General features: G+C 72.4%; 49 protein-coding genes and 2 tRNA genes (2 of these 51 cut by a window edge). 17 read left to right on the top strand and 34 right to left on the bottom strand.

The window, feature by feature from the left end; translation table 11 throughout:
• The 8 genes from ACH4UM_RS07205 to ACH4UM_RS07240 form a co-directional block, all read left to right on the top strand.
• On the top strand, positions 1-241 hold the final stretch of the coding sequence (locus ACH4UM_RS07205; RefSeq protein ID WP_398174831.1) for a M4 family metallopeptidase. The gene continues 830 nt to the left of window position 1, outside the view; the window shows 241 of its 1,071 coding nt (coding positions 831-1,071); the start codon falls outside the window, past its left edge; its stop codon occupies positions 239-241.
• A gap of 55 nt (positions 242-296) precedes the next feature.
• A complete protein-coding gene (locus ACH4UM_RS07210; RefSeq protein WP_398174834.1) occupies positions 297-563 on the top strand; it encodes a protealysin inhibitor emfourin in 267 nt (88 codons plus the stop codon).
• Between the two features lie 57 nt (positions 564-620).
• On the top strand, positions 621-1,952 hold the full coding sequence (locus ACH4UM_RS07215; protein WP_398174837.1) for a GH1 family beta-glucosidase: 1,332 nt from the start codon (positions 621-623) through the stop codon (positions 1,950-1,952).
• Positions 1,949-3,211 carry an MFS transporter gene (locus tag ACH4UM_RS07220; RefSeq protein WP_398174840.1) on the top strand — a complete coding sequence of 421 codons (1,263 nt, stop codon included), beginning with the start codon at positions 1,949-1,951 and terminating at the stop codon, positions 3,209-3,211. Before ACH4UM_RS07215 ends, ACH4UM_RS07220 begins: the two co-directional genes overlap by 4 nt.
• 152 nt (positions 3,212-3,363) lie before the next feature.
• Positions 3,364-4,443 carry a PhoH family protein gene (locus ACH4UM_RS07225; protein WP_398174843.1) on the top strand — a complete coding sequence of 360 codons (1,080 nt, stop codon included), beginning with the start codon at positions 3,364-3,366 and terminating at the stop codon, positions 4,441-4,443.
• A 12-nt stretch (positions 4,444-4,455) separates the two neighbouring features.
• Complete coding sequence (ybeY, locus tag ACH4UM_RS07230) at positions 4,456-4,953, top strand: rRNA maturation RNase YbeY (RefSeq protein WP_398174846.1); 498 nt, start codon at positions 4,456-4,458, stop codon at positions 4,951-4,953.
• A gap of 7 nt (positions 4,954-4,960) precedes the next feature.
• The gene (locus tag ACH4UM_RS07235) at positions 4,961-6,271 is read left to right on the top strand and encodes a hemolysin family protein (protein WP_398174849.1); all 1,311 of its coding nucleotides are present in this window, start codon (positions 4,961-4,963) and stop codon (positions 6,269-6,271) included.
• Positions 6,268-6,627, top strand: coding sequence for an MmcQ/YjbR family DNA-binding protein (locus ACH4UM_RS07240; RefSeq protein WP_398174852.1), 360 nt, complete (start codon positions 6,268-6,270; stop codon positions 6,625-6,627). Before ACH4UM_RS07235 ends, ACH4UM_RS07240 begins: the two co-directional genes overlap by 4 nt.
• Here the strand turns inward: ACH4UM_RS07240 and ACH4UM_RS07245 are convergent.
• Positions 6,589-8,076, bottom strand: a complete 1,488-nt coding sequence (locus tag ACH4UM_RS07245) for an MFS transporter (protein ID WP_398174855.1) — start codon at positions 8,074-8,076, stop codon at positions 6,589-6,591. The two genes, ACH4UM_RS07240 and ACH4UM_RS07245, sit on opposite strands and share 39 nt — an antisense overlap.
• A 145-nt stretch (positions 8,077-8,221) precedes the next feature.
• On the opposite strand from ACH4UM_RS07245, the gene ACH4UM_RS07250 reads away from it, so the two are divergent.
• Positions 8,222-9,100, top strand: a complete 879-nt coding sequence (locus ACH4UM_RS07250) for a helix-turn-helix transcriptional regulator (RefSeq protein ID WP_398175056.1) — start codon at positions 8,222-8,224, stop codon at positions 9,098-9,100.
• Positions 9,097-9,459: a cytidine deaminase gene (locus ACH4UM_RS07255; RefSeq protein WP_398174858.1), complete on the top strand. Its 363-nt coding sequence runs from the start codon at positions 9,097-9,099 to the stop codon at positions 9,457-9,459. The genes ACH4UM_RS07250 and ACH4UM_RS07255 overlap by 4 nt, the downstream gene beginning before the upstream one ends.
• A gap of 111 nt (positions 9,460-9,570) precedes the next feature.
• Here the strand turns inward: ACH4UM_RS07255 and ACH4UM_RS07260 are convergent, their stop codons facing one another.
• The gene (locus ACH4UM_RS07260; protein WP_398174861.1) at positions 9,571-9,909 is read right to left on the bottom strand and encodes a P-II family nitrogen regulator; all 339 of its coding nucleotides are present in this window, start codon (positions 9,907-9,909) and stop codon (positions 9,571-9,573) included.
• Complete coding sequence (locus ACH4UM_RS07265) at positions 9,906-11,246, bottom strand: ammonium transporter (protein ID WP_398174864.1); 1,341 nt, start codon at positions 11,244-11,246, stop codon at positions 9,906-9,908. The genes ACH4UM_RS07260 and ACH4UM_RS07265 overlap by 4 nt, the downstream gene beginning before the upstream one ends.
• Positions 11,247-11,423: 177 nt before the next feature.
• Here ACH4UM_RS07265 and era point away from each other — a divergent pair, with 177 nt between their 5' ends.
• The gene (gene era / locus ACH4UM_RS07270) at positions 11,424-12,377 is read left to right on the top strand and encodes a GTPase Era (RefSeq protein WP_398174867.1); all 954 of its coding nucleotides are present in this window, start codon (positions 11,424-11,426) and stop codon (positions 12,375-12,377) included.
• Between the two features lie 234 nt (positions 12,378-12,611).
• Here the strand turns inward: era and ACH4UM_RS07275 are convergent, their stop codons facing one another.
• From ACH4UM_RS07275 to ACH4UM_RS07290, 4 genes are all read right to left on the bottom strand, one after another.
• Positions 12,612-14,717, bottom strand: coding sequence for a glycoside hydrolase family 31 protein (locus ACH4UM_RS07275; RefSeq protein WP_398174870.1), 2,106 nt, complete (start codon positions 14,715-14,717; stop codon positions 12,612-12,614).
• 192 nt (positions 14,718-14,909) lie between these two features.
• Positions 14,910-16,091: a carbohydrate kinase family protein gene (locus ACH4UM_RS07280; protein ID WP_398174873.1), complete on the bottom strand. Its 1,182-nt coding sequence runs from the start codon at positions 16,089-16,091 to the stop codon at positions 14,910-14,912.
• Between the two features lie 110 nt (positions 16,092-16,201).
• Positions 16,202-17,491, bottom strand: a complete 1,290-nt coding sequence (locus tag ACH4UM_RS07285) for a glucarate dehydratase family protein (RefSeq protein ID WP_398174876.1) — start codon at positions 17,489-17,491, stop codon at positions 16,202-16,204.
• Positions 17,488-18,384, bottom strand: a complete 897-nt coding sequence (locus ACH4UM_RS07290; RefSeq protein ID WP_398175059.1) for a 5-dehydro-4-deoxyglucarate dehydratase — start codon at positions 18,382-18,384, stop codon at positions 17,488-17,490. The genes ACH4UM_RS07285 and ACH4UM_RS07290 overlap by 4 nt, the downstream gene beginning before the upstream one ends.
• Before the next feature lie 350 nt (positions 18,385-18,734).
• Here ACH4UM_RS07290 and ACH4UM_RS07295 point away from each other — a divergent pair, with 350 nt between their 5' ends.
• Positions 18,735-20,117 (top strand): MFS transporter, encoded by a 1,383-nt coding sequence (locus ACH4UM_RS07295; RefSeq protein WP_398174879.1) that lies wholly within the window; start codon positions 18,735-18,737, stop codon positions 20,115-20,117.
• A 170-nt stretch (positions 20,118-20,287) separates the two neighbouring features.
• On the opposite strand, the gene ACH4UM_RS07300 is transcribed toward ACH4UM_RS07295, so the two are convergent.
• The 10 genes from ACH4UM_RS07300 to hrcA form a co-directional block, all read right to left on the bottom strand.
• Entirely contained in the window at positions 20,288-21,280 is a 993-nt protein-coding gene (locus ACH4UM_RS07300) for an adenosine deaminase (protein ID WP_398174882.1), read from the bottom strand.
• Positions 21,281-21,300: 20 nt separating this feature from the next.
• Positions 21,301-22,206, bottom strand: a complete 906-nt coding sequence (locus ACH4UM_RS07305; RefSeq protein WP_398174885.1) for a ribonuclease Z — start codon at positions 22,204-22,206, stop codon at positions 21,301-21,303.
• A 6-nt stretch (positions 22,207-22,212) separates the two neighbouring features.
• Complete coding sequence (locus ACH4UM_RS07310) at positions 22,213-22,566, bottom strand: histidine triad nucleotide-binding protein (RefSeq protein ID WP_398174887.1); 354 nt, start codon at positions 22,564-22,566, stop codon at positions 22,213-22,215.
• A 102-nt stretch (positions 22,567-22,668) separates the two neighbouring features.
• Positions 22,669-25,926 carry a S41 family peptidase gene (locus ACH4UM_RS07315; protein ID WP_398174890.1) on the bottom strand — a complete coding sequence of 1,086 codons (3,258 nt, stop codon included), beginning with the start codon at positions 25,924-25,926 and terminating at the stop codon, positions 22,669-22,671.
• A gap of 84 nt (positions 25,927-26,010) precedes the next feature.
• A complete protein-coding gene (locus tag ACH4UM_RS07320) occupies positions 26,011-26,586 on the bottom strand; it encodes a hypothetical protein (RefSeq protein ID WP_398174893.1) in 576 nt (191 codons plus the stop codon).
• 210 nt (positions 26,587-26,796) lie between these two features.
• Positions 26,797-27,189: a VOC family protein gene (locus tag ACH4UM_RS07325; protein WP_398174896.1), complete on the bottom strand. Its 393-nt coding sequence runs from the start codon at positions 27,187-27,189 to the stop codon at positions 26,797-26,799.
• A 30-nt stretch (positions 27,190-27,219) separates the two neighbouring features.
• A complete protein-coding gene (locus ACH4UM_RS07330) occupies positions 27,220-27,957 on the bottom strand; it encodes a 16S rRNA (uracil(1498)-N(3))-methyltransferase (RefSeq protein WP_398174899.1) in 738 nt (245 codons plus the stop codon).
• On the bottom strand, positions 27,954-29,042 hold the full coding sequence (locus tag ACH4UM_RS07335) for a nitronate monooxygenase (protein WP_398174902.1): 1,089 nt from the start codon (positions 29,040-29,042) through the stop codon (positions 27,954-27,956). Before ACH4UM_RS07335 ends, ACH4UM_RS07330 begins: the two co-directional genes overlap by 4 nt.
• Before the next feature lie 220 nt (positions 29,043-29,262).
• Positions 29,263-30,399: a molecular chaperone DnaJ gene (gene dnaJ / locus ACH4UM_RS07340; RefSeq protein ID WP_398174905.1), complete on the bottom strand. Its 1,137-nt coding sequence runs from the start codon at positions 30,397-30,399 to the stop codon at positions 29,263-29,265.
• Complete coding sequence (hrcA, locus tag ACH4UM_RS07345) at positions 30,400-31,416, bottom strand: heat-inducible transcriptional repressor HrcA (protein ID WP_398174908.1); 1,017 nt, start codon at positions 31,414-31,416, stop codon at positions 30,400-30,402.
• 182 nt (positions 31,417-31,598) lie between these two features.
• Between hrcA and ACH4UM_RS07350 the strand changes: the two genes are divergently transcribed.
• Positions 31,599-32,333, top strand: coding sequence for an MBL fold metallo-hydrolase (locus ACH4UM_RS07350; RefSeq protein WP_398174911.1), 735 nt, complete (start codon positions 31,599-31,601; stop codon positions 32,331-32,333).
• Positions 32,334-32,365: 32 nt separating this feature from the next.
• Entirely contained in the window at positions 32,366-33,226 is an 861-nt protein-coding gene (locus ACH4UM_RS07355) for a DUF3097 domain-containing protein (RefSeq protein WP_398174914.1), read from the top strand.
• A gap of 12 nt (positions 33,227-33,238) precedes the next feature.
• Here ACH4UM_RS07355 and hemW read toward each other — a convergent pair whose 3' ends face one another.
• The 4 genes from hemW to lepA all read right to left on the bottom strand — a co-directional run bounded on the left by hemW (position 33,239) and on the right by lepA (position 40,751).
• Positions 33,239-34,471 carry a radical SAM family heme chaperone HemW gene (gene hemW, locus ACH4UM_RS07360; RefSeq protein ID WP_398174917.1) on the bottom strand — a complete coding sequence of 411 codons (1,233 nt, stop codon included), beginning with the start codon at positions 34,469-34,471 and terminating at the stop codon, positions 33,239-33,241.
• A gap of 64 nt (positions 34,472-34,535) precedes the next feature.
• The gene (locus ACH4UM_RS07365; RefSeq protein WP_398174920.1) at positions 34,536-36,512 is read right to left on the bottom strand and encodes a SpoIIE family protein phosphatase; all 1,977 of its coding nucleotides are present in this window, start codon (positions 36,510-36,512) and stop codon (positions 34,536-34,538) included.
• Between the two features lie 217 nt (positions 36,513-36,729).
• Positions 36,730-38,604, bottom strand: a complete 1,875-nt coding sequence (locus ACH4UM_RS07370) for an AMP-dependent synthetase/ligase (protein WP_398174923.1) — start codon at positions 38,602-38,604, stop codon at positions 36,730-36,732.
• A gap of 278 nt (positions 38,605-38,882) precedes the next feature.
• Positions 38,883-40,751 carry a translation elongation factor 4 gene (gene lepA, locus ACH4UM_RS07375; RefSeq protein ID WP_398174926.1) on the bottom strand — a complete coding sequence of 623 codons (1,869 nt, stop codon included), beginning with the start codon at positions 40,749-40,751 and terminating at the stop codon, positions 38,883-38,885.
• A gap of 243 nt (positions 40,752-40,994) precedes the next feature.
• Here lepA and rpsT point away from each other — a divergent pair, with 243 nt between their 5' ends.
• On the top strand, positions 40,995-41,261 hold the full coding sequence (gene rpsT / locus ACH4UM_RS07380) for a 30S ribosomal protein S20 (RefSeq protein WP_015660447.1): 267 nt from the start codon (positions 40,995-40,997) through the stop codon (positions 41,259-41,261).
• Between the two features lie 282 nt (positions 41,262-41,543).
• Here the strand turns inward: rpsT and holA are convergent, their stop codons facing one another.
• The 8 genes from holA to leuS form a co-directional block, all read right to left on the bottom strand.
• The gene (gene holA, locus ACH4UM_RS07385) at positions 41,544-42,533 is read right to left on the bottom strand and encodes a DNA polymerase III subunit delta (protein ID WP_398174929.1); all 990 of its coding nucleotides are present in this window, start codon (positions 42,531-42,533) and stop codon (positions 41,544-41,546) included.
• Between the two features lie 61 nt (positions 42,534-42,594).
• Positions 42,595-42,840, bottom strand: a complete 246-nt coding sequence (locus tag ACH4UM_RS07390) for a hypothetical protein (protein ID WP_398174932.1) — start codon at positions 42,838-42,840, stop codon at positions 42,595-42,597.
• Between the two features lie 34 nt (positions 42,841-42,874).
• Positions 42,875-43,855: an arylamine N-acetyltransferase gene (locus ACH4UM_RS07395; RefSeq protein WP_398174935.1), complete on the bottom strand. Its 981-nt coding sequence runs from the start codon at positions 43,853-43,855 to the stop codon at positions 42,875-42,877.
• Between the two features lie 4 nt (positions 43,856-43,859).
• Entirely contained in the window at positions 43,860-46,487 is a 2,628-nt protein-coding gene (locus tag ACH4UM_RS07400; protein WP_398175062.1) for a ComEC/Rec2 family competence protein, read from the bottom strand.
• An 8-nt stretch (positions 46,488-46,495) separates the two neighbouring features.
• Positions 46,496-47,380 carry a helix-hairpin-helix domain-containing protein gene (locus ACH4UM_RS07405; protein WP_398174938.1) on the bottom strand — a complete coding sequence of 295 codons (885 nt, stop codon included), beginning with the start codon at positions 47,378-47,380 and terminating at the stop codon, positions 46,496-46,498.
• A gap of 507 nt (positions 47,381-47,887) precedes the next feature.
• Entirely contained in the window at positions 47,888-48,733 is an 846-nt protein-coding gene (locus ACH4UM_RS07410) for a DegV family protein (protein WP_398174941.1), read from the bottom strand.
• Between the two features lie 72 nt (positions 48,734-48,805).
• On the bottom strand, positions 48,806-49,534 hold the full coding sequence (locus tag ACH4UM_RS07415) for a hypothetical protein (protein WP_398174944.1): 729 nt from the start codon (positions 49,532-49,534) through the stop codon (positions 48,806-48,808).
• Positions 49,535-49,729: 195 nt separating this feature from the next.
• Entirely contained in the window at positions 49,730-52,609 is a 2,880-nt protein-coding gene (leuS, locus tag ACH4UM_RS07420; RefSeq protein WP_398174947.1) for a leucine--tRNA ligase, read from the bottom strand.
• A gap of 426 nt (positions 52,610-53,035) precedes the next feature.
• On the opposite strand from leuS, the gene ACH4UM_RS07425 reads away from it, so the two are divergent.
• Together ACH4UM_RS07425 and ACH4UM_RS07430 are read left to right on the top strand one after the other, a co-directional pair.
• The gene (locus ACH4UM_RS07425) at positions 53,036-54,334 is read left to right on the top strand and encodes a cytochrome b/b6 domain-containing protein (protein ID WP_398174950.1); all 1,299 of its coding nucleotides are present in this window, start codon (positions 53,036-53,038) and stop codon (positions 54,332-54,334) included.
• Positions 54,331-55,941, top strand: a complete 1,611-nt coding sequence (locus ACH4UM_RS07430) for an NADH-ubiquinone oxidoreductase-F iron-sulfur binding region domain-containing protein (protein ID WP_398174952.1) — start codon at positions 54,331-54,333, stop codon at positions 55,939-55,941. Before ACH4UM_RS07425 ends, ACH4UM_RS07430 begins: the two co-directional genes overlap by 4 nt.
• Positions 55,942-56,068: 127 nt before the next feature.
• Here ACH4UM_RS07430 and ACH4UM_RS07435 read toward each other — a convergent pair.
• From ACH4UM_RS07435 to ACH4UM_RS07455, 5 genes are all read right to left on the bottom strand, one after another.
• Positions 56,069-56,141: transfer RNA gene (locus tag ACH4UM_RS07435), tRNA-Ala, on the bottom strand.
• Positions 56,142-56,310: 169 nt separating this feature from the next.
• Positions 56,311-56,544: a hypothetical protein gene (locus tag ACH4UM_RS07440; protein WP_006136074.1), complete on the bottom strand. Its 234-nt coding sequence runs from the start codon at positions 56,542-56,544 to the stop codon at positions 56,311-56,313.
• Positions 56,545-56,547: 3 nt separating this feature from the next.
• Positions 56,548-56,721 (bottom strand): hypothetical protein, encoded by a 174-nt coding sequence (locus ACH4UM_RS07445; RefSeq protein ID WP_398174955.1) that lies wholly within the window; start codon positions 56,719-56,721, stop codon positions 56,548-56,550.
• 368 nt (positions 56,722-57,089) lie between these two features.
• Positions 57,090-57,162, bottom strand: a tRNA-Ala gene (locus ACH4UM_RS07450).
• A 118-nt stretch (positions 57,163-57,280) separates the two neighbouring features.
• On the bottom strand, positions 57,281-57,296 hold the end of the coding sequence (locus tag ACH4UM_RS07455) for a histidine phosphatase family protein (protein WP_398174958.1). It continues 656 nt past the right edge of the window; 16 of the gene's 672 nt are visible here — the last part of the coding sequence; its start codon lies off the right edge, out of view; its stop codon occupies positions 57,281-57,283.

A 57,296-nucleotide genomic window follows, 5' to 3' on the forward strand; every position in this document is an offset into this window, starting at 1 on the left:
CAACTCCGGCATCCCCAACCACGCCTTCTACCTGGCCGCCGCCGCGCTCGGCGGCCACGCCTGGGAGAGGGCAGGGCAGGTCTGGTACGACGTGCTGACCGGCGGTGAGCTCAAGGATGACGCGCTCTTCGCCGACTTCGCGACGCTCACCGTGAAGGCGGCGCGCGAGCGGTACGGCGCCGGAGACGAACTCCAGGCCGTGCAGAAGGCCTGGGAACAGGTCGGGGTCCGGACGCTGTAGCGGTCGTCGCGATCGAAGCTGGGGTTCCGGGCGATTTGGTACTAGACAGGGACCCATGCTTATTCAGGTGAGGCGCACGGGCGGATTCGCGGGCATCGAGCGGCGGGCCGAGGTGGACACCTCGGGGCGGCCCGATGCCCACGAGTGGCAGGCCCTGGCCGAGAAGGCGGTGGCCGCCGGCCGGGGCACGCCCCCGGCCGGGGTCCCGGACGGCTTCGGCTACGAGATCACCGTGGACGGCAGGACCGTGTACGCGGCGGATCCGCAGCTCACGGAGGAACAGCGCAGGCTGATCTCCAAGGTGCTCGGGGAAGGGGCGTAACGCGCGGTCCGTGCCGGGGCGTTGACTTCTGTTACCGCGGGTACGGATGATCCGCGCATGGCGACTGACGCAGGCACTCCAGGTACGGCGATCCCCCGGTTCCCGGACGGCTTCCTGTGGGGCGTGTCCACCTCGGCGCACCAGATCGAGGGGGCGGCGGACGAGCGTGAGGCCTCCGTGTGGGACGCGTTCACGGCCGAGCCGGGCCGGGTCAAGGACGGCTCGACGGCGGCGGTCGCCTGCGACCACTACCACCGCTACCGCGAGGACGTCGCCCTGCTGGCCGGCCTCGGCGTGGACGCGTACCGCTTCTCGGTCTCCTGGCCCCGGGTGAACTCCCCCGGCGGCCTGGACTTCTACGACCGCCTGGTCGACGAGCTGTGCGCGGCCGGCGTGCGCCCGGTCCCCACCCTCTTCCACTGGGACCTGCCGGCGCGGCTGGACTGGCTGGAGCGGGACACGGCGGCGTGGTTCGCGGAGTACGTGTCGGTGGTCGCCGGCCGGCTCGGCGACCGCGTCACCCGATGGATCACGCTCAACGAACCCGCCGAGCACACCCTGCTGGGCCACGCGCTGGGCGTACACGCGCCCGGGAGGCAACTCCTCTTCGACGCGCTCCCGGTCGCCCACCACCAGCTCCTCGCCCACGGCCTGGCGGTCCGCGCGCTGCGCGCGGCCGGGGCCGGCGACATCGGCATCGCCAACTCCCACGGCCCGATCTGGCCGGCCTCGCCGGAGCAGGCGGACGTCGAGGCGGCGGACTTCTACGACGTACTGCTCAACCGCCTGTTCGCGGAGCCGCTGCTGCTCGGCGAGTACCCCTCGGGGCTCGGCGAGTTGATGCCGGGGGGCGCGGCGGGCGTCGAGTCGGACCTGGAGATCATCGCCGAGCCCGTCGACTGGTACGGCATCAACTACTACGCCCCGACCCGGGTGGGCGCCCCGCAGGGCACGGAGATCCGGTTCGGGGGCCTCACACTCCCCGCCGAACTCCCCTTCTCGGTGCGGGAGATCGAGGGCCGGCCGGTCACGGACTTCGGCTGGCCCGTGGTTCCGGAAGGGCTGACGGAACTGCTGACCGGCTTCCGCGACCGCTACGGCGAGCGCCTCCCGCCCGTCTTCATCACCGAGAACGGCTGCTCCTACGAGGGCCTGGAGGACCAGGACCGCATCGCCTACCTGGACGGCCACATCCGCGCCCTGCACCGGGCGCTGGCGGCGGGCGTGGACGTGCGCGGCTACTTCGTGTGGTCGCTCCTGGACAACTTCGAGTGGGCGGAGGGCTACGCGCGCCGCTTCGGGCTCGTACACGTGGACTACCGGACGCTGGTGCGGACGCCGAAGGCCTCGTACGCCTGGTTCCGGGACGTGCTGCGGGCCCAGAGATGACGCAGACCCGGCGGCCGTCGGACGCGAACGCGCTCGCCGAACCGGTCGAACCGGTCGGCCGCGGGTGGACGGCCGCGCTGTCGTTCGCCAACGGGGCGATCTGGGTGGGCTGGTACGGCCCGCTGCAGATCCTGCTCGCCTCGCAGGCGAAGGACTTCGCGCCCGGCACCGGCTTCTCCAAGGAGACCGTGCTGGCCTGGGTGACCGGCGCGGGCGCGGCGGTGTCGCTGGTGGCGAACCCGTTCTTCGGCGCGCTGTCGGACCGGACGACGGCGCGGTGGGGCCGGCGCACGCCGTGGATCGTGGCCGGGACGGCCGGCGGCGCGCTGTCGCTGCTGCTGCTCGCGGGTGCGGGCGGGGTGTGGTCGATGGCGGCCGGCTGGTGTCTGGTCCAGCTGACCCTGAACGCGGCCTTCGCGGCGGTGACGGCGGCGGTGCCGGACCGGGTGCCGCGCGGGCAGCGGGGCGTGGTGGGCGGCCGGCTGGGGGCGGCGCAGATCCTGGGCGTGGTCGGCGGGACGGCACTGGCCACCGTCGCGGGCGGCGTCCGGGCGGGGTACGCGGCCTGCGCGGTGTTCACGGTGCTGGGCGTGCTGCCGTACGTGCTCCGGTACGAAGACCTGCGGCTGCCGGCCGCGGACCGGCCGCCGTGGTCGTGGCGGGGATTCCTCGCGGGCTTCTGGCTCAGTCCGCGCCGGTACCCGGACCTGGGCTGGGCCTGGCTGACCCGCTTCCTGATCAACCTCAGCAACGCGCTGGTGCTCCTCTACCTCCTGTACTACCTGCGGGACCGCATCCACTACCGCGACCCCGGCCGGGGGGTGCTGGTCCTCACCGCGGTGAACGGGGTGACGCTGCTGGCCACGGTGGTGGCCGGGGGCGTGTGGTCGGACCGGGTGGGACGCAGGAAGCCGTTCGTGGTCTGGTCGGGGGTGCTGATGGCGGTGGCGACGGCGGCGCTGGCCGGCTGGCAGACCTGGCCGGGCGCGGTCGTGGCGGCGGCGGTGCTGGGCGTGGGGTTCGGCGTGTTCACCTCGGTCGACTTCGCCCTGATGACCGACGTCCTGCCCAGGGCGCTGGACCGGGGCAAGGACCTGGGGGTCATCAACGTGGCCAACGCCCTGCCGCAGGTGGCGGCGCCCGCGCTGGCGGCGCCGGTCGTGACCTATCTGGGCGGCTACCGGGTGCTGTATCTGGTGGCGGCGGCGATCGGGCTGGCGGGGGCGGTGCTGGTGGGCCGGATCAGGGGGGTGGAGTGAGGACGCGGCCGCCGGCGACCGCGCCGAGGGCGCTGTGGGCTCCGAAAAGCCCTACGGCGTTGTCACTCCCCCGTCGTACCCTGGGAAACGCGAGGCCGCCCTCAGCTGTGCGGCCGTGACGAGGAGGAACCGCAGGCCTTAAGCGCCGGCCCATGACTCAGACACCCGCAGCCAAGACCCCCGCGCAGGGGCAGGCGAGAGCACAGTTCACCGTCCCCGCCCAGCACCCCATGGTGACCGTGCTGGGGTCCGGCGACTCCCTTCTGCGCGTGATCGAGAAGGCCTTCCCCGGGGCCGACATCCACGTCCGGGGCAATGAGATCAGCGCGGTCGGTGAGCCGGCGGACGTCGCCCTGATCCAGCGCGTGTTCGACGAGATGATGCTGGTGCTCCGCACCGGGCAACCGATGACGGAGGACGCAGTGGAACGCTCGATCGCCATGCTCAAGGCGAGCGACAACGGGGAGGGCGACGGCCAGGAGACCCCGGCCGAGGTCCTGACGCAGAACATCCTGTCCTCGCGTGGCCGCACCATCCGCCCCAAGACGCTCAACCAGAAGCGGTACGTCGACGCGATCGACAAGCACACGGTGGTCTTCGGCATCGGCCCCGCCGGCACCGGCAAGACCTACCTGGCCATGGCCAAGGCGGTGCAGGCCCTGCAGTCCAAGCAGGTCAACCGCATCATCCTGACCCGCCCTGCGGTCGAGGCCGGAGAGCGCCTGGGCTTCCTGCCCGGCACGCTCTACGAGAAGATCGATCCCTATCTGCGCCCGCTGTACGACGCGCTGCACGACATGATCGACCCGGACTCGATCCCGCGGCTGATGGCGGCGGGGACCATCGAGGTGGCGCCGCTCGCCTACATGCGCGGCCGGACGCTCAATGACGCCTTCATCATCCTGGACGAGGCCCAGAACACCAGCCCCGAGCAGATGAAGATGTTCCTCACCCGGCTCGGCTTCGACTCGAAGATCGTGATCACGGGTGACGTGACCCAGGTGGACCTGCCGAACGGCACGAAGAGCGGTCTGCGCCAGGTCCAGGAGATCCTGGAGGGGGTCGAGGACGTCCACTTCTCCCGGCTGTCGTCGCACGACGTCGTACGGCACAAGCTCGTGGGCCGTATCGTCGACGCCTACGAGCTGTACGACAGCAGGCACGGCACCGAGAACGGCGCGCCCAGGAGCGGCGGTCACGGCAAGTCCGGCCACGGGCACAAGGGGAAGTAGACCAGCACGACCATGTCGATCGACGTCAACAACGAGTCCGGAACCGAGGTCGACGAGCAGGCGATCCTCGACATCGCCCGCTACGCACTCGCGCGGATGCGCATCCACCCGCTCTCCGAGCTCTCGGTGATCGTGGTGGACGCCGACGCCATGGAGCAGCTGCACATCCAGTGGATGGACCTGCCGGGGCCCACGGATGTCATGTCCTTTCCGATGGACGAGCTCCGGCCGCCCTCCAAGGACGACGACGAGCCCCCGCAGGGCCTGCTCGGCGACATCGTGCTGTGCCCCGAGGTCGCCGCGAAGCAGGGAGCCGAGGCGGAGACGCAGCACTCCATGGACGAGGAGCTCCAGCTGCTCACCGTCCACGGCGTGCTGCACCTGCTCGGCTACGACCACGAGGAGCCGGACGAGAAGGCCGAGATGTTCGGTCTGCAGGCCGCGATCGTGGACGGCTGGCGTGCGGAGCGGGGCCTGGACGGCCCGTCCCCGGCGCCGACCGTCTCGTAAACCGCCGATGAGTCCGCAGATCGTCATCGGGGCGATCGCGCTGGTCGTCGTCGCGTGGCTCGCCGCCTGCGCGGAGGCGGGGCTCGCGCGTGTCTCCAGCTTCCGTGCCGAGGAGGCGGTCAAGTCCGGCCGCCGGGGCAGCGCCAAGCTGGCCAAGGTCGCCGCCGACCCGACCCGCTATCTCAACGTGGCGCTGCTGGTGCGCGTGACGTGCGAGATGGCGGCGGCCGCGCTGGTGACGTACGCGTGTCTGGAGGAGTTCGCCGGCACGGGCGAGGCGCTGGTGGTCGCGATCGCGGTCATGGTCCTGGTCTCGTACGTCGCCGTCGGGGTCTCCCCGCGCACCATCGGCCGCCAGCACCCGCTGAACACCGCGACCGCGGCGGCGTACGTGCTGGTGCCGCTCGCGCGGATCATGGGCCCGATCCCGTCGCTGCTGATCCTCATCGGCAACGCGCTCACCCCGGGCAAGGGCTTCCGCCGCGGTCCGTTCGCCTCGGAGGCCGAACTGCGCGCACTGGTCGACCTGGCCGAGCAGGAGTCGCTGATCGAGGACGAGGAGCGCCGCATGGTGCACTCGGTCTTCGAACTCGGCGACACCCTCGTCCGGGAGGTGATGGTGCCGCGGACCGACCTCGTCGTCATCGAGCGGTACAAGACGATCCGCCAGGCCCTCACCCTGGCCCTGCGCTCCGGTTTCTCGCGCATCCCGGTCACCGGCGAGAGCGAGGACGACATCGTCGGCATCGTGTACCTGAAGGACCTGGCCCGCCGCACGCACATCAGCCGGGACGCCGAGAGCGACCTGGTGTCCACGGCGATGCGCCCGGCGGTCTTCGTGCCCGACACCAAGAACGCCGGCGACCTGCTGCGCGAGATGCAGAAGGAGCGCAACCACGTCGCCGTCGTCATCGACGAGTACGGCGGGACGGCCGGCATCGTCACCATCGAGGACATCCTCGAGGAGATCGTCGGCGAGATCACCGACGAGTACGACCGCGAGCTGCCCCCCGTCGAGGAGCTCGGCGACGACCGCTACCGCGTCACCGCCCGCCTGGACATCACCGACCTGGGTGAGCTGTACGGCCTGGAGGAGTACGACGACGAGGACGTGGAGACGGTCGGCGGGCTGCTCGCCAAGGCCCTGGGCCGGGTCCCCATCGCCGGGGCGTCGTCCATGGTCGAGCTGCCGGACGGCCGGGAGCTGCGGCTGACGGCGGAGGCCGCGGCCGGCCGCCGGAACAAGATCGTGACGGTGCTGGTGGAGCCGGTGGGCCCGGCCGGGCCGCCCGGGGAGGACGGGGAGGAGCCCGCGTGACGCCCCAGGAACTGCGCGCCCTGTGTCTGTCCTTCAACGCGGCCGTGGAGGACTTCCCCTTCAATCCGGAGACCTCGGTCTTCAAGGTCCAGGGCCGGCTCTTCGCACTCTCGGCCCTGGACGCGCGCCCCCTGAAGGTCAACCTCAAGTGCGACCCGGAGGACGCCGTACGGCTGCGCGCCGAGTACGAGGGCCTGATCGTCCCGGGCTGGCACATGAACAAGCGGCACTGGAACACGGTCACGGTCGGCGACGAGCTCCCGGACCGTCTGGTCCGGGAGCTGGTCGAGGACTCCTACGACCTGGTGGTGGCCGGTCTACCGCGGGCCGACCGGCTCCGCCTCGACCACCCCTGAGACCGTCCGCCGCACGCGCAGCCCCAGCCCTACCAGCACGGCCGCCGTGAGCAGGGCCGCCGCGTCCAGCGCCAGTACCGTGTGGACGCCCGACAGCAGGTCGTCGGAGGTGGTGGCGAGCACGCCCAGCAGCGGGATGCCGACCGTGATGCCGACCTGCTGGGTGGAGGTGACCAGACCGGTGGCCAGGCCCTGCTCCCCGTCCGGAACGCCGGAGGTGACGGTCAGGCCGTAGGAGATGATCGCGCCCAGGTGGCACACACCGGCCAGGCAGACCGCGGCCGTGGCGACCCAGACCGACCAGGTGTGGGCGTTCAGGAGCAGCAGCGCGGCGATGAGCGCGCCCTGTCCGGTCAGGGAGCCGACCAGCGTGCGGCGGGCGCCGAACCGGCCGATCACCCTCGGGGCGCAGGTGCCCGCGACCGCCGACAGCACGCCCTGGACACCGAAGACCAGGCCGGTCTCGAAGGCCGACAGGTGCAGGATCTCCTGGAGGTAGAGGGTCAGCACGAAGACCACCGTGGACATCGTCGAGAAGGTGACCAGGCCGCCCAGGTTGCCCCACGCGACCGTGCGGCGGCGCAGCATCGGCAGGGAGACCAGGGGTGCGGCCGAGCGGGACTCGACGACGGTGAACGCGGTCAGCAGCAGGAGGCCGGCGGCCAGCGCGACGATGACGCCGGTGTGGCCGAAGCCGTGGTCGGCGGCGGTGGACAGGGCGTAGATCAGCGACAGCAGACCGGCGGTGACGGTGACCGCGCCGGGCACGTCCAGGCGGGGGCGCTCAGGGGCGGGGGTGCCTGCCGCGCCGCCGTGGCCATGGGGAGCGGACCTGGGGAGCAGTCCGGGCGCCAGTGGCAGCACGATCAGCGCGAACACGGTGAGCAGACCCATCGTGGAGCGCCAGCCGAGGGCGTCGGTGAGGACGCCGCCGGCGACCATGCCGACGGTGAAGCCCAGGGACAGCAGGGTGCCCGAGATGCCGAGCGCGCGGTCGCGGGCGGGGCCCTCCGGGAAGGTGGTGGTCAGCAGGGACATGCCGGTCGGCACGATCGCCGCCGCGCCCAGGCCCTGCAGGGCCCGGCCGGTGAGGAAGGACGCCGGGTCCCAGGCGAGGGTGGCCAGCAGTGAGGCGGCGCCGAAGAGGGCCAGGCCGGTCAGGAAGAACTTCCGGCGGCCGTACAGGTCGCCGGTGCGGCCGAACAGCAGCAGGAAGCCGCCGGACGGGAGCGCGAACGCGGTGACCGCCCACTGCAGCGCGGACCGGCTCATGCCGAGGTCCGTGCCCAGCTCCGGCAGGGCCACGTTCAGCACGGAGAAGTCCAGGGCGACCATGAACTGGGCGGCGCACAGGACGAAGAGGACCAGCTTGTCGCGCGTCGACAGCCGTGGGTTGTCGAGCGGTTCCCGGACGGGGGCGTTGGATGAGGTGGTGGTGTCGATCGCCATGCAAGAGAGCTTCGTGCGACCGGAACAGGCGTGGGGAGTGGGAACTTATGGTGGTGGTGGCACCACCGGACACGACGAGGGGGAGCGGCACGTGCCTGAGGACGCGCTGAAGAGCCGGCGCCTGCGCGAACTGCGCGAGTTCCTGATGAACAGGCGGGCCCGGGTGACGCCGGCCGAGGCCGGGCTGCCGGACGGCGGTGCCAGGCGCCGTACGCCGGGACTGCGGCGCGAGGAGGTCGCCGTGCTCGCGGGGGTGGGGGCCTCCTGGTACCAGTGGCTGGAACAGGGCCGGGACATCTCCGTCTCCCCGCAGGTCCTGGACGCCGTGGCCCGGGTGCTCAGGCTCGGCGACGCCGAGCGCCGGCATCTGTACGTCCTCGCCGGGCTGAACCCGCCCGTGCCCGAAGTGGCGCCGGAGAAGCGGGACATGTGCGACGGGCTGCGTCGGCTGATCGACACGTGGATGCCGTATCCGGCGCACATCATGGACATGTACTACAACTGCCTGATGTTCAACGACGCGGCGGCGGTGGTGCTGGGCATGCGTCAGGACGGCACGCAGAACTGCCTCGTCGACTTCTTCGCCGACCCGTTGTACCGCTCGCGTTCCAACAGCTGGGAGCGCAACGCGCGGACGGTCGTCGCGCAGTTCAGGGCGGCCTGCGCCGCCCGGCCCGACGACGAGGGGTACCAGGCCGTGCTGGCCCAGGTGACGGCGGTGAGCGAGGAGTTCACGGCGCTGTGGGAGGAGCGGGACATCGAGGACGCCGGGCAGATCCGCAAGGAGCTCGACCATCCGCTGGTCGGGCTGCTGTGCGTGGAGTCGACGGCGATGAAGGTGCCGGCCCGGCCCGATCTGACGATCGTGCTGCACACGCCGCTGGACGAGGCGAACACCGCGGCCAAGCTGGAGTGGCTGGCGTCGCCGGAGGGCAGGCGCGGGGCGATGTACCCGGCCCGACGGCCGCGGGTACGCCTCCGTGTGCCTGGCCGCCGGCCGGGCTTTCGTATGCTCGGGGCATGACCGACAGCAACGCGCTCGCCCCCGAGGACCGCAAGATCGTCACCCTGGCCCGCTCGGCGCGGGCCCGCAACGGCGTGCCGGAGGGTGCGGCCGTACGGGACGAGACCGGCCGCACGTATGTCGCCGGGTCGGTGCATCTGGCCTCGCTGGAGCTGAGCGCCCTGCAGACGGCAGTGGCGATGGCGGTGGCGTCCGGGGCGAAGTCGCTGGAGGCGGCGGCGGTGGTCGGCGAGGCGGAGGGGCTGCCGCCCGGGGACCTGGCCGCGGTACGGGACCTGGGCGGGCCGGGGACCCCGGTGCTGCTCGCCGGGCCGGACGGTGAGGTCCGGCTGACGTTGCGGGCGGGCGGAGCGGAGTAGTCCGCAGCTCGTCCCTGCCGGCCGGCCCGTGGACACCCGGTCCGGCCGTGTCCGGCCGGGACGGACCGGCGCAGGGATTGGCGGGGCGGACGGCTTCGCGGGGCGGGCGGGCTACAGGGCGTCCGGCCCGCGCTCGCCCGTCCGGACCCGTACGACCGTCTCGACGGGCACCGCCCACACCTTGCCGTCGCCGATCTTCCCGGTCTGCGCGGCCTTCACCACGGCCTCGATGACCGCCTCGGCGTCGGCGTCCCCGACGACCACCTCGATACGGACCTTGGGCACGAGGTCGACCTGGTACTCGGCGCCGCGGTACACCTCGGTGTGGCCGCGCTGACGGCCGTAGCCGCTGGCCTCGGTCACGGTCAGACCGTGCACGCCCAGCTCCTGGAGCGCGGTCTTGACCTCGTCGAGGCGGTACGGCTTGACGATCGCGGTGATGAGCTTCATGCCTGGGTCTTGACCTTCTGCGCGGAGGAGACGACGGGGGACGCGCCGACCGGGGCACCGTGCCCCAGGACCCCGTGATCGTAGGCGGTCTCGGCGTGCACCGTAAGGTCCAGGCCGGTGTGCTCCTGCTCGTCGCTCGCGCGGAAGCCCATCACCCTGTCGAGCAGTTTGCCGAGGCCGTAGGTCACGGCGAAGGCGTACACCGCCACGGCCACCACGGCCAGCAGCTGCCTGCCGAGCGGGGCGAGCCCGCCGCCGTAGAAGAGGCCCTCGGTGCCGCCGGTCATCGCGCGGACCGCGAAGAGGCCGATCAGCAGGGTGCCGATGACGCCGCCGACCAGGTGGACGCCGACCACGTCGAGGGAGTCGTCGTAGTTCAGCTTGAACTTCCAGCTCACGGCGTAGGAGCAGACGACACCGGCGGCGAGGCCGACGACCAGGGCGCCCAGCAGGGAGACCGTGCCGCAGGACGGGGTGATCGCGACCAGACCGGCGACCGCGCCGGACGCGGCGCCCAGGGTCGTCGGGTGGCCGTCGCGCCTCTGCTCCACGAAGAGCCAGCCCAGCAGGCCGGTGCAGCCGGCCGCGAGGGTGTTGAGGAAGGCGGCCGCGGCCAGGCCGCTCGCGCCCATGGCGGAGCCCGCGTTGAAGCCGAACCAGCCGAACCAGAGCAGACCGGCGCCGAGCATCACCATGGGCAGGTTGTGCGGGCGCATGGCGTCCTTCTTGAAGCCCAGACGCGGGCCGAGGACCAGGCAGAGCGCGAGACCGGAGGCACCGGAGGTGATCTCCACGGGCAGGCCGCCGGCGAAGTCGAGGGCGCCGAGGTCGTGCGCGATCCAGCCGCCGGGGCCCCACACCCAGTGGGTGACGGGAACGTATACGAGCAGCGCCCAGACCGGCACGAAGACCAGCCAGGCGCCGAACTTCGCCCGGTCCGCGATCGCGCCGCTGATCAGGGCGGCCGTGATGATCGCGAAGGTGAGCTGGAAGGTGGCGAACAGCAGGGTGGGCACGGTGCCGTGGACGCTGTCCGGGCCGAGGCCGGCCATGCCCGCCTGGTGGAGGCCGCCGATGAGGCCGTCCGCGACGTCGCCGCCGAAGGCGAGGGAGTAGCCGAACGCCAGCCAGACCACGGTGACCAGGGCGATCGACACGAAGCTCATCATCAGCATGTTGAGGACGCTCTTCGTGCGGACCATGCCGCCATAGAAGAGGGCGAGGCCCGGGGTCATCAGCAGGACGAGGGCGGTGGCGGCGAGCAGCCAGGCGGTGTCGCCGGTGTCGACGTGTGCGGCGTGCACGGCGTGCACGGCGGCCAGAGTGACGGACTCCACGGGCGCATCTCCTCGGAGTGGGGGCTCGTCAGAGGGTCACCGGTGCGCGTTTCCTGTTGCGTACGGGTGTGTTTCGGTGACGTTTCGTGTTGCGTGGGGGTTTCCGGGATCTCACAAGCGGGCGGGCGTTCGACGCGCGGTGCGGCGGGGCTTCGTGGATCAGGGACAATGAACGCCATGAGCGTTCGTACCGAGTCATCCGAGCAGCCGGCCGAGGCTGTCCACCGGGCAGGCTTCGCCTGTTTCGTGGGCCGTCCCAACGCGGGCAAGTCCACCCTCACGAACGCTCTGGTCGGGCAGAAGGTGGCGATCACCTCGAACCGGCCCCAGACGACGCGGCACACCGTACGGGGCATCGTGCACCGTCCGGACGCACAGCTGATCCTGGTGGACACGCCGGGGCTGCACAAGCCGCGCACGCTGCTCGGTGAGCGGCTGAACGACGTCGTACGGGCGACGTGGGCCGAGGTCGACGTGATCGGCTTCTGTCTGCCGGCCGACCAGAAGATCGGGCCGGGTGACCGTTTCATCGCCAAGGAGCTCGCGGGGATCAAGAGGACCCCGAAGGTCGCGATCGTCACCAAGACCGACCTGGTGGACTCCAAGGCGCTGGCCGAGCAGCTGATCGCCATCGACCAGCTGGGCCAGGAGCTGGGGATCACCTGGGCGGAGATCGTGCCGGTGTCGGCGACGGCCGGCAAGCAGGTGGACCTGCTGGCCGATCTGCTGATCCCGCTGATGCCGGAGGGTCCGGCCCTCTACCCCGAGGGCGATCTGACCGACGAGCCCGAGCAGGTCATGGTGGCCGAGCTGATCCGGGAGGCGGCGCTGGAGGGCGTGCGCGACGAGCTGCCGCACTCCATCGCGGTGGTCGTCGAGGAGATGCTCCCGCGCGAGGACCGGCCGGCGGACCGGCCGCTGCTGGACATCCACGCCAACGTCTTCATCGAACGCCCCAGCCAGAAGGGGATCATCATCGGTCCCAAGGGCAAGCGGCTGAAGGAGGTCGGCATCAAGTCCCGCAAGCAGATCGAGGCACTGCTGGGCACGCCGGTCTTCCTGGACCTGCACGTGAAGGTGGCGAAGGACTGGCAGCGGGACCCGAAGCAGCTGCGCCGGCTGGGTTTCTGACCTCTGCCCGGCGACGCACCCGAGCCGGCGGGGCGAAGCCACCCGTCCCGGGCCACGCCACGGACCCCACGGGGGCTCTTCCACACAGGGTCGGGGGCTCCCCCCCCAGGTCGGGGGCTCCCCCCAGGTCGGGGGCTCCCCCCAGGTCGGGGGGCTCCCCCCACACAGGTCGCCGTGCCCGAGGGCCGGCCGCCTGTGGTCGCGGTCGGCCCTCGGTACCGGGGTGTGCGGCGTTCAGCGCAGCGCCCGGAGCACCCTGTCCGCGCCCTTGGCCCTGAGGTTGACGAAGACGGGTGTGACGTCCAGCGGGGTGGCGTAGGACGTCAGGGTGCGTCCGCCGCGGATCACCTTGCCGTGGGCCACGTCGTACCAGGTGCCCGGCGGCAGGTGGACGGCTCGGGTAGTGGCGTCGGTGAGCTGGGGGGCCGCCAGGACGGCCGGGCCCAGCATCCACTCGTCGGTGATGGTGTAGGCGGCCCTGTCCCCCGGGAAGTCGAAGAAGAGCGGGCGCATGATCGGGTCGCCGGTCTTCAGGGTCTGCTGGACCTGGTGCCAGATGTACGGGGCCAGACGGCCGTGGCGGGCGATCGCCCGGCGGTAGAGGGCGATGGTCTCCTCGTCGTAGACCACCTTCCTGCCGGTCGTCACGTCGATGGTGTCGACGGGTGACGTGGAGGCGTACATCAGCGGCATCAGTGCGGCGGACTGGGCCCAGCGGATCAGGACCTGCTTGCTCGGGGCCGGCTGGCCGCTGGAGCCGCCGATCATGTCGGTGGTGACGAAGGGGTAGCCGATCGTGGAGATGGCGAGGTTCTGGGTGACCGAGGCCCGCAGCGAGTTCCAGCCGGTGCCCTTGTCGACCTGACGGGTGACGAACCCGGCCCGGTGGGCGCTGGCGCTCCAGTGGACGCGGATGCCGACGCCCTGGAGGTCGTACTGGTCGGCGAGCTCCGCGCCGAGCCGCTGGTAGTCGGTGGGCTGGTGGCCCGCGTAGGGGGCGCACCGCTCGTCGAAGAAGCGGGTGTCGAACTTCAGGCCGTCGACGCCGTAGGTGCTCATCAGGGTCTTCAGCCGGTTCTGGTACCAGGCCCTGGCGTCCGGGTTGGCGAGGTCGACGATGCCCGCCGTGCCGTTCCACCAGGTGACGGTGCACGGCCTGGCGGGGTCCGCGGCGTCCTTGAGCAGGTAACCGTGGTCGGCGGCGTACCGGTACTGGTCGGAGTCCAGGTTGATCCACAGGGTGACCCAGAGGCCGAAGTCGAAGCCCAGGTCGTGGATCTTCCGGGACATGGCCCCGGGGTCCGGGTAGGCCTTCGCGTCGAAGGTCATGTTCCCGTAGTTCGACTCCCACTTGTCGTCGAGCTGGAGGGTGTGGCCCCTGACGCCGTGGTCGTGCAGGTCCTGGGCGTAGCCGAGGAGTTTCGCCTGGTCGACGTGGGTGTAGAACTGCGCCCACGAGTTCCACACCGGCTCGGCGTACTGCCGGTAGGTGGCGTCGCTCCTGGCCGGTCTGCCCACGATGCCCACGTAGTCGCGGTAGACCTCCAGGGGACTGGACTCGACGAAGACGGTCGCCCTGTAGGGGCCGGTGTCCGGGGACTCGATGTCGAAGCGGCCCAGGCCGTCCCCGCCCTGGTTGATCGCCACGTCCATGACGTGCCCGGTGTCAACTCGCAGCCCGGTCGCGGCGGAGGTGTACCAGAACGGGTCGATCATGTAGTAGGAGGCGGGTCCGAAGGCCGGGTGGACGACCTGGCCGCTGTCGAGCGGCCACGGCTGGTCCGTGCCGGGCCCGCCGTTCGGGGTCCGGGCCTCGCCGTGGCCGTACCAGTGGCCGGCGGACTTCAGGTCGTAGGCGAGGCCGAGCCGTTCGGCCGCCACTCCCCTCACTCGCCAGTCGAGCTGGTAGCGGTCGGCGGTGGGGGTGACGCGGGCCTCCACGGTCGCGCCGGCGGCGGTCGTGGCGGCGGTGAGGGTCAGGACGCCGTGCTTCCAGGTCCAGCCGGTGACGCGGGTGGCGTGCTGCCAGGCGCCGGGGGTGCGAAAGCGCAGGGCGCCGGTGTCGCCGGGCGCGGTGGCCAGGACGGTGGAGTTGAAGCGGCGGGTGGTGAGGGCGAGTTGACCGGTCGTCACCTCGAGTGTGTAGCCGGGGGTGCCGCGTCCCCGCGGGACCGTGAGGGTCAACTCGCCCGCGGAGTGGGTGAACCGGGGGGCGCGGAGGGCGGCGGCCCCATCGGGCTGCGCCTGGGCCTGTTCGGGGGCGGTGAGGGCGACGGGGAGGGCGAGGGCCAGGGAAAGGGCGGCCGGCAGCGCTCTGAGGCTGCGTGATGGTCTGCGCACGGCGCATGTCCTTCGACGGAGGGGGTCGGGAAGGCTTGCAAAAACGTGCTTGATTCCGCCGATAATTGAGCAGGAAACGTCACCTGTCAATGGCGGACTCCGGCCCGGGCGCCCGTCGTGGGATGCGCGCGGGGCGGGGTCAACTACATATGAGCAGCGTCCCGTTGCCCGTCGGGCGCGGATACCGTGCGGTCACGCCGACCTGCCGAATCCGATGGTCGGCACCGCCCTGCGCCGCGGCCACGGCTCGACGCCCACCTCCGGTACCAGGCCCTCCAGGAAGGCGTACCGCCGCAGTGCCGCCGGGTTCTGGCCGGCCACCGACTGGACCCGGCGCCACCAGGCCGCGATCTCGGACCAGCCGGGCGCCGACAGGGAGCCGCCGAACTCCTGGACGGACAGGGCGGCGGTGAGCCCGGCGAAGGCGAGCCGGTCGGCCAGCGGCCAGCCGGCCAGGGTGCCGGTGACGAATCCGGCCACGAAGACGTCGCCCGCACCCGTGGGGTCCAGGGCCTCCACCTCGATCGCGGGCACCTCGGCGGTCTCCCCCGTGCGCCGGTCCACCGCGTAGGCGCCCTCGGAGCCGAGGGTGACGACCGCGACCGGTACGGACTCGGTGAGCGCGTGCGCGGCGGCGCGCGGGCAGTCGGTGCCCGTGTAGCGCATCGCCTCCTCGGCGTTGGGCAGGAACGCCTCGCAGTGCGCCAGATCGGCGAGGCCCGCCAGGTCCCAGGCGCCGGTGTCGTCCCAGCCGACGTCGGCGAAGATACGGGTGCCCAGGCGCGCGGCCCCCCCGATCCAGGGCGCGCGCCGGCCCGGCGTCAGGGAGGCCACGGCGGCCCGTGCGCGGGGCGGGCAGCCGGGGGCGCCCTGCAGGATCAACGCGGCCTCCGGGGGCGGCTCGTGGCCGTGGGAGACCATCGTGCGCTCGCCCTCGTACGCCATGGAGACGGTGACCGGCGAGTGCCAGCCGGGCACGGTGCGCGACGGGGAGAGGTCGATGCCCTCGCCCTGCTCCAGCGCGTCCCAGCAGTACTCGCCGTAGTGGTCGTCGCCGAAGGCCGCCGCCAGGGCGGTGCGCAGGCCGAGGCGGGCCAGCGCGGTCGCCATGTTCGCCACCCCGCCCGGGCTCGAGCCCATCCCGCGTGCCCAGGACTCGGTCCCGCGCACCGGGGCGGAGTCGAGCCCGGTGAAGACGATGTCCAGGAAGACGGTGCCCGTGAGGTAGACGTCCCAGGGCGGGTCGTCCGGCGTGCGCAGGGCGGCCAGCGGGTCGGCCTGCGGATGGACGGGGGTGTGCGGTGCCCCGACGATGTACTCCCGGTCCTGCGGGTACTCCGGTCCTTCTCCGGCAGGCGTGCTGGACGCGGTCACGGTGCGCTCCCTGACGTGGTGCGGATCAGGCCAGTGTGCACCAGAGCACCGGGGGCAGGGCGGCCGTCACGCCGGGCGGCGCCGGAAGACCCTGAGGTACGTCGGGACGGCTACCAGCGTGGCATCGTGGGCGTGACCCAGGCCGGTTCGGCGACGCGCATCGCGGCGGCGTCGTCGCGGTCGCGGAGCGAGCCGTCGTCCTCGGCCCACCGGCGGTGCAGCCGGGCCAGTTCGTCCCGGTCCAGTTCGACGCCGAGTCCGGGGGCTTCCGGGACGGCGACCCGGCCCGCGTCGAAGGTGAGGCGTTCGGTGAGGACGTCCTCCGGCTGCCACGGGTAGTGGGTGTCGCAGGCGTGGTGGAGGTTCGGGACGGTGGACGCCACGTGGGTCATCGCGGCCAGGCTGATTCCCAGATGGGTGTTGGAGTGCATCGACACGCCGACACCGAAGGCGGCGCACAGAGCGGCCAGGTGCTGGGTGTTGCGCAGTCCGCCCCAGTAGTGGTGGTCGCAGAGCACCACCTGGACCGCGTCCCTGGTGAACGCCTCCCTGATCTCGGCGAAGGTCGTCACGCACATGTTGGTGGCCAGCGGTACGCCGGTCCGGGCGGCCACCTCGGCCATGGCGGGCGTGCCGAGGGCGGGGTCCTCCAGGTACTCGAGGACGTCCGCCAGTTCGCCCGCCACCTTCAGCGACGTCCGAACCGACCAGGCCCCGTTGGGGTCGAGCCGCAGCGGGTGCCCCGGGAAGGCCGCCGCGAGGGCCCGTACGGCGGCGGTCTCCTCCTCCGGCGGGAAGACCCCGCCCTTGAGCTTGAAGGAGGTGAAGCCGTACCGCTCGGTGAACCGGCGTGCCTGTTCGACGACCCCGGCGGGGTCGAGGGCGGCGCCCCAGTCGTCCTGCTCGCCGGCCACGCCCTCGGGGTGGCCGGCCCACCTGTAGAAGAGGTAGGCGCTGTACTCGACGGCGTCCCGCACCCTCCCGCCGAGCAGCGCGTGCACGGGCAGGCCGAGCGCCTTGCCGAGAGCGTCCAGGCAGGCCACCTCGAAGGCGGAGAGGACGGACAGACGCAGCTTGTCGGCGGTCTGGACGCCGCGCAGTCCGCCGACGTCGACGGCGTCCTCGACCCGGGAGGCGTCCACGGCGAGGTCGAAAGCGAAGAGCCCGTTCACATCCGTGACCTGGCGGCCGGTCAGCCTCTCGGCGAGCGGGCGGGCCAGCTCCAGGTACTTGGTGTCGCCGTAGGTCTCGCCGAGCCCGGTGATCCCGTCGGCCGTCACCACCTCCACGATCAGGCGGGGGGTGTACGGCTGGTGGACGCCCTGTGTGTTCAGCAGCGGCGGGTCGGCGACCAGGATCGGCGTCAGCCGCACCTCGGTGACGGTGAGGTCGCGGGTCACAGGGCGGCTCCTACGAGGTCGAGTCCGGCGGTGAGCAGGGTCTTCAGGCCGGCCAGGTCGGCGGGCGAGGGGTCGGTGAGCGGGGCGCGCACGGGACCCACGGGGCGGCCGCGCAGCCGGGCCGCCGCCTTCACCAGGGACACGGAGTAGCCGGGTGCCCGGTCGCGCAGTTCGGCGAACGGGGCGTAGAAGTCGCGCAGCAGCTTGTCGGCCGTGCCGCCGTCGCCGGAGCGCAGGGCGGCGAAGAAGGCGTTCGCGATCTCGGGGGCGAAGGCGTGCACGGCGGAGGAGTAGGCGGGTACGCCCACCGCGGCGTAGGCCCGGGCCTGGATCTCGGCGGTGGCGGCACCGTTGAAGAACAGGAAGTCCTCGGGCGCGGCGAGCGTGAGCCGTTGCAGGCGGTCGAGGTCGCCGTGGCCGTCCTTGAGGCCGATGACGCCCGGGACGCGGGTGATCCGGCGGAACGCCTCGACCCCGTAGGTCGCTTGACCGCGCTGGTAGGCGACGAGCGGCAGCCGGGTGCGGGCGGCGATCTGCTCCAGCTGGGCCACCAGGCCGTCCTGCGGGGCGGCGGCGAGGTAGTGCGGCAGCACCAGGAGCGCGTCGGCGCCGGCCTCCTCGGCGATTCGCGCGAACCGGACGGCCTGGGCCCAGCCGTAGCCGGTGCCGGCCACCACCGGCACGCGGCCGGCGGCCTCCTCGACGGCGACCGAGACGACCCTGCGGTACTCGTCCTCGTCCAGGGAGAAGAACTCGCCGGTGCCACAGGCCGGGAAGACGGCGCCGGGGGCGGTGGCGAGCTGGGCCGCGAGGTGGGCGCGGCAGCCGTCGGGGTCGAGGGAGCCGTCGTCACGGAATGCGGTCAGCGGGAAGGACAGGACACCGCCCGCCATCCCCTCCCGCAGCCCGCGCGCCCCTCCGGCCGGACCGCTGAAGTCGGTGCCCAGGCTCACCGTCGCTCATCTCCCCACAGAAAAGTCATCCATGTATGAGAACAGAGATTAGATACGCGAACGTCAACCGTCAACGGACGTCCGGGGGGTGGGCATCGCCCGGCCAGGAAGGGGATATTCGCTACCCGGACCCAGCCGTTCGAAACGCAATGTGATCCACATCACAGCAAATCAGTTCCCGCGCCCCGCCCCCCGCTTGATACAAATTGCCCGCGCGTTCCTGTCCGTCGACGGTCGGCGCCCTTCCCCCTTTTCCTGAGTCGCCTCTTTCGCATGCCCTGGGAACGCCCGTGTCCGCCCCCCGCACCCTCCCCTGGCCGCTCGTCGCCCTGTTCACGGCCGGGTGTCTCGCCCCCTATCTGCTGCCGACGACCGTCGGCCGGCTGGACACCGGACTGCCGCTGTCCGCCACCCAGGCCGGCGCCATCGGCAGCGCGCTGCTGCTGAGTTCGGCGGCGGCCGGGTTCCTGCTGGCCACCCGGGTGGAACGGATCGGGGCACGCACACTCGCCCGGGCCGGGCTCGCGCTGGCCGTCCTCGGCTACGGCGGGGCCGCGCTGACCGGCTTCGTGCCGCTGGTCGTGGCCGGTCTGGTCGTCGGCGGATTCGGCTCCGGTACGGCCACCACGGTCGCCGCCACCGGGATCGCCGCCCTGGGGGCCTCCCCCGCCCGAACGAAGTCGAGAGCTTGGGGGAGCGACCCGCACCGTGTCTCCACGCTCGGGCTGCTCGGCGTCTCCGCGCTCGCGGGCGTGGTCTATCTGACGGTGCCGCACCTCGGGCCGGGCCACGGCCGGCCCCTCGCCGCCATCGCGCTCACCTCGCTGGCAGTGTGGCCGCTCACCGGCCGCCTCCCGGTCCGTGGCGCGGCCCGGACGCCGGTCCACCAGGCCACCCCGCTCCCCCACCGCCGCGCCGGTCTCGTCCTGGCCGCCACCATGCTCTGCTGGTCCCTCGCCCAGAACTCCCTGTGGGGCGTCAGTGGCCGTATCGGCCTCACCCAGGCGCACCTCGACGAGGTCACCGTCGGTGTGGTGTTCGCGGTGGCGCTCGGCGCCGGGCTGCTCGGCGTGATCGGGGCGGGCGCGCTCGGGCCGCGCCTGGGCCGGGCGCTGCCGGTGGGCGCGGGCACGGTGATGATCGCGGGCTGCATCGTGCTCAGCGCGTCCGCGACAGATCTGCCGGCCTTCGCCACCGGCGAGATCGCCTGGAACGTGCTCTACCCGATCGTCCTGTCCTACCTGATCGGCCTCGCCGCCTCGCTCGATGCGCGCGGCCGCTGGGCGGTGCTCGTCGGCTCGGCCTCGTCCCTGGGCACGGCGGCCGGTCCGCTGACCGGCAGTCTGCTGTCCGCCCGGGCCGGCTTCCCGGTCATGGGCGCGGTACTGGCGGCCGGTCTGCTCGCGGTCGCGCTGCCGATGACCGCCGTGGCCCTGCACACGGGCGGCCGCCCGCTGCTGCCGGGAGCGGTCCGCCGCCGCGGCGGAACGCCGGCCGCCGTGGTCGCCGCCTCCGCGGGCGCCCCGACGGGCGCGGTCCCGCCGGTCGGCGCCCCCGAGCAGCCGGTCGTGGAGATCCCGGTGGACGGCACCGCCGTACCCGCGCGGCCGGCCTACGGCACGGCGGGACCCCGGCAGCCGGCGAGCGCCGCGCAGGGGCCGGGCGCCGGTTAGCCCCGAAGGGCCCCCGGACCCGCGGGTTCGTGGGCCTGCGGACTTACCGGCTCACGGGCGAAGGGGCTTACGGGCTTACGGGCTTACGGGCTTACGGGCTTACGGGCTTACGGGCTCACGGGCTCACCGGCCTACAGGCTTACCGGCTTACCGGCTTACCGCTTACCTGCCTACGGGAACTCATAGGCGTCCACCTCGGCGAGGTACCGCCGGCGTCGCTCCTCGTCGTGTTCCAGGAACGACGCGAGGAAGGAGTTGCGGGCCAGCTCCCTCAGCCGTTCCTCGCCGAGGCCCAGCGTCGTGCGCACCGCGTCGAAGTTGTCTCCGGCGTAGCCGCCGAAGTAGGCCGGGTCGTCGGAGTTGACCGTGCAGAGCAGGCCCGCCTCCAGCATGGCGGGCAGCGGATGGTCGGCGAGGGTGCCGACGGTACGCAGCCGCACGTTGGACAGCGGGCACAGGGTCAGCGGGACACGGTCCTGCACGAGCCGCTCCACCAGCGCCGGGTCCTCCATGCAGCGCAGACCGTGGTCCACGCGCTCGACACCGAGCACGTCGAGGGCCTGCGTGATGTACTCCGGCGGGCCCTCCTCACCCGCGTGCGCCACGCGCCGCAGACCGAGGGCGGCGGCGGCCTCGTACACCTCGCGGAACTTCACCGGCGGGTGCCCGACCTCCGCCGAGTCCAGGCCGACGCCCACGATCCGGTCCAGGTACGGCCGCGCCGCCCGAAGGGTCCGCGTCGCGGACTCGGCGGACTCGTCCCGCAGGAAGCACAGGATCAGCTGGGTGGAGACGTCGTGGTTCTGCTCGCTGCGGCCCAGCGCCCGCCACAGCCCCTCGACGACCGTGCCCATCTCCACGCCCCGGGAGAGGTGGGCCTGCGGGTCGAAGAAGATCTCCGCGTGCCGCACGCCCTGCGCGGCGGCCCGGGCGAGGTAGGCGTTCGCCAGATCCTCGAAGTCCCGCTCGGTGCGCAGCACGGCCATGAGTTCGTAGTACAGGTTCAGGAAGGACTGCAGGTCCTCGAACCGGTACGCCTCGCGGAGCTCGTCGGTGTCCGCGTACGGCAGCTTCACGCCGTTGCGCGCGGCCAGCTCGAAGGCCAGCTCGGGCTCCAGGGTGCCTTCGACGTGGAGGTGCAGTTCGGCTTTCGGCAGGGGCATCAGAGCATCGTACGGGCTGTTCACCGGCGTTTCGGGAGCGGCACTCGCACCAGGTCGTGCGCCACGGTGAGCTCGCCGTCGAACCCGGCCGCCCGCGCCTGCCGCTCGAACTCCCCGGGGTCGGTGTAGCGCTGGCTGAAGTGGGTGAGGACGAGGTGCCGTACGCCGGCCTCCCGCGCCGCCCGGGCCGCCTGCCCGGCCGTCAGGTGGCCGTGGTCGGCGGCCAGTTCCCCGTCCTCGTCGAGGAAGGTGGACTCGATGACCAGCATGTCGCAGCCGTCGGCCAGGGTGTGCACCCCCTCGCACAGCCGGGTGTCCATGACGAACGCGAACCGCTGCCCGCGCCGCACCTCGCTCACCGCCTCCAGCGGGACCCCGTTCAGGGACCCCTCCCGCTGGATGCGGCCCACGTCCGGGCCCTTGATGCCGTGCTCGGCGAGCCGCTCGGGCAGCATCCGGAGCCCGTCGGGCTCGACGAGCCGGTAGCCGTAGGACTCGACGGGATGGGAGAGCCGGTGGGCCTCGAGGGTGTACGCCGGTGTGGCCGCGAGGACGCCGTCGGTGCCGACCGGTACCTCGGCGAGCGGGACCGTCTCGCGGTAGGCGGTGGCGTACCGGAGGCGGTCGAAGAAGCGCTTGCCCGAGCGGGGGTAGTGCGCGGTGACCTCGTGCGGCACCTGGTCGAGGTTGATCCGCTGGATCACCCCGGCCAGGCCGAGCGCGTGGTCGCCGTGGAAGTGGGTGACGCAGATCCGGTTCAGGTCGTGCGCGGCGACCCCGGCGCGCAGCATCTGGCGCTGGGTGCCCTCGCCGGGGTCGAACAGGATGCCCTCGCCGTCCCAGCGCAGCAGATAGCCGTTGTGGTTGCGGTGCCGGGTCGGGACCTGGCTGGCGGTGCCGAGGACCACCAGTTCACGGACGGACACGGCTGCCTATCCGGGGGGCCACTCGAGGCCACGGCCGCCGAGGACGTGGGCGTGGGCGTGCCAGACCGTCTGGCCGGCGCCGGGACCGGTGTTGAAGACGGTGCGGTAGCTGTCCAGCTTGTCCTCGTCGGCGATGGCCCGGGTCTCGCGCAGGACGTCCGCGACGAGTTCCGGGGCGCCGGCGGCGAGGGCGGCGGCGTCCTTGTAGTGCGCCTTGGGGATCACCAGGACGTGGGTGGGCGCCTGGGGGTTGATGTCCCGGAAGGCGACGGTCGTCTCCGTCTCGCGGACGATCGTCGCGGGGACCTGTCCCGCGACGATCTTGCAGAACAGGCAGTCGTCCTGGGGTTCCCCTGCCATGGTGCCTCCTGGCGGTGGTGATCTTCTACGAGGGCATGCTACCGAGCGGTGCTTCCCGGGCGCCCGGTGTCGTCCTTCGGGGGTGGGCGCGCGGCCCGCGGGTCAGGGCAGGCTGGGCGGAGTCTTCGCGGGCGTCTCCTCCAGCGCCTCGAGCGCGATGCGGATCGCCTCGTCCAGCTGGGCGTCGCGGCCCGCCGCGTGGTCCTGCGGGCGCTGCACGACCTCCACGTCCGGGTCCACTCCGTGGTTCTCCACGCCCCACCCGTAACCCTCCAGCCAGAACGCGTACTTCGGCTGGGTGATCAGTGTGCCGTCGACCAGGTGGTAGCGGCTGTCGATGCCGATGACGCCGCCCCAGGTGCGGGTGCCGACCACCGGGCCGAGGCCGAGCGCCCTGATCGCCGCGTTGACGATGTCGCCGTCGGAACCGGAGAACTCGTTGGCGACCGCGACCACGGGGCCGCGGGGGGCGTCCTGCGGGTAGCTGTACGGCCGCATGCCGCGCGGCACTCCCCAGCCGACGATCCGCCGCGCGAGCTTCTCCACCACGAGCTGGGAGGTGTGGCCGCCGCGGTTCTCCCGCACGTCGACGACAAGGCCCTCGCGGGCCACCTCGACGCGCAGGTCGCGGTGGATCTGCGCCCAGCCGGGGGCCTGCATGTCCGGCACGTGGAGATAGCCGAGCCGGCCGCCGGACTTCTCGTGGACGTGGGCCCGCCGGCCGGCCACCCAGGCGTGGTAGCGCAGCGGCTCCTCGTCGGCGACGGGCACGACCACCGCGTGCCGCGGGTCGCCGCCGCCCGACGGGGAGACGGTCAGCTCGACCGGCTTGCCCGCCGTGCCGACCAGCAGCGGGCCCGGCCCGGTCACCGGGTCGACCGGCCGGCCGCCGATCGCGACGATCGCGTCCCCGGCGCGCACCGCGACGCCGGGCGCGGCGAGCGGGCTGCGCGCGTCCGGATCGGAGGTCTCCGAGGGCAGGATGCGGTCGATGCGCCAACTGCCGTCCGCATGGCGGGAGATGTCCGCGCCGAGCAGGCCCTGCCGGGCACCGTGGCCGTAGCCGCCGGGCGGCATCACATAGGCGTGCGAGGTGCCGAGCTCGCCGTGCACCTCCCAGAGCAGGTCCACGAGGTCGTCGTGGGTGGCGACACGGTCCAGGGCCGGCCGGTAGCGGTCGAGGACGCCGGCCCAGTCGACGCCGTTCATGTCGGGCCGCCAGAAGTGGTCCCGCATGATGCGGCCGGTCTCCTCGTACATCTGCCGCCACTCGGCGGCCGGGTCGACCATCTGGCGGACCCGGCCGAGGTCGACGGTGATGTTGGAGTCGCTGTCCTCGTCGCCGGAGGCGCGCCGGTCGCTGGGGACGACCTTGAGCTTGCCGTCGGTCCACAGCAGGACCCGCTTGCCGTCGCCGCTGACCTCGAAGTGGTCGGCGTCGGCGGCGAGGTGCTCGATGCGCTGCTGGGCGAGGTCGTAGCGCTCCAGCTCGGTCTTCGGGTCGGGGTCGTCGGGCGTGGCGCGGGTGGTGCCGAGGACGCCGCGCACCGGGTGGCGCAGCCACAGCACGCCGTCGCGGGCGGCGCGCAGGTTGGAGTAGCGGGCGGCCTCGACCGGGAAGGGCACGATGCGGTCGGCGAGGCCCTCCAGGTCGATGCGCGTGGCCGGGGTGCCCTCGCTGCCCGGGGTCTCCTCCTTGTCCGGGGCCTCGAAGGGGCGGCCGTGCCGCTGCGGGCCGAACGGGGAGGGCGTGGTCGCGGCCAGGGTGATCAGGTGCGGGCGGGAGCCCTCGACGAAGGCCAGGTCGAAGACGTGCTCGTCGTAGACCGGGTCGAAGGAGCGGTTGGACAGGAAGGCGAGGTGCTTGCCGTCGAGAGTGAAGGCCGGTGCGTAGTCCTGGAAGCGCAGCGGGGTCGCCTCGGTGACCGACAGGTCGGTGGTGTTGGCCAGGCGCAGCTGACTGAGCGGGCGCGGGCCGGGGTGCGACCAGGCGAGCCAGCCGGAGTCGGGCGAGAAGGCGAGGTCGCAGACGTCGCCGTCGTCGCTGCGGTCGACCTCGCGCACCTCGCCGGTCTCGCGCTCGACGAGCAGCAGCCGCCCGTCGTGCGAGGCGACGGCGGCGCGGCTGCCGTCGGGGGCCATCGCGAGTTCCAGGATCCGGCCCAGCTGCCCGGCGGCGAGCCGGCGTGGGGTCGCGCCGACGCCGAGGCCGGTGGCGGGCGCGAACTCCAGGGCGTCGTCGCCCTCGGCGTCCGTCACCCACACCACCCACTCCTCGCCCTCGGTGCGGAAGGTGCGTGGCAGCCGGGCCCGGACGCCGGGCTCGGCGGCGAGCGCGCGGGCGGGTCCGGAGCGGTGGGTGACCCAGTGCACGGCGCCGCGCACGGCGACCGCGCTGCCGCGTGCCGTGTGGTCGGGGGCGGCGGAGCCGAACCAGCGGGAGGCGTTCAGGGGGTAGGGCTGCAGGTCCACGCGCGGGCCGCCGAGCCGGACGTCGAGGCGGCGCGGTTCGGCGCCGTCGAGGTCGTCGAGGAGCCAGAGCTCACCGGCGCTGGAGTAGACGACCCGGGTGCCGTCGGTCGCGGCGTGCCGGGCGTAGAAGCCTCCCCCGCTCCCGGTTCCGCCCGAACGCGAGGTGCCCTCATGGGGGGTGTGCCGGCGCAGGTCGGAGCCGTCGGCGAGGGAGGAGTACAGCGCGCCGGTGCCCTCGTGGTCGGACAGGAACGCGATCCGGTCCCCCACCCACAGCGGGTACTCGATGTTGCCGTCCAGTTCCTCGTGCAGTCGTACGAACTCGCCGGCGCCCTCGCCTTCGCGGGCGTCCCGGTCGATCCACAGCTTGCCCGCGGTGCCGCCCCGGTACCGCTTCCACCAGGCCGCCTCGCGGCCCATCGGCGCGGACAGCAGTACGGTGTGCGGGCCGTGGGCGATGTCGGCGACCGGTCCGTAGGGCAGGGTGGTGGCCGGTCCGCCGTCGAGCGGGACGGCCCGGGCCCAGGTGCGGCGCAGACTGGCCTGGCCCTCGGTGCTGATGGCGAGGACCTCGCCGTCCGGCGTCCAGCCGCGCACCTGGGTCTTCCAGCTTCCCCAGTGCGTCAGCCGCTTGGCGGGGCCGCCGGCCACCGGGGCGATGTGCACCTCGGGCGCGCCGTCCCGGGTGGAGGTCCAGGCGACGGTGGCGCCGTCGGGCGAGATGCGGGGATGGTTCACCGGGACGTTGTCGGCGCTGACCCGCCAGGCTCTGCCGCCGTCCAGCGGTGCGAGCCACACGTCGTCCTCGGCGGTGAAGGCGACCAACTCGCCGTGCAGATGCGGAAACCGGATGTACGCAGGCGATGCAGACGATGCGGACTGAGTCACCTGATCACCCTACGCAGCGACGGCAGCCGAGCACAGGGGTTCGGATCACTTCCTGTGCTCGTCACACCGGGTGCGGGCATGCGCCTACTTGCCCTCCACGGGCCAGCAGGTGGGGTCGCCCTTGCACCAGATCGTCCGGGTGACGGTCACCGTGACGGTCGGCCCGGGCTGTCCGCCGGTCGGCCCGAAGGTGACCGGCGGCCGGTAGGTGGGCCCGGGCGTGGCGTTGCAGTCGCCGAGGCCGTTGACGTGGAACCACACCTTGCCGCCCACCTTGGCGGTCAGGTCCCCGCGCACACAGGCGCCGTCGACGGCCCGGGTGACCTTCCCGGTGACGGTGATCCTCCGTCCGTCCCTGGTCTGCCCCTGGCAGTCGACGGAGGCGACGGTGGTCTCGGACGCCGACGGCGCCGGCTTCCCCGGTGTGTACGCCTTGTTGCCGCCGTCGTAGCCGGCCGTGCAGCTGAGCCAGCGCACGGACGCGTGCTGCCGGTTCAGCTCCGCGGTCGCCGTCCGGTCGGTGGTGTAGGCCACCGCCGCGGAGCTCAGCCCGCCGGGATCACATGCGACGGCGCCGCCCACGGCGAGCGCCGCGAGCCCCGCCACGGCCATCACCCGCCGCCCGCGCGGCAGCCGCCGATTCCGTCTCAATGCCCCCATGCATGGCAGCCTGCCACCGCTCGGCCGCACGCGGTAGAGCGCATACGGCCACCCGGGCGCCGCGCGCTCCCGTGGTGGGCGGACGCGCGAAGCACACAGGTTAGGACGAACCCGGTGACGTGCGCGCCTTCGTCGACGGGGCCCGGTGCCGCGGACCGCTGCGGGAAGCCGGGGAGACGCGTTGCCGGGAGCTGTTCGCGGGCGCCGCGCTCAGCCGCGCAGCAGCAGCCACTCCTGGAGTTCGACGAGATTGCCCTCCGGGTCCTTGAGGTGGGCGACGCGCATACGGTCCGTCATGGGGGCCGGGCCGTGCAGCAGGGTCGCGCCGCGGGCGGTGATCTCGGCGCAGTAGGCGTCGAGGTCGTCGACGCGCAACACCACCAGCGAGCGGTGCCCGGTGGCCTCTTCGCCCAGCTCGCCCAGTACCCCGGCCATCATCTCCCGGTCCTGCAGGGCGATGCCCGCGGACCCGGTGGCGGGGCTGAACTTCTCGTAGGGCCCCTGCTCGGCCCCCGACTGCGGCTTGAGGCCGAGGACTTCGGCGTAGAAGCGGTAGCAGGCGGCGAAGTCGTTGACGAGCAGACGGACTTGGGCGAGTTCCACGGCGTCCCCCTACGGATCGGGACCGGCGGGTCAGGACCAGCGGCCGGTGCGGCCCAGGAGCAGGGCGGCGGCCGCCGTCCCGGCGGTCGATGTACGCAGCACCGTACGCCCGAGGACGTACGCCCTGGCACCCGCGTCCCGGAACTGCGCCAGCTCCTCCGGGGAGACACCGCCCTCGGGACCGACGACCAGCACGATCTCGCCCTCGGCGGGGAGCTCGGCGGCGGCCAGGGGTTCCTCGCCGCTCTCGTGGAGGACGGCGGCGAAGTCGGCCTCGGCGAGAAGTGCGGCAACCTGCTTGGTCGTCGCCGCGTCCGCGACCTCGGGGAAGCGGACCCGGCGGGACTGCTTGCCGGCCTCGCGCGCGGTCGAGCGCCACTTGCCGAGCGCCTTCAGGCCGCGCTCGCCCTTCCACTGCGTGATGCAGCGGGACGCGGCCCACGGGACGATCGCGTCCACGCCGACCTCGGTCATGGTCTCGACGGCCAGCTCGCCCCGGTCGCCCTTGGGAAGGGCCTGGACGACGGTGATACGGGGGCTCTCCTCGGGCTCCTCGGACATCGTGTCGATACGGACGATCAGCCGGTCCTTGCCCTCCGTGCCGGTCACCCGGCACTCGGCCCACCGCCCGGCACCGTCGGTCAGCACGACCCGCTCGCCGGGCTGCAGCCGCTTCACCGAGACGGCGTGCCGCCCCTCGGGACCGTCTAGCACGAACTCCTCGCCCGCTCCGCCCAGTCGGCCGACGACGAACACCGGTGCCGTCATCGCGCGTCACCTCCGAACGAGGGGAGGGCGGACAACGCTGCCCTCGCCGCGTCGAGTTCGGCCGCCAGCACCTGCACCAGCTGCCCGGCGGGCAGCTCGCGGGCCATCCGGTGCCCCTGGCCCGCCCACAGCGCCATGCCCTGCGCATCGCCCGCCTTGGCGGCCGCCATGCGCAGCGGGGCGGCGAGATGGTGCACCTCCGGGTAGGCGGCGGGCGCGTACCGGCCGTGCTCGCGCATGAAACGGTTGACCAGTCCGCGGGCCGGCCGTCCGGAGAACGCCCGCGTCAGCTCCGTACGCGGGAACATCGGGTCGGTCAGCGCCTGCTTGTGCAGGATGTGCGCGCCGGACTCGGGGGTGGTGAGGAACGCCGTGCCCAGCTGGGCGGCGCTCGCGCCGGCGGCGAGCACGGCGGCGATCTGGCTGCCGCGCATGATGCCGCCGGCGGCCACGATCGGCAGGTTCACCGCCTCACGGATCTGCGCGACGAGCGAGAGCACGCCGATGCCGGCGCCGTCGTTCTCCGGCAGGTCACGGTGGGTGCCCTGGTGGCCGCCCGCCTCCACGCCCTGGGCGATCACCGCGTCCGCGCCCGACCGCTGCACGGCGAGTGCCTCCTCGGCGGTGGTCGCCGTGACCAGGATGGTGGTGCCGGCGCGGTGCAGGGAGTCGACGACCTCACGGGTGGGGGCGCCGAAGTGGAAGGACACCACCGGGACCGGGTCGTCGAGGAGCACGGCGAGCTTGGCGTCGTAGCCGTCATCACGTCCGCGGTCCGGGTCGCCGAGCTCGGTCTCGTACCAGGTGGCCTCGCCGGTCAGCTGCTGGGCGTAGAGGTCGACGGCGCCCGACTCCGCGTGCTCGGGCTGCGGCATGAAGACGTTCACGCCGAAGGCGTGTCCGGTCAGCCCGCGCAGCTGCTTGATCTCCTGGTACATGCCGTCGGCCGTCTTGTAACCGGCGGCGAGGAATCCCAGCCCGCCGGCGTCGGACACCGCGGCGGCGAGCTGCGGCCCGGAGGGACCGCCCGCCATCGGAGCCTGCACGATCGGGTGCGGGAAGAGATCGGTCAGTGCGGAGGACATGACCGCATGTTGTCACGTCCTCCGGACAGGTCCGAACCCGGCCGACCTCTGGCACACGCCGGGAGGCAGCCACTGTCCCAGCGGCTGCCTCCCGGCCCGGGACTCGCCTCAGCGGCCGTTGAACGCGTCCTTCAACCGTGAGAACAACCCCTGCTGACCGGGCCGACTGTGCCCTCCCGGGGGCCGACCCCCGGACCCCCAGCCGGACAACCCACTCGCCTCAGCGGCCGTTGAACGCGTCCTTCAACCGTGAGAACAACCCCTGCTGACCGGGCTGGAACTGCCCCTGTGGCCGCTCCTCGCCGCGCAGCTTGGCCAGCTCGCGCAGCAGCCGCTCCTGCTCGGGGTCGAGCTTGGTCGGGGTCTGCACCTCGACGTGGACGATGAGGTCGCCCCGGCCGCCACCGCGCAGGTGCGTGACGCCCCGGCCGTGCAGCGGGATCGACTGGCCGGACTGGGTGCCCGGGCGGATGTCGACCTCCTCCAGGCCGTCCAGGGTCTCCAGCGGCACCTTGGTGCCGAGGGACGCCGCGGTCATCGGGATGGTGACCGTGCAGTGCAGGTCGTCGCCGCGCCGCTGGAAGGTCTGGTGCGGCAGCTCGTGGATCTCCACGTAGAGGTCGCCGGCGGGGCCGCCACCGGGGCCGACCTCGCCCTCGCCCGCGAGCTGGATACGGGTGCCGTTGTCCACACCGGCCGGGATCTTCACCGTCAGGGTGCGGCGCGCACGGATGCGGCCGTCGCCCGCGCACTCCGGGCACGGGGTGGGCACCACGGTGCCGAAGCCCTGGCACTGGGGACAGGGGCGGGAGGTCATGACCTGGCCCAGGAAGGACCGGGTGACCTGGGAGACCTCGCCGCGGCCGCGGCACATGTCACAGGTCTGGGCGGTGGTGCCCGGGGCGGCGCCCTCGCCGTTGCAGGTGTTGCAGACGACGGCCGTGTCGACCTGGATGTCCTTCGTCGTGCCGAAGGCCGCCTCGTCCAGCTCGACCTCGAGCCGGATCATCGCGTCCTGGCCCCGGCGCGTGCGCGAGCGCGGCCCGCGCTGCGAGGCGGTGCCGAAGAACGCGTCCATGATGTCGGAGAAGTTGCCGAACGCCCCGGCCCCGAAGCCGCCCGCGCCACCGCCGCCGGCCTGCGAGAGCGGGTCGCCGCCAAGGTCGTAGACCTGCTTCTTCTGCGGGTCCGACAGCACCTCGTAGGCGGCGTTGATCTCCTTGAACCGCTCCTGGGTCTTCGGATCGGGGTTGACGTCCGGGTGCAGCTCGCGCGCGAGCCGCCGGAAGGCCTTCTTGATCTCTTCCTGCGACGCGTCGCGGCGCACGCCGAGAACGGCGTAGTAGTCCGTGGCCACCTACGACTCCGCCAGGATCTGTCCGACGTACCGTGCCACTGCGCGTACCGCTCCCATCGTTCCCGGGTAGTCCATGCGGGTCGGTCCGACCACGCCGAGCTTGGCCACTGCCTCGCCGCCCGAACCGTAGCCCACCGACACGATGGACGTGGAGTTGAGTCCTTCGTGGGCGTTCTCGTGACCGATGCGCACGGTCATGCCCGGATCCTGTGTCTCGCCGAGCAGCTTCAGCAGGACGACCTGCTCCTCCAGCGCCTCCAGGACGGGCCGGATGGTGAGCGGGAAGTCGTGCCCGAAGCGGGTGAGATTGGCGGTGCCGCCGATCATCAGCCGCTCCTCGTTCTCCTCGACGAGGGTCTCGAGGAGGGTGGACAGCACCGTGGCGACCGTACCGCGGTCCTCGATGTCGAAGGCATCGGGCAGGTCCTCCACCAGCTGCGGGACGTCCGTGAAGCGGCGGCCCGCGACCCGGCTGTTCAGCCGTGCCCGCAGATCCGCGAGCGAGGTCTCCCCGAACGGCTCCGGGCAGTCGACCATCCGCTGCTCGACCCGGCCGGTGTCCGTGATCAGCACGAGCATCACCCTTGCGGGCGCCAGCGACAGCAGCTCCACGTGCCGCACGGTGGAACGGGTCAGCGACGGGTACTGCACCACGGCGACCTGCCGGGTCAGCTGCGCGAGCAGCCGCACCGTACGGGCCACCACGTCGTCGAGGTCGACGGCGCCGTCCAGGAAGTTCTGGATGGCGCGCCGCTCCGGCGCGGTCATCGGCTTGACCCCGGCCAGCTTGTCGACGAAGAGCCGGTACCCCTTGTCGGTGGGGATGCGGCCCGCGCTGGTGTGCGGCTGGGCGATGTAGCCGTCGTCCTCCAGCGCGGCCATGTCGTTGCGGACCGTGGCCGGGGAGACGCCCAGGCTGTGCCGTTCGGTGAGGGCCTTGGAACCAACCGGCTCCTCGGTGCCGACGTAGTCCTGGACGATGGCGCGCAGCACCTGAAGCCTTCGCTCACTGAGCATCGCGCACACCTCCAGAGTCGTCCCTCGGCTCCCCGCCTGGCACTCGGCGCATACGAGTGCCAGCTCTACGCGGCCCAGTGTACGGCCGAGGGGTACACCGGCGGCAAGGCTGGTCCGGGGAAGACCGGGTCCCGTCGCCGCCCGGCGGGCGGGGGATCGGTGACAGGGCCTAGCGTCGCGGTATGACGGTGACTTGGGAAGAGCTGGGCTGGGAGCCGTTGGCCGGCGGGGTCGGCCGGGTCCGGCTTCCGGTGTGGGACTGCACGGCCGGACTGGTCCTCGGGAAGGGCTCGGCCCTGCTCGTCGACGCGGGGTCGAGTCTCGAGGAGGGTGCGCTGTTGCGCGCGCAGGCGCGGGAGTTCGCCGGTGGCCCTGTGACGCTTCTCGCGCTGACGCACCCGCACTTCGACCACGTCTTCGGGGCGGCGCGGTTCCCGGAGGCCGAGGTGTTCGCCGCCGAGGGGTCGTACGCCGTGTTCGACGACGAGCGCGCGCGTGCGGAGCTGTGCGCGGACGCGGTGGCCAACGGGCTCCAGGCTCAGGCGGCGGACGAGGCGGTGGCGGCCCTGCCGCGCCGGCCCGGCCGCGAGGTCTCCGGCCGGCTCGCCCTCGCCCTGGACGGCGGCCCGGAGGTGCTGCTGGCGAACGTGGGTCCGGGCCACACCGCGCACGACCTCGCGGTGGTGGTGCGGGGTGACCGGCCCGTGGTGTTCTGCGGCGACCTGGTCGAGGAGTCCGGCGAGCCCCAGGCGGGCCCCGACGCCGTGCCGTCCCACTGGCCCGCCGCCCTGGACCGGCTGCTGGAGCTGGGCGGCGAGGACGCTCTGTACGTCCCCGGTCACGGAGCGGTGGTGGACGCGGCCTTCGTCCGGGCCCAGCGCGACGCCCTGGCGGAACACTTCGGCGTGTCGGGCTGATCGGCTCCGGGGTTGTCCATATCGTCACTCGAATGCGCCCACCGGTCTCCCGCCACCGCCCTTCCGACGAGGGCCCTCCGGGCCCGCGCCACCGTTCGTACTCCCCCGACCTGACCCCTCCCTGGAAGAAGTCCGGGCCCGTTCCGGAGGTCCGGGCCGAGCCCGGTCTGGTCGTCGAGGAGCCCGCCACCGGCTTCTGCGGTGCGGTGATCCGCTGCGAGGCGGGCACGGTGACCCTGGAGGACCGCTTCGGCAAGCACCGGGTGTTCCCGCTCCAGCCGCGCGGCTTCCTGCTGGAGGGCCGGGTGGTGACGCTGGTGAAGCCGTCGCCGGGTCCGGTAGGTCCCACCCGTACGGCATCCGGTTCGGTGGCCGTCCCCGGGCCACGCGCGCGCGTGGCCCGCGCCGGGCGCATCTATGTGGAGGGCCGGCACGACGCCGAACTGGTCGAGCGGGTGTGGGGCGACGACCTGCGCATCGAGGGCGTGGTCGTGGAGTACCTGGAGGGCGTCGACGACCTGCCGTCGATCGTCGAGGAGTTCGCGCCCGGCCCGGACGCCCGCCTCGGCGTCCTGGTCGACCATCTGGTCCCGGGCACCAAGGAGTGGCGCATCGCCGAGTCGGTGACCAGCGAGCACGCCCTGGTGGTCGGTCACCCCTACATCGACATCTGGGAGGCCGTGAAGCCCTCCTCCCTGGGCATCGAGTCCTGGCCCCGCGTCCCCCACGGCCAGGACTGGAAGACGGGCGTGTGCCGGGCCCTGGGCTGGCCGGAGAACACGGGGGCCGCCTGGCAGCGGATCCTGTCCCGGGTGCGGTCGTACAAGGACCTGGAACCGGAGCTGCTGGGCCGGGTGGAGGAGCTGATCGACTTCGTGACGGGGCCGGCGTAGCGCCGGCCGCGCTCAGTCCACCAGGTCCCGCACCACCGCGTCTGCCAGCAGCCGCCCGCGCAGGGTGAGCACTGCGCGTCCCGCCTGGTACGGCCCCTGCTCCAGCAGGCCCTCGGCCAGCGCGCGCCGGGACGCGGCGAGGCCCTCTTCGCGGAGCAGGGAGAGCGGCACCCCCTCCCGCAGCCGCAGCTCCAGCAGAATCCGCTCCACCCTGCGGTCCTCGTCCGTGAGGAGCTCCCGCCCGGCCCCCGGGGAGCGGCCATCGGCGAGGGCCGCGGCGTAAGCCCCCGGGTGCTTGACGTTCCACCAGCGCACGCCGCCCACGTGGCTGTGCGCGCCGGGGCCCGCGCCCCACCAGTCGGCGCCGCGCCAGTACAGCTCGTTGTGCAGACAGCGGCCGGATTCCGACGTCGCCCAGTTGGAGACCTCGTACCAGTCGAAGCCCGCCGCGGACAGCGTCTCCTCCGCGATCAGGTAACGGTCGGCGTGCACGTCGTCGTCCGTCATGGGGACCTCGCCGCGGCGGATGCGCCGGGCGAGCTGCGTGCCCTCCTCGACGATCAGGGCATACGCGGAGACGTGGTCGGGGCCGGCGCCGAGGGCCGCGTCCAATGAGGCCCGCCAGTCGTCGTCGGACTCGCCGGGGGTGCCGTAGATCAGGTCGAGGTTGACGTGCTCGAAGCCGGCCGCGCGGGCCTCGGCCACGCAGGCCTCGGGACGGCCGGGCGTGTGCGTGCGGTCCAGAACCCTCAGCACGTGCTGCCGGGCGCTCTGCATGCCGAAGGAGATCCGGTTGAAGCCACCCTCCCTGAGCGCCGTCAGATACGCCGGGTCGACCGACTCGGGGTTGGCCTCCGTCGTGACCTCGGCGTCCGCCGCCAGGCCGAACTCCTCGCGGATCGCACCCAGCATCCGCACCAGGTCGCCGGCGGCCAGCAGCGTGGGCGTACCGCCGCCGACGAAGACCGTGCGGACCTCGCGCGGGTCGTCGCCGAGGACCTTGCGGGCGAGGCGGACCTCCTCGGCCAGGGTCCCGGCGTAGTTGTCGCGGGAGGCGAGCACGCCGCCGGTGCCGCGCAGCTCGGTGGCGGTGTAGGTGTTGAAGTCGCAGTAGCCGCAGCGGGTCGCGCAGTAGGGGACGTGCAGGTAGAACCCGAGGGGCCGGCCGGCCGCCCCGGCGAGCGCCCGCGCGGGCAGCGCGCCGTCGCCGGGGACGGGCTCGCCGTCGGGGAGTGCGGAAGGCATGCCCTCCATTGTCCAGCACCGGCCGGGGAAACCATTCGCCGGCCGTCGGCGGGTGGTGCGGCGGCTATTCGGCCTGGAGCACCAGCAGGGCGAGGTCGTCCTCCGGCGGCCCGTCCCCGAACTCGTGCACCAGCCGCTGGATGCGCTCGGCGATCGGTTCCGCGTCAAGCCCGGCGCACCCGGCCAGGGCCGCGGCCAGCCCGTCGGCGTCGTCGAACTGGCGGGAGCCCGAACGCCGCTCGGTGACCCCGTCGGTGACGCACAGCAGGCTGTCGCCGGGTTCGAGCGCGAAGGTGTCGCAGGTGTACGTCTCGTCCTCGATCACCCCGAGCAGGGTCTGCGGCCGCCCGGCGGTACGCACGTCGCCCTCGCGTCCGAGGACCAGCGGCAGCGGGTGGCCGGCCGAGGCGAGGGTGCAGCGGACGCCGCCGTCGAAGGGGGCGAGCTCGCCGTAGAGGAGGGACAGGAAGCGGGTCTGGGGGCCCTCGCCAGGGGCCGGGGTGCGGCCGCCGGCGGCCACCAGGACGCGGGCGGCGGCGTCGGCGGCCTCGGTGGCATCGTCGAGGAGGAGCTGGTTGAGGCGGTCGAGGACGTCCGCCACGCCATAGCCCTCGCGGGCCAGCAGGCGCAGCCAGGGCCGGGCCAGCCCGATGACGACGGCGGCCTCGGGGCCCTTGCCCTGGACGTCGCCCACGGCGAAGCACCAGCGGCCGTCGCCCGCCGGGAAGAGGTCGTAGAAGTCCCCGCTCGGGCCGCCCTTGTCGCACGGCTCGTAGACGAGGGCGCTGCGCATGCCGGGGATCTCGGCGACGGCGCCGGGCAGCAGGCCGCGCTGGAGGACGGCGCTGATGGTGGCCTGGCGGGCGTACTGCCGGGCCGCGCCGATGGCGAGCGCGACCCGGCGGCCGAGGTCCTCCACCAGGCCGGTGATCTCGTCGGGGAAGCGGAGCAGCCCGGCCCGGCCGATGACCAGCGTGCCCAGCGGCCGGCCGCCGGCGACCAGACGGTAGGCGAGCGCGGAGCCGTCCACCGCGTGCGGGCCGAGGGCCTGGCCGGGCCAGGGGTAGGGCACGGGCCCCGACTGCACGTCGTCGGGCGGGCGCGGCGGGTCCTTCTCCAGGGCCCGGCGCAGTTCCTCGATGCGGTTCTCGCTGCCGTGCCAGACGCGGGCGAGGCTTGGCCCGGCGGCGCCGGTGCCGTCGGGACGGCCGCCCCCGCTTCCGCCCCCGCTCCAGCGGGGTGATCCCCACCGGCCCGTGGACTCGTCCTCCAGCCACACCGCGCACCAGTCGGCCAGCCGGGGCACGATCAGCTGCCCGGTGAGCGCGGCGACCAGGTCCTCGTCGAGCTGTCCCGCCAGCAGGTCGGAGGCCTCGGCGAGGAAGGACAGCGCGCCGCGCCCCAGCCACTCCCGGTCCCGCTCGGCGCGCTGCGGCTCGGGCGCGAGGATCCCGGCGACGCCGAGGCCGCGTTCCGCGCCGTACGCCTCCGTCCCCTCGTCCGCCGTTCTCCCCTCGGCGGGCAGCCGCGCCCACACCGTCTTCGCGCCGGCCCGGTAGGTGATGCCCCAGGCCTCGCAGAGCGCGGCGACCAGGCGCAGGCCGCGGCCGTAATCCGCGGGCTCGTACGACGGCTCGGTGCCGTGGTCGCGGGGTGCGCGCGAGGGGTGGTGGTCGCAGACCTCGACGAGGCACGCGCCGGTGCCCGGCTCCAGCCGGCAGATCAGCTCGACGTCGGTGCCGGCGTGCACGACGGCGTTGGTGACCAGTTCGCTGACGACGACCACGGCGTCGTCGGCCAGACGGCCGGGAAGGACCGCCCCGAGGGCCGCCCACTGGGTGAACGCCGCGCGCACGCGGGCACGGGCCGAACCCGGCGCGAGGGAGCTTCCGGGCAGGGTCGCGCGCACCTCCGTGTGCGCCTCGGCGCACGGGTGCGCGGGCACGGGCGCATCACAGGCGTGCGCGGGCACCTCATGGGCGTGCGCGGGCACATCGGAGGCGGGGGAGACGGTCTCCCGTTGCGTCGGAATGGCCCCCATCTTCAGCTCCCCGAGCGGTCCGGACGAATCGGCTGGATCGATGCTGGATCGACGCCCACAGGGTGACAGACCGGCCGCGCCCATAAGCACTGAGTTACCGAACTGGGCAGCCGTGCTTGCGAACTGTGCTACGGGAGTGCTCGAAGACGAGCAGAAGACGGCTTTCCGGGACACGCGTCGGCCCCGGACGCGGTAAGGCGTCCGGGGCCGGCCGCTCTCACGCCTCGCGTGTGCCGGCGTACATCTCGTCGATCAGGTGCTTGTACTCCCGCTCGACCACCGGCCGCTTCAGCTTCAGGCTCGGGGTGATCTCGCCGTGCTCGACGTCGAGGTCGCGCGGCAGGAGGCGGAACTTCTTGATGGTCTGCCAGCGCTGCAGTCCCTCGTTGAGCTGCTTGACGTAGCTCTCGACCATCCCGACCGTGGCGGGCGCGGCGACGACCTCGGCGTAGGACCTGCCCTCCAGGCCGTTCTCCTTGGCCCACTGAAGGATCGCGACCTCGTCGAGGGCGATGAGGGCGGTGCAGAAGTTCCGGTCGGCGCCGTGCACCAGGATGTTGGAGACGTACGGGCACACCGCCTTGAACTGGCCCTCGACCTCGGCGGGCGCGATGTACTTGCCGCCGGAGGTCTTGATGAGGTCCTTCTTGCGGTCGGTGATGCGCAGATAGCCGTCGGGGGAGAGCTCACCGATGTCACCGGTGTGGAACCAGCCGTCGGACTCCAGCACCTCGGCGGTCTTGTCGGGCAGCTTGTGGTAGCCCTGCATGATGCCGGGGCCGCGCAGCAGGATCTCGCCGTCGTCGGCGATACGGACCTCGGTGCCGGGCAGCGGCTTGCCGACGGTGCCGGTGCGGTAGGCCTCGCCCGGGTTGACGAAGGAGGCCGCGGAGGACTCGGTGAGGCCGTAGCCCTCCAGGATGTGGATGCCGGCGCCGGCGAAGAAGTAGCCGATCTCCGGGGCGAGGGCGGCGCTGCCCGAGACGCAGGCGCGCAGGTTGCCGCCGAAGGCCTCGCGGATCTTGGCGTAGACGAGTGCGTCGGCGACCTTGTGCCTGGCGCCGAGGCCGAAGGGCACGGCGTGGGTGCCGGTGCGCTTGAAGTTGTCCTGCGAGACCTTGGCGTACTCGCGGGCGACCTCGGACGCCCACTGGAAGATCTTGTACTTGGCCCCGCCGCCCGCGCGGGCCTTGGCGGCGACGCCGTTGTAGACCTTCTCGAAGATGCGCGGGACGGCCGCCATGTAGGTGGGCCGGACGACCGGCAGGTTCTCGATGATCTTGTCGACGCGGCCGTCGACGGCGGTGACGTGGCCGACCTCGATCTGGCCGGAGGTGAGGACCTTGCCGAAGACGTGCGCGAGCGGCAGCCACAGGTACTGCACGTCGTCGGCCCCGAGCAGACCGGTCGAGGCGATCGCCTTCGCCATGTACGCCCAGTTGTCGTGCGGCAGCCGGACGCCCTTGGGGCGGCCCGTGGTGCCCGAGGTGTAGATGAGGGTGGCGAGCTGGTCCTTGGTGATCGCGCCGACCCGCTCCTTGATCAGCGAGGGGTGCTTCTCCAGGTGGGCGGCGCCACGGCTCTCCAGCTCGGCGAGGGTGAGCACCCACTCGCCGGTCTCGACGCCGGCCGGGTCGATGACGACGACGTGGCGCAGGTCGGGCAGCTCGGCGCGCTTCTCGAGCGCCTTGGCCACCTGCTCGGCGTTCTCCGCGATGAGGACCTTGCTCTGGGAGTCGGCGAGGATGAAGGCCGACTCGTCGGCGTTGGTCTGCGGGTAGATCGTGGTGGTGGCCGCGCCGGCGCACATGATGCCGAGGTCGGCCAGCAGCCACTCCACGCGGGTGGAGGAGGCGAGCGCGACGCGCTCCTCGGGCTGCAGGCCCAGTTCGATCAGTCCGGCCGAGATCGCGTCGACCCGCTCGGCGGCCTGCGCCCAGCTCAGCGACTTCCACTCGTCCGGGCCCTCGCCCGAGGCCGGCGGTACGGGAAACCGGTAGGCCTCGGCCTCCGGTGTGGCCGCCACACGCTCCAGGAAGAGGGCCGCCACGGACGGCGGACGGTTCTCGATCAGGGTCTGTGCGTCGCTCACGACATCCTCCGGGGCCCGCGACAGTGCGGCGGCTGGCTCAGGTACGGCTGAAGGTACGGCTGGGTTGGCTCACGGGTGGTGGTTCGGGCTGTTGTTTAACTCGCGAGTAACTAGCGAGCAGGGATCAGAGTAAGGCGCGACCGGCCACCGCGTAAGGGGCTGTGGCCTGTCACTTCCTACAGAGAGCGACCACCTGCACGCACAGGGGCCCGCCGCACTTTCGCACGACGGACCCCTTTTCCACCCGGTTTGCCGGGGCGACCTCGGGTAACCCGCGGTTACTTCTTGCCCTTGGCCGACCCCGCGCCGTCATCGCTGGAGAGCACCGCGATGAAGGCCTCCTGCGGAACTTCCACGGAACCCACCATCTTCATCCGCTTCTTGCCCTCCTTCTGCTTCTCCAGCAGCTTCCGCTTGCGGGAGATGTCACCGCCGTAGCACTTTGCGAGGACGTCCTTGCGGATGGCGCGGATGGTCTCGCGGGCGATCACACGGGAGCCGATGGCGGCCTGGACGGGCACCTCGAAGTTCTGCCGCGGGATCAGCTCCCTGAGCTTGGCGACCAGCCGCACGCCGTACGCGTACGCCTGGTCCTTGTGGGTGATCGCCGAGAAGGCGTCCACCTTGTCGCCGTGCAGCAGGATGTCCACCTTGACCAGGGAGCTGCTCTGTTCGCCGGTGGGCTCGTAGTCGAGCGAGGCGTAGCCGCGGGTCTTGGACTTCAGCTGGTCGAAGAAGTCGAAGACGATCTCGGCGAGCGGAAGGGTGTAGCGGATCTCGACCCGCTCCTCGGAGAGGTAGTCCATGCCGAGCAGCGTGCCGCGACGGGTCTGGCACAGCTCCATGATCGCGCCGATGAACTCGGTGGGCGCGAGGATCGTGGCCCGCACGACCGGCTCGAACACCTCGTCGATCTTGCCCTCGGGGAACTCGCTCGGGTTGGTGACCGTGTGCTCGATGCCGTCCTCCATGATCACGCGGTAGACCACGTTGGGGGCGGTGGCGATCAGGTCGAGGCCGAACTCGCGCTCGAGGCGCTCCCGGATCACGTCCAGGTGGAGCAGGCCGAGGAAGCCGACGCGGAAGCCGAAGCCGAGGGCCGCGGAGGTCTCCGGCTCGTAGACGAGGGCGGCGTCGTTGAGCTGGAGCTTGTCCAGGGCCTCGCGCAGCTCGGGGTAGTCGGATCCGTCCAGCGGATACAGGCCCGAGAAGACCATGGGCTTGGGGTCCTTGTAGCCGCCGAGGGCCTCCTGGGCGCCCTTGGACTGGCTGGTGACGGTGTCACCGACCTTGGACTGACGGACGTCCTTCACGCCGGTGATCAGGTAACCCACCTCGCCGACGCCGAGACCGTCGGCCGGGAGCATCTCCGGCGAGTTGGTGCCGATCTCCAGCAGCTCGTGGGTGGCACCGGTGGACATCATCCGGATCCGCTCGCGCTTGTTGAGCTGCCCGTCGATCACACGGACATACGTCACGACGCCCCGGTAGGAGTCGTAGACCGAGTCGAAGATCATCGCGCGGGCGGGGGCGTCCGCGACGCCGACCGGGGCCGGGACCCTCTCGACCACCCGGTCCAGCAGCGCCTCGACACCGAGCCCGGTCTTGGCGGAGACCTTGAGCACCTCGCCGGGGTCGCAGCCGATGAGGTTGGCGAGCTCCTCGGCGAACTTCTCCGGCTGGGCGGCCGGCAGATCGATCTTGTTGAGGACCGGGATGATCGTGAGGTCGTTCTCCATCGCCAGGTAGAGGTTGGCGAGGGTCTGCGCCTCGATGCCCTGGGCGGCGTCGACGAGGAGGACGGTCCCCTCGCAGGCGGCCAGCGACCGCGACACCTCGTACGTGAAGTCGACGTGCCCCGGGGTGTCGATCATGTTCAGGATGTGTGTGTTGCCGGGGTCGTGGGTGGGGGCCCACGGCAGCCGCACCGCCTGGGACTTGATCGTGATGCCGCGCTCGCGCTCGATGTCCATGCGGTCGAGGTACTGAGCGCGCATCTGCCGCTGCTCGACCACGCCGGTCAGCTGGAGCATCCGGTCGGCGAGCGTGGACTTGCCGTGGTCGATGTGCGCGATGATGCAGAAGTTGCGGATCAGCGCCGGGTCGGTACGGCTCGGCTCGGGCACATGGGTAGGGGTCGCGGGCACGCAGGGTCCTGATTCTTGAGGCGTCCGCATACGTGTGCTTGTCCGTCTGCGGTCTCGGGTCGGATCGATACGTAGCCTCCATGGTCCCACGGATGGGGACCTGGGACGGGTTTGGGCCACTCCTAGGGCCGCTGGTAGTGTGGGGGGCTGTGTCTCATGCCCTCTCAGCGCGAGGCACACCTCAAGAAATCATCGGTTACGGGACCCTCGCGGCCCCGTGCCAGAACCTGAAAAGGCTCATTCGTGGCGAACATCAAGTCCCAGATCAAGCGGATCAAGACCAACGAGAAGGCCCGGCTGCGCAACAAGGCCGTCAAGTCCTCCCTGAAGACCGCGATCCGCAAGGCCCGTGAGGCCGCTGCCGCGGGTGACGTCGAGAAGGCCACCGAGTACCAGCGCGCTGCCGCGCGTCAGCTCGACAAGGCCGTCTCCAAGGGCGTCATCCACAAGAACCAGGCCGCCAACAAGAAGTCGGCGCTGGCTTCCAAGGTCGCGTCCCTCAAGGGCTGAACTCCTTCCTTGATCTGACCGGGTCCCTCGGGATCCGATGTTGCCGGACGGACCCAGGGCGGGCCCTCTCTCTTCCGCCCCCGGCCGGCACACCGAGCTCGTACGCGGCCTGCGTTCGCCACGCGGGTACGAGCTCACCGACGTGAACCGAAGGCCCCGGCCGCCCTCCCTTTCCCCAAGGGAGGCGCCGGGGCCTTCGGCATGCCGTGTCCGGGCCCAGGTCCCGGCGTCGCCGGGCAGACGGAATCCGGCGACAGGGCCCGGGGCCGAAACCGGCGGACGTCAGGCCCGACCCCTGGACCGCGCCGCCAGGGCGATCGTCACGACCGCCTTCTCCAGCGCGTACTCCGGGTCGTCACCGCCGCCCTTCACGCCCGCGTCGGCCTCGGCCACCGCGCGCAGGGCCACGGCCACCCCGTCCGGGGTCCAGCCCCGCATCTGCTGCCGCACCCGGTCGATCTTCCACGGCGGCATGCCGAGCTCCCGCGCCAGGTCGGCCGGCCGGCCCCCGCGCGCCGACGACAGCTTCCCGATCGCGCGCACGCCCTGGGCCAGCGCGCTGGTGATCATCACCGGCGCCACGCCCGTGGCCAGCGACCAGCGCAGCGCCTCCAGTGCCTCCGCGGTCCGGCCTTCCACGGCCCGGTCGGCGACGGTGAAGCTGGAGGCCTCCGCCCGCCCGGTGTAGTAGCGCCCGACGACGGCCTCGTCGATCGTGCCCTCCACGTCGGCGACCAGCTGGGTCACCGCCGACGCCAGCTCCCGCAGGTCGCTGCCTATCGCGTCGACCAGTGCCTGGCACGCCTCGGGCGTGGCCGAGCGCCCGAGGCCGCGGAACTCGCCCCGGACGAAGGCCAGCCGGTCCGCCGGCTTCGTCATCTTCGGGCAGGCCACCTCCCGCGCCCCCGCCTTGCGCGCGGCGTCGAGCAGTCCCCTGCCCTTGGCACCGCCCGCGTGCAGCAGCACCAGCGTGATCTCCTCGGCGGGCGCCCCCAGGTACGCCTTCACGTCCTTGACCGTGTCGGCCGACAGATCGTGCGCGTCGCGCACGACCACGACCTTGCGCTCGGCGAAGAGCGAGGGGCTCGTCAGCTCGGCCAGCGTGCCGGGCTGCAACTGGTCCGGGGTCAGGTCCCGCACGTCCGTGTCGGCGTCGGCGGCCCGGGCTGCGGCAACCACCTCACGCACCGCGCGGTCGAGCAGAAGGTCCTCCTGCCCCACGGCGAGCGTCACGGGGGCGAGAGCGTCGTCATTCGCAGTCTTCCTGGCCATCGCGACAAGCATCCCACGGGCCACTGACATCGATGCTCGCCGGCGGTTCCGGCGGCCGGGCTCACGGCTCCTCCCGCCACCCCTCCCATTCGCCCGCGAACTCGTCCAGCTGCCCCGGATCGAGCCGGCCCTCCTCGTCCCGCAGGACGACGAGCCACTGCGCGTCCTCGGCGTCGTCCTCCCCGGCCAGCGCGTCGCGGACGATCCTCGGCTCCTCGTCGACCGGGAACCGCTCCCCGAGTGCCTGCGCCACCTCCTCCGCCGCATCCCGGTCGGGCAGCACCAGCACATGTCTCACATCGCTCACGGAGCCATTCTCGGGCAGCCCCGGCCGGCCGCCGTCAGCTGCTCCGGCCGGGGTTCCGGTTCCGCACGGCGGGGACCGAGGCCAGTTCGATGCCGAACCGGTCCCGGTACACCGCGAGCACCTCCTCGTCGGAGGTCATGTCCCGCACCTCACGGGTCCCGTCGAGTCCCGTCGTGGTCAGGGTGCGGCCGCCGAGGGTGACCCGCCCTCCGTCCTCGGTGAGGCGGGAGCACACCAGTGACCGCGTGAAGTGCGAGGCCGGCGAGGTGCTGTGCCACCAGGCGCCGGCCACGAAGTCACCGAGGACCCTGGGCCGCAGCTCCAGCCGGTACTGCGGCTTGCCGTCCAGGACGACGTCCAGGTCGCCGGTTCCGGCGGGTTCGGCGGGTTCGGCGGGTTCGGCCGGCTTGGCGGTTCCGGCCGGCTTGGCGTGCTCAGCGGTTCCGGCCTGCTTGGCGTGCTCAGCGGTTCCGGCCGCTCCTGCGGAACGCTTCGTCCCGGTCAGGTGCGGGTCGGGGGCCGGGCCGGTGTGCGGCTCAGGGCCAGGGGCCGCCGCCACGATCTGCAGCGTGCCGCCGGGCTCGACCTGTTCACCCCGCTCCTCGAACGCCAGCGGGAAGTGGCTGAGCGCCCCGAAGCCCACGTCGGTCAGCCAGTCGCCGCCGTCCGCCGTCCGCACCCGCAGCGCGAGGTGGTCGTAGGGAATCCCGAGCCTTCCCTCCTCCCCGAACACGCGCGCCGCCAGCAGCGTCACCTCGAACCCGAGCGCGGCGAGCAGTGCCCCGAACGCCCCGTTCAGTTCGTAGCAGAACCCGCCCCGGTGCGCGCCCACCACCTTGTCCAGCAGCCGCTCCTCCTCCAGCACGATGTCCTCGTCCAGGTGGACCGAGAGGTTCTCGAAGGGCACGGTCCGCAGGTGCCGCAGCTGCAGCTCCCGCAGGGCGGCGGCGGTGGGCGCGGCCGGATGCCCGGCCCCCAGGCGGCGGAGATAGGCGTCGACGTGTGCGGCATTCATGCCCTCAGTCTCGCGCCACCCGCAACCGCGCACCCGACCCGGTCACCGCGAGCGCTCCGTCCCGGTCCGTCCGCAGCACCAGCGCACCCTCCGCCCGCAGCGCCGCGACGGTACGGGGCGCCGGATGTCCGTACATGTTGTTCGCACCGCAGGAGATCAGCGCCAGGCGCGGCGCCACCAGGCGTATCAGTTCCGGGTCCTGGTAGGCCGAGCCATGGTGGGCGACCTTCAGCACGTCCACGCCGACCAGCTGCGCGACCACCGGCGACCGCAACAACGCCTGCTGGGAGGCAGGTTCGAGGTCGCCCAGCAGCAACAGCCGCAGCCCGCCGGACCGGACGAGCAGCGTCACGCTGGCGTCGTTGGGGCCATCCGGATCCGCGGCGGGACCCGCCGGAGGCCACAGGACCTGCCAGGCCAGGTCGCCGGTACGCCGCTGCTCCCCGGCGACGGCACGGGTGAGCGGGATACCCCGCCCGGCCGCCTCCTTCCGTACGAACTCCGCCTGGTCCGCGGGCTCTTCGTATCCGGTCGTCTCGATCGCGCCCACCGAGCGGCCCCTCAGCACGCCCGGCAGGCCCGCCACGTGGTCGGTGTGGAAGTGGGTCAGCACGAGCATCGGGATCCTTGTGATGCCGAGCATGCGCAGACAGCGGTCCACCAGGGCCGGATCGGGCCCGGCGTCCACGACCACCCCGGTGCCCGGTCCCGCGGCGAGCACCGTCGCATCCCCCTGCCCCACGTCGCACATCGCGTACCGCCAGCCCGGCGGCGGCCATCCCGTGATCACCCGGGTCAGCGGCGGCGGCTGGACCACCACCAGCACAAGCAGCACCCCGCAGACGCCGCACAGCCAGGGGTGCCGCAGCAGCAGCCGGACCGCCGTGACGACCACCACCGTGACCAGGGCCAGCAGCAGCGCCCCGCTCCAGCTGCCCGGCCAGTCCACTCCCCCGCCCGGCAGCGCCGCCCCGGTCCGGGCCACGTCCGCGATCCACCCGGTGGGCCAACTGGCGCACCAGGCCAGGCCCTTGGCCAGCGGTATCGTGACCGGGGCCGCCGCCAGGGCGGCGAAACCCAGCACCGTGGCCGGGGCGACCGCCGCCTCCGCGAGGAGGTTGCACGGCACCGCCACCAGGCTCACCCGCGCCGACAGCACGGCGACGACCGGTGCGCACAGCGCCTGTGCCGCGGCGGCCGCGGCCACCGCCTCGGCCAGCCGGGCCGGCACGCGGCGCCGGTGCAGCGCCGCGCTCCAGCGGGGCGCGAGTGTCAGCAGCGCGCCGGTGGCCAGCACGGACAGCAGGAAGCCGTAACTGCGGGCCAGCCACGGGTCGTAGAGCACCAGCAGCAGCACGGCCGTGGCCAGGGCGGGGATCAGCGATCTGCGCCGCCCGGTCGCGAGCGCGAGCAGCGCGACGGTTCCGCAGGCCGCGGCCCGCAGCACGCTCGGGTCCGGCCGGCACACGACGACGAAAGCCAGGGTGAGCACTCCGGCGAGCAACGCGGTGGTCCGCAGTGGCAGACCGAGTCTCGGCGCGAGCCCCCGGCGCTCGATGTGCTGGGCCAGGCCTGGCGGGCCGATGAGCAGGGCGAGCAGGATCGTGAGGTTGCTCCCGGAGACGGCCAGCATGTGCGCGAGGTCCGTCTCCTTGAACGCCTCGTCCAGCTCGGGCGTGATCCGCGAGGTGTCCCCGACGACCAGTCCCGGCAGCAGTGCCCGGGCGTCCGCCGGCAGCCCGTCGGTCGCCGCCCGCAACCCGGCCCTCAGCCGTCCCGCCAGCCGCTGGGGCGCGGACGGCTCCGCCACCACCTCGGGCGCCGCCCGGTCACGGAGCCGTAGCACCGCGGCGACCCGGTCGCCGCCCGCCGACGGGGGCGCCAGCCGCGCGGTCACTCTCAGCCGCGTGGAGGGCAGCAGCCCGAGCCAGGGCGAGGGCGGGGGCCCCGCTCCGTCTCCCCGCGAACCGGGGTTTCCGTCTCCCCGCGAACCGGTGCTGACGAGGATCAGTACCGGTGTCCGGGTCACCGCGGCCGTCGCTCCGCCCACCCTCTCCACGCGCCGCACCTCCGCCTCGATCAGCACCGAGGCCGGCGCCGTGCGGTCACCGCCGGCCCTGGGGTGGGTGAGACGTGGGTCGGAGGTCAGCTCCACCTCGGCGGTCACCGTGGCGAACTGCCGTGCCAGGCCGGGCACCGGCCCCCGCCGCACGTCCGCTGAGTGCAGCCCGGCGGAGGCGGCGGCCGCGGCGGCGCCGAACAGCACGGCGGCGACGGAGACGCGCGGGACCGACGCGGCTCCCTTTCGATGCCTTCGGCTACGGCGGGCGAGCAGGAGGACGGCGGCAGCGGCGAAGCAGACCACCACGAAACCGCTCACCCATGCCGCGGGAGCCTCCAGTGCCAGGGCGGCCGTCGCCCAGGCCGCGAGAGCGGGCGGGACGAGCCGCAGGTCCGCGGGTCCTTCCTGCCGGGGGTGGGCGGCTCCGAGCCGGTTGCCGTCCGCGAGATGGACCGCCGTGCGGCCCCGGAACGCGGAGGGGGACGGGGATGGGGTTGGGGTTGGGGTTGGGGGTGGGGGTGGGGGTGGGGATGGGGGTGGGGATGGGGGTGCCCGGTGTTCGGCGGGCAGCTTCCGGTTCACGGCGTCACCAGGCTTCGCAGATCGGCGAAGCGGTGGTCGCCGATGCCGTTGACCTGACGGAGTTCGTCCACCGAGCGGAAGCCGCCGTGCTGGGTGCGGTAGTCGATGATGTGCCGGGCGAGCACGGGGCCGACGCCGGGCAGGGTCTCCAACTGGTCCGCGGTCGCCGTGCTCAGGGAGACCGGGGCAGCGGGGCGGGCCGCTGTGTCCGGCCCGGCCGTGCCAACACCGGCTGCCCCGGCCGGCACGGGTCCCCTCCCCTGGGCCGGCCCACCGACGACGATCTGCTCACCGTCGACGAGGAGGCGGGCCCGGTTGAGCCCGTCGGTACTGGTGCCGGGCCGGACCCCGCCCGCCGCCAACAGCGCGTCGGCGACCCGCGAACCGGCCGCCAGACGGTGGATTCCGGGATGGCGGACCTTGCCGCTGACGTCCACCACGATCTGCGCACCGGCCGGGGCGGTGGCGCCCGGCAAAGCCGCAGGGGCACTGGACGCGGCGGCCTTGCCGCTTCCTCGGCTCGCGTAGGGGGCCACGGCCCGTACCACCTCCGGAGCTCGCACCGACTGGGTACGGCCGGTCCAGAAGTGCTGCAGGGCGAAGGCCGCGGCCAAGGCCAGCACCATCGAGAGGGCGATCACGTTCCTGCGTTCCAGACCGCACCGCGTCTGCAGCCACAGCGGCAGCCGCTCACGCAGCGCAAGCGCGGCCCGCTCCCGCCAGACCCACGCCTCGCCACGAGGCGCAGCCGGCTCCGCGACCACCATGGGGGCCGGACTCGCACCGGCCCCGGCGACCGGACGCGCCGAAGCCGTCTCCGCGTCCACGCTGGCGTCCGTGTCCGTGTCCGTGTCCGTGTCCACGTCCGTGTCCGTGTCCACGTCCGCGTACGTGTCCGGGCCTGTGCGCGTGCCCTCGTCCGCGTCTCGTTTCGCCCAGGACGGCGTGCGCCATGGGGCCCGGACCGGGGCCCGGATCGGCTCCTCGGGGATACCGACCGTGTGCCCCTCCACCGATCCCGGTGGTGGGCCACTCCCGGGCTCTCCCGCCCGTCCGGTGCGTTCGGGGTCTTCGGCGTGTTCGGCAGATTCGCCAGGTTCGCCACGTTCGGCGAACAGTGCCTTCGCGCGTAGGCGCAGTTCCTGGGCCGACGCATGTCGGTGCCGGCGGCCGTCGCGCCGGGTGGGTGGGCGGCGGTGACGCGTGCGGCCGTCCGAGGCGGGGCCGCGGCCCGGGCCACTGGTCACTGTCGCTGTGCGTGAACGTGAGCGTGAACGTGATCGAAGTGCCATGCGACGAGGATCGGGCAGCTCCGCACCCTCGCGATGATCTTGCTCAAATCCTGGGGACTGCCGCCCGGTTGTGGACAACTTGGTCACCCACACGAGTTATCGCGGGGAGATCACCACCCCTAGCAGTCCGGGACCTGTGTGTGCCCCGATCACCGCCCCGACCTCGCTCACATGCAGGTCGGCCAGCCCGGGGACCCGCGTCCGCAGCCGGTCCGCGAGGGCGGCCGCCCGGTCCGGGGCGGCGAGATGGTGGACCGCGATGTCGACATCGCCGCCGGCCGCCCGCTCGGCCGCGATCTCCTCGAGGCGCGCGATCGCCTTCGATGCCGTGCGTACCTTCTCCAGCGGTTCGATACGGCCGCCGTGCAGCTGGAGCAGCGGCTTGACGGCCAGCGCGGAACCGAGCAGGGCCTGTGCGGCACCGATGCGGCCGCCACGGCGCAGATAGTCGAGCGTGTCGACGTAGAAGTAGGCGGAGGTGCCACCCGCGCGCTTCTCGGCGGCCGCGACGGCCTCGTCCACCGTGCCGCCGGCCTCGGCGGTGCGCGCCGCGGACAGGGCACAGAAGCCGAGCGCCATCGCGATCATCCCGGTGTCCACCACCCGCACCGGCACCGGTGCCTCGCGCGCCGCGAGCACCGCCGCGTCGTACGTGCCCGACAGCTCCGCCGACAGATGCAGGGAGACGATGCCGGCCGCACCCGACTCCGCGACCTTGCGGTAGGTCTCGGCGAAGAGCTCGGGGCTGGGGCGCGAGGTGGTGACGGGCCGGCGCTTCTGCAGCGCCTGGGCCAGGGAGCGGGTCGAGATCTCGGTGCCCTCTTCGAGCGCCCGGTCGCCGAGGACCACGGTCAGGGGTACCGCGGTGATGCCGTGGCGCTCCATCGTCCGCGGCGGCAGGTAGGCCGTTGAATCGGTGACGATCGCGACATGGCGGGACATGAGCTGGAGGTTACCTGCCGTGGTGCCCGGGCGGCAGCCCAGCCCCTCCCACCGGGTGTGCGGGTGGCCGGATCAAGTCGTGCTCTCCGGGCGGGCCTTCTTCTGCCAGGGGTACGCGGGGCGCGGGCTCTGCGGGGTGATGGCCGGCCGGGCCGGGTCCTGTGCGGCGGCCGGCCGCGGGGCCCCGGTCCAGGTCTGGCGGCCGGCGTCGGTGGCCGGGGGCTCGGGCCACGGAGGGGGTGCGGCCGGAGGCTCCTCACTCGTCCAGTGCCGCAGGGCGCCGGCCTCGATGTCGATCTGGGCGCTCAGCGTGTCCAGGTCGTCCTCGGCGAAGCGGCGGGCACGATCGCGGGATGCCCAGCGCAGGGCGTCGGCCGACTGCGTGATGCGCCGGGTGCGCTCGCGCAGCGCCGGAAGCCGCTCGATGAGCGTCGCCCGGTCCGGCTCGGCCTCCAGCCGCCTGAGCTCGGCGTCCAGCTCCCGCCCGTGCGCGCTGAGGCGCCCGAACAGGGCCACGGACTCCTTCAGGGACTCGTCCTCACCGACACCCGCGTGCAGAACGTCCTGCGTGGCGCGCATCGACGTGCGCAGGGTGAGCCGGAGCTGGGCCAGCTCGCCCGCCGGTCCGGGCTGGACGAAGGACTTGGCCCGCAGGGTGTGGTCCTCGACCGTGCGGCGGGCCTGGGCGATGGTGCGGTCCACGCCGCGCCTTGCGGCGCCGACCGCCTTCACCGTGGCGTAGGCCCCGAGCAGCACGAAGAGCATGAAGAGCAGGGCGAAGACTGCGACGACTGCTTCCACGGCGCTTCTCCTCCGGCTCGGGCGGCACAGGCCGCGCCGCTCCTCCACGGTAACCGCAACGGGCAGGTCCGGAGTTCCGGAAGAACCCCGAACCTGCCCGTAGGGGACTACCCGGAGGAGATCACGCCGAGGTCCTCACGCCCCGGCCCGCACGCCCCGGCCCGCACGTCTTGGTGCCCTCACGCCCTCACGCCCTCACGCCGGAACGATGTTGACCAGCTTCGGCGCCCGCACGATCACCTTGCGGATACCCGCGCCGTCCAGCGCCGCGACGACCTTCTCGTCGGCCAGCGCCACCTTCTCCAGCTCCTCCTCGGAGATGGACGGCGAGACCTCCAGACGCGCCTTGACCTTGCCCTTGATCTGGACGACGCAGGTCACGGACTCGTCCACGGCGTAGGCCGGGTCGGCGACCGGGAAGTCCCGGTGCACGACCGAGTCGGTGTGGCCCAGCCTGTGCCACAGCTCCTCGGCGATGTGCGGGGCCAGCGGGGCGACCATCAGCACCAGCGGCTCGGCGACCGCGCGCGGTACCGCCCGGCCCGTCTTGGTCAGGTGGTTGTTCAGCTCGGTGACCTTGGCGATGGCGGTGTTGAAGCGCAGGCCCTCCAGGTCCTGGCGCACGCCGTCGATCGCCTTGTGCAGGGCGCGCAGCGTCGCCTCGTCGGGCTCGGCGTCGGTGACGGTGACCTCACCGGACGCCTCGTCGACGATGTTGCGCCACAGCCGCTGCAGCAGCCGGAACTGGCCGACCACCGCGCGCGTGTCCCACGGCCGGGAGACGTCCAGCGGGCCCATCGCCATCTCGTACAGGCGCAGGGTGTCGGCGCCGTACTCGGCGCAGATCTCGTCCGGGGTGACGGCGTTCTTCAGGGACTTGCCCATCTTGCCCAGCAGGCGGGTGACCTTCTCGCCCTGGTAGTAGTACGCGCCGTCGCGCTCCTCCACCTCGGCGGCCGGCACCGCGATGCCACGGCTGTCGCGGTAGACGTAGGCCTGGATCATGCCCTGGTTGAACAGCTTGTGGAACGGCTCGACGGAGGAGACGTGCCCCAGGTCGTACAGGACCTTGGACCAGAAGCGGGCGTACAGCAGGTGCAGGACCGCGTGCTCGGCGCCGCCCACGTACAGGTCGACACCGCCGTGCGGCATGCCCTCGCGCGGGCCCATCCAGTAGCGCTCGATCTCCGGGTCGACCAGCTGCTCGCTGTTGTGCGGGTCCAGGTAGCGCAGCTCGTACCAGCAGGAACCGGCCCAGTTGGGCATGGTGTTGGTCTCGCGGCGGTACTTCTTCGGCCCGTCGCCCAGGTCCAGGGTGACGTTGACCCAGTCCTCGTTGCGCGACAGCGGCGTCTCGGGCTGGGTGTCCGCGTCGTCCGGGTCGAAGGTGCGCGGCGAGTAGTCCTCGACCTCGGGCAGCTCCAGCGGCAGCATCGACTCGGGCAGCGCGTGGGCGACGCCGTCCTCGTCGTAGACGATCGGGAAGGGCTCGCCCCAGTAGCGCTGCCGGCTGAACAGCCAGTCGCGCAGGCGGAAGTTGACGGTGCCCTCGCCGATGCCCCTGCGCTCCAGCCACTCGGTGATGCGCGCCTTGGCCTCGACCACGCCCAGGCCGTCCAGCCGCACGTCGGCACCGGAGGAGTTCACGATCTTCGCGTCGTACGAGGCGAAGGCGTCGTCCCAGGTGGACGGGTCCGTGCCCCGGTCGTCACCCGGCTCGACGACGCAGCGCATCGGCAGTTCGAAGGCGCGCGCGAAGGCGAAGTCGCGGCTGTCGTGCGCCGGGACGGCCATGATCGCGCCGGTGCCGTAGCCCATCAGGACGTAGTCGGCGATGAAGACGGGGACCTGCTCGCCGTTGACCGGGTTGGTCGCGAACACACCGGTGAAGACGCCGGTCTTGTCCTTGGCCTCGGCCTGGCGTTCGACGTCGGACTTCGAGGCGGCCTGGGCGCGGTAGGCGGCGACCGCCTCGGCCGGCGTGGCGTGGCCGCCGGTCCAGACCTCGTGCGTGCCCTCGGGCCAGGCGTCCGGGGTGAACTTCTCGACCAGCGGGTGCTCGGGCGCCAGCACCATGTAGGTCGCGCCGAACAGGGTGTCCTGGCGCGTGGTGAAGACCGTGATCCGCTCGCCGTCCACGGGGAAGTCGACGCGGGCGCCCTCGGAGCGGCCGATCCAGTTGCGCTGCTGCAGCTTGATGGCCTCGGGCCAGTCCAGCTCCTCCAGGTCGTCCAGCAGCCGGTCGGCGTAGGCGGTGATGCGCATGTTCCACTGGCGCAGCTTGGCCTTGAAGACGGGGAAGTTCCCGCGCTCGGAGCGGCCCTCGGCGGTGACCTCCTCGTTGGCCAGCACGGTGCCCAGGCCGGGGCACCAGTTGACGGGCGCGTCGGAGGCGTAGGCCAGGCGGAACTCGCTCAGGACGTCGGCGCGCTCGGCGTGGGTCAGCTCGTGCCACCCGCGCGTGTGCCCCGGTACGGCGCGCTCACCGGACTCGAACTGGGCGATCAGCCGGGAGACCGGGCGGGCCTTCTTCGCCTCGTCGTCGTACCAGGAGTTGAAGATCTGCAGGAAGATCCACTGGGTCCACTTGTAGTAGTCCGGGTCGATCGTGGCGAAGGACCGGCGCTTGTCGTGGCCCAGGCCCAGCCGGCGCAGCTGGGCCTTCATGTTCTCGATGTTGGCCTCGGTGGACACGCGCGGGTGCGTGCCGGTCTGCACGGCGTACTGCTCGGCGGGCAGGCCGAAGGCGTCGAAGCCCAGGGTGTGCAGGACGTTGTGGCCGGTCATCCGCTGGAACCGGGCGTAGACGTCGGTGGCGATGTAGCCCAGGGGGTGACCAACGTGCAGGCCCGCACCGGAGGGATACGGGAACATGTCCATGATGAACTTCTTGGGCCTGGCGACCACCTCGGGGTCGCCGGCCAGGTCACCCTTGGGGTTGGGCGCCGCGTACGTGCCCTCGGCGTCCCAGAAGTCCTGCCAGCGTGCCTCGATCTCGGCCGCCACGGCGGCCGTGTAGCGGTGCGGCGCTGCCTCCGCCGACGTGGCGGCGGCAGCGGGGTTCGTCTCGCTCATGATCCTCAAAGCTCCATCGATCGTCTCTGCCAGCGGCTGCGACTTTCAGAAATGAAAAATCCCCTCGCACAGGAGGGGACGCCGCGCCGATTCCGACCGTCCGAGTCGTCGGAGGTCGGGACTGATCAGCGCGGCTCGCTAAGCAGAAGGCGTACGGCACGCATGGCGTCAGGGTACCGCAGCCGTCGAGTGCGCCGCGACGACCTTCCACCGGACCGCCGCAGTGAGCCGGATCCGCTTGTGAAGGTTCGGAAAAGTTGAACAAGGTTCAAACATTACCCCGCGTAACGGAACCTATGGGGACAACACGAGCCCCGAGACTCACTTTGATAACAACGCAATAACTCAAACGGGCTACTGCTCGGTTTGGAGCCACTTAGAGTTCGTCCTCGGGACCGCTTTCCCGAACCGCTCGGAGTTGCCCCCATGAACCCTCGTCGCAGTAACAGCTCGCTCCCCAAACCCGGCCGCTCGGCCTACGGGATGGCGTCCGCTGTCGTCCTGCTCCTCATACCCGTGGTCGTGCTGTACGGCGGCAACTGGCTCCAGGAGTTCCTGAACTTCGGTGCAGGTGTCCTGTCGCTGGTCTCCCTGACCTGCTCGGTGATCTGGGGTCTGGTCGCTCAGGACCGGATCTTCCTCAACATCCGGCAGCGGATCGTGGCACAGGGCATCCACCGGGTGACCGCCGTCGCCTCCATCGCCTTCCTCCTGGTGCACATCACCATCAAGCTGGCCTTGGCGCACACGGTCCTCATCGCCGCCCTGATCCCCTTCAGCCTCGGCGTTCAGGGCAGCGGCGGACTCATCGGCCTGGGGTCCCTGGCGGGACTGCTCATGATCTTCGTGGGCGTCACCGGCGCACTGCGCAACCAGTTCGCCTCCCCGGCGCCGGTCGCCGCGCGCTGGCGCGCGATGCACATGCTGGCCTACCCCGCCTGGTGCGCCGCGCTGATCCACGGCCTGTTCGCGGGGCGCCCGGCGAAGACGTTCTTCATGGTGTCGTACGACCTGTGCCTGGTGGGCGTCATGGCGGCCCTGGCTCTGCGCGCGGCTCCGCGCCCGGTCAAGCGCAGGATCGCCGACCGGCTGGTCTCGATCCTCGGCTCCGGGGAGCGGCCGGAGCTGGAGGACCTGGACGCGAGCCGGGCCAGGATGGCGGAATCCGCGCTGCCCGGCTACGAGGGCGCGCGGGCGACCCAGCCGCCGTCCGCGGCCACGACGGGGTCCCTGCCGCGCATTCCGAGCCCCTCGTCGCCGCTGTACGACACTCCGGAGCCGGCGCCCGGCTTCGCGGCCGCCTACCGGGCCGTCTCGACGCCCCCGCGCGCCCAGCAGCAGCCGTTCACGGCCGACCAGACCGCGCGCATGGACCTGCCGTTCGACATGCAGTACACCGAGGCGATGCCGCGCGTGGAAGGCTCCGGCAACACGTCGGGCAGCTGGCCGATCCCGTCGCCGCCGCCGGTCGGCGAGGCGCCGCGGTCGGCCTACGACCCGCTGAACGACACGGGATACAACATTCCGCCCTACGACAATTCGGGCATGAACGGGTACGGCGGACGTGATGTATACGACACCGGTGAGACGAACACGCTCTACGGCACGTACAACTCGAACGACACGTACACGAGCGGTCCCGCCAATGAAACACACCCCGGTGCGCCCTTCGACGCGCCGGGTTCGGGCGAACCTTGGAACACGCCTTCCGGAGGCTATAGGTGAACGAGGCCCTGCCCGACGTCCCGGAAGTCCGCGTGGTCGGGCTTCCCCAGCTCACGTCGGGCTTCGACCTTGTCGAAAGACTCGATCTGCCCATGCACCTGAAAGTGCACGGGCCGCTTGAGCCGATGGGCGGAGAGCAGCTCGCGCAGCTCTCCGAGGCCATCAACCTGAAGGGCCGCGGCGGCGCGGGCTTCCCCTTCCACAAGAAGCTGCGCTCGGTCGCCGAATCGGCGATCAAGCGCGGCGTCCGGCCGGTCGTCGTCGTCAACGGAAGCGAGGACGAACCGGCCTGCCGCAAGGACACGGTGCTGATCAACCGTGCCCCGCACCTGATCCTGGACGGCGCGCTGCTGTGCGCCGAGGCCCTCGGTGCCCGCACGCTCGTGGTGGGGGTCACCCGGGAGTCCACCCAGCGCTCGATGGAGGCCGCGCTCGCCGAGCGCGGCCTGAGCAACGGCCGCAGGTCGGCACTGCGCGCGCGTGTGCAGCGCAATCCGGTGCGCATGGTCACGGGGGCGGCGTCGTCACTGATCCGCTCCATCGACGGCGGTCCGGCGATCCCGCCGGGCCGCAAGGTCAGCGCCTCGCAGACGGGCGTGGGCGGCGCGCCCACGCTGCTGTCCAACGCCGAGACGTTCGCCCAGCTGGCGATCGCCGCCCGGATCGGCCCGGAGCGCTACGGCAACACCGGTCTGTACGACGAGCCGGGCACCGTCATGCTGACGGTGTCCGGCGCCGTCGCCCGCCCGATGGTGATCGAGGTCCCCACGGGCGTGCCGCTGCGCTACGTCCTGCAGCTGGCCGGCGCCCCGCCGGTGCCGCAGGGCGTGCTGACCGGCGGCTACCACGGCAAGTGGATCGACGCCGCGACCGTCAACGAGGCGATCGTCTCCCGCAACTCGCTGGACGCGGTGGGCGGTTCGCTGGGTGCGGGCGCGATCCTGCCGATCAGCCAGGACACCTGCCCGCTGGGCGAGTCCCTCCAGGTGGCGAAGTGGCTCGCCGAGGAGAGCGCGGGCCAGTGCGGCCCCTGCTACCTCGGTCTGCCGGCCGCCGCGCGCGGCATGGAGGACATCCTGAGCGGCGGCGGTCCGGCCGCGCTCGAGGCACTCAAGCAGGTCGCCAAGAACGTCAAGCGGCGCGGCGCGTGCTCGCACCCGGACGGCTCGGCGATGTTCCTGGAGTCGACCATCAAGGCGTTCACGGACGACCTGGCCGCCCATGTGCTGGGCAACGGCTGCGGGCGGCCCGTGGAGGGCGTGCTGCCGCTCTTCGAGGGCGGCAGGGCCCCGACGGGCGTCCTGGGCGGCGTCGAGGACGAGGAGAGCGGTCCCAGCCGTCAGAAGATCTACGTCGACTGGACGCTGTGCCGGGGCCACGGGCTGTGTGCGGACATCCTCCCGGAGGTCTTCGAGCTGGGTGCCGACGGCTTCCCGACCGTCGCCCAGGCGCAGGTGCCGCGCTACGCGGAGGCCAAGGCACTGCGGGCCGTGCGCCGCTGCCCGGCACTGGCCCTGCGCTTGGAGGAGGGCACCCGCTCGCAGGCTCCGTCCCGCAATCTGCCGGTCCTCTCGCAGGGCCGCGGCCGCCGCGCCCTGGGCCGCTGAGGACCCGGCCGGCGGGGCTCCCCGGCCGAGTGGTCCGCCGCCGCGCCGCATGGATCTCCGTACGCACGCTTGTCGCACATACGTCGAAGGCGGGTCATCCCATCGGATGACCCGCCTTCGACTTCTGTGGAGCTAAGGAGAATTGAACTCCTGACCTCCTGCATGCCATGCAGGCGCTCTACCAACTGAGCTATAGCCCCTTGCGGCCTCGCGGCGGAGCCGCATGTCGACCGTGTCGCCCGGTCTCCCCGGCGGCGACGCCAACATTACACGGTCCCGGGGGTACTCCACCAAATCGGTTTCCGTTGTGCCCGTTATGACCGCCGTTCATGAATCAGGCCGGGGTCCCGCGCGGGGCCCCGGCCTGATTCACGCCGTCACGAACGAGTAGAACCGTTTGAGGGTGCAGTGCTCCTCCAGGAGCCGGCCGTAGATCGGCTCGCCCTCCAGCTCGCGGTAGGTCTCGATCGGGTCGCCCTTTATGATCAGCGCCCGCGCGCACTCCTCGCACCAGTACTGGTAGTCGGGGTTGATCGGCTCCATGTCACGGACGATCGGTGTACCGCTGCCGCACCAGTCGCACTTTCGCCTGTGTGCACCCATCAATCAGCTCCAGCTGTGGCCGCAGGCCGTGCACACGTACGAGATCCCGCCGTTGTCGCCGAGGACTTGGGCCACGTGGAGGGAGCCGCAGGAGGGGCAGACGAGGCGGGTGACCGTATCCCGTGTCAACGCCGCATCGAGGAGGTGACCGACCTCCTCGAGGATGCTCGCAGGCATCGCTACTCCCTCCCGTCGGGCCGCACCCCTTCCGGCCGTTTGATTCTGCCACGGCCGGGCCAATACGGTCAGCGACGCCTCGGTACCAGTCCGGCCACGGCACCCGCCGCGGCCGTTCCGGCCAGCGCTTACGCGCACTCCGAGAGCGCCCTCGCAGAGGTATACGCCGCCGAGGCCCCAAGTGACTCAAGCCGGTTCGGGAACAGTCCACGAAGCCGGCCGGGGTCATTCGTCGCTGCCAGGACGCCGGCCACCGCCGCACGGGGCGACCGCGGCGATCATCCGAGCCCGAACGCGAAAATCCCGCCCCCTTGAGGGGACGGGATCCTCGTCACCGATCCTTGACGACTCGACAGAGTGCCGATCAGTGGAGCTAAGGAGAATTGAACTCCTGACCTCCTGCATGCCATGCAGGCGCTCTACCAACTGAGCTATAGCCCCTTGCGGCCACGCGGCGGAGCCGCATGGTGTTTCGCCCCGCTCGGCGGGGCGAACAAGAAGAACTTTAGCCTGCGACCTGCCAGAAAGTGAAATCCGGGGTCCGTGGGGCCGGGGAGGCTCAGTCGTCGTCACCG

It is taken from the genome of Streptomyces sp. NPDC020801 (assembly GCF_044334385.1).
Classification (GTDB): domain Bacteria; phylum Actinomycetota; class Actinomycetes; order Streptomycetales; family Streptomycetaceae; genus Streptomyces.

Excerpts from the sequence above, each read along its gene's own strand:
- ACH4UM_RS07210 (WP_398174834.1), top strand. The coding sequence starts at position 297 with ATGCTTATTCAGGTGAGGCGCACGGGCGGATTCGCGGGCATCGAGCGG.
- ACH4UM_RS07215 (WP_398174837.1), top strand. The coding sequence starts at position 621 with ATGGCGACTGACGCAGGCACTCCAGGTACGGCGATCCCCCGGTTCCCG.
- ACH4UM_RS07220 (WP_398174840.1), top strand. The coding sequence starts at position 1,949 with ATGACGCAGACCCGGCGGCCGTCGGACGCGAACGCGCTCGCCGAACCG.
- ACH4UM_RS07225 (WP_398174843.1), top strand. The coding sequence starts at position 3,364 with ATGACTCAGACACCCGCAGCCAAGACCCCCGCGCAGGGGCAGGCGAGA.
- ybeY (WP_398174846.1), top strand. The coding sequence starts at position 4,456 with ATGTCGATCGACGTCAACAACGAGTCCGGAACCGAGGTCGACGAGCAG.
- ACH4UM_RS07235 (WP_398174849.1), top strand. The coding sequence starts at position 4,961 with ATGAGTCCGCAGATCGTCATCGGGGCGATCGCGCTGGTCGTCGTCGCG.
- ACH4UM_RS07245 (WP_398174855.1), bottom strand. The coding sequence starts at position 8,076 with ATGGCGATCGACACCACCACCTCATCCAACGCCCCCGTCCGGGAACCG.
- ACH4UM_RS07250 (WP_398175056.1), top strand. The coding sequence starts at position 8,222 with ATGAACAGGCGGGCCCGGGTGACGCCGGCCGAGGCCGGGCTGCCGGAC.
- ACH4UM_RS07255 (WP_398174858.1), top strand. The coding sequence starts at position 9,097 with ATGACCGACAGCAACGCGCTCGCCCCCGAGGACCGCAAGATCGTCACC.
- ACH4UM_RS07260 (WP_398174861.1), bottom strand. The coding sequence starts at position 9,909 with ATGAAGCTCATCACCGCGATCGTCAAGCCGTACCGCCTCGACGAGGTC.
- era (WP_398174867.1), top strand. The coding sequence starts at position 11,424 with ATGAGCGTTCGTACCGAGTCATCCGAGCAGCCGGCCGAGGCTGTCCAC.
- ACH4UM_RS07290 (WP_398175059.1), bottom strand. The coding sequence starts at position 18,384 with ATGGCGGGCGGTGTCCTGTCCTTCCCGCTGACCGCATTCCGTGACGAC.
- ACH4UM_RS07300 (WP_398174882.1), bottom strand. The coding sequence starts at position 21,280 with ATGCCCCTGCCGAAAGCCGAACTGCACCTCCACGTCGAAGGCACCCTG.
- ACH4UM_RS07310 (WP_398174887.1), bottom strand. The coding sequence starts at position 22,566 with ATGGCAGGGGAACCCCAGGACGACTGCCTGTTCTGCAAGATCGTCGCG.
- ACH4UM_RS07320 (WP_398174893.1), bottom strand. The coding sequence starts at position 26,586 with ATGGGGGCATTGAGACGGAATCGGCGGCTGCCGCGCGGGCGGCGGGTG.
- ACH4UM_RS07330 (WP_398174899.1), bottom strand. The coding sequence starts at position 27,957 with ATGACGGCACCGGTGTTCGTCGTCGGCCGACTGGGCGGAGCGGGCGAG.
- ACH4UM_RS07335 (WP_398174902.1), bottom strand. The coding sequence starts at position 29,042 with ATGTCCTCCGCACTGACCGATCTCTTCCCGCACCCGATCGTGCAGGCT.
- hrcA (WP_398174908.1), bottom strand. The coding sequence starts at position 31,416 with ATGCTCAGTGAGCGAAGGCTTCAGGTGCTGCGCGCCATCGTCCAGGAC.
- ACH4UM_RS07350 (WP_398174911.1), top strand. The coding sequence starts at position 31,599 with ATGACGGTGACTTGGGAAGAGCTGGGCTGGGAGCCGTTGGCCGGCGGG.
- ACH4UM_RS07355 (WP_398174914.1), top strand. The coding sequence starts at position 32,366 with ATGCGCCCACCGGTCTCCCGCCACCGCCCTTCCGACGAGGGCCCTCCG.
- hemW (WP_398174917.1), bottom strand. The coding sequence starts at position 34,471 with ATGCCTTCCGCACTCCCCGACGGCGAGCCCGTCCCCGGCGACGGCGCG.
- ACH4UM_RS07365 (WP_398174920.1), bottom strand. The coding sequence starts at position 36,512 with ATGGGGGCCATTCCGACGCAACGGGAGACCGTCTCCCCCGCCTCCGAT.
- holA (WP_398174929.1), bottom strand. The coding sequence starts at position 42,533 with ATGGCCAGGAAGACTGCGAATGACGACGCTCTCGCCCCCGTGACGCTC.
- ACH4UM_RS07395 (WP_398174935.1), bottom strand. The coding sequence starts at position 43,855 with ATGAATGCCGCACACGTCGACGCCTATCTCCGCCGCCTGGGGGCCGGG.
- ACH4UM_RS07410 (WP_398174941.1), bottom strand. The coding sequence starts at position 48,733 with ATGTCCCGCCATGTCGCGATCGTCACCGATTCAACGGCCTACCTGCCG.
- leuS (WP_398174947.1), bottom strand. The coding sequence starts at position 52,609 with ATGAGCGAGACGAACCCCGCTGCCGCCGCCACGTCGGCGGAGGCAGCG.
- ACH4UM_RS07425 (WP_398174950.1), top strand. The coding sequence starts at position 53,036 with ATGAACCCTCGTCGCAGTAACAGCTCGCTCCCCAAACCCGGCCGCTCG.
- ACH4UM_RS07440 (WP_006136074.1), bottom strand. The coding sequence starts at position 56,544 with ATGGGTGCACACAGGCGAAAGTGCGACTGGTGCGGCAGCGGTACACCG.
- ACH4UM_RS07445 (WP_398174955.1), bottom strand. The coding sequence starts at position 56,721 with ATGCCTGCGAGCATCCTCGAGGAGGTCGGTCACCTCCTCGATGCGGCG.